Genomic DNA, 57529 nt, shown 5'->3' with positions numbered 1-57529 from the left:
CCATATTAACGACAGCCTGCTCAATATGAGGCTCTACGCGATTTTTCTCTATAGGTTTTTTACGACTTATTTCCTGAAGAGCTAATTCTCCGCCCTGTTCATAGAGTTTTTTGAAGCGATAATTGTAACTACCCCCTAAAATAGTACAGCTCCGAAGTAGAAAATTCTCTTCATTAACCCACAGAGGATTTAAACATGAAAAAGATGACTGAACATCAGATCGTATCTATTTTAAAAGAAGCTGAAGCCGGTATTCCTGTTAAAGAACTTTGCCGTAAATATGGCATCGGCAATTCGACTTTTTATAAATGGCGGGAAAAATACGGTGGTATGGAAACCTCCGATATCAAACGTTTAAAGGAGCTGGAGGCTGAAAACCGCAAGCTTAAGCAGATGTTTGCCGAGCTCAGTTTAAAATCTCAGCTTCAGGAGGAAATCATAAAAAAGCTCTAGTGCCTACTAAGGCACGTAAAGCCTGGGCTTTGGAGTTACTAGAAAGTCATCCTGTTACTATTACCATGAGCTGCGCTATTGTTGGCTTAAGTCGCTGTGCTTACTATTATCAACCCAAGTTACCGGATGATTCGGTGATTATGTCTGTACTAAGTGCTATTACCGATAAGCATTTACGCTGGGGCTTTCCCAAGTGTTTTAATCGCATCAGAAAGCTTGGCTATAAATGGAATCATAAACGTGTGTATCGGGTGTATTGTGAATTAAAGCTTAATATCAGGGTAAAGCGTAAACAACGCATTCCTCCACGAAGCCCAGAAAGGCTATCAGTGCCGAATAAACAAGGTGAATGCTGGTCAATGGATTTCATGAGTGACAGCAGTCGCAATCAACGGCGCTTTAGAACTTTCAATGTGATAGATGACTTTAATCGTGAGGCGCTAGGCATTGATATTGCAGTCAGTTTGCCAGCTGGCAGGATTACCCGTTATCTGGATAAACTGGCTGAATATCATGGTTATCCACTCAAAATACGAGTAGATAATGGACCGGAATTCACCGGAAACACCTTTACTAACTGGGCAAAATCACATGGTATAACTATAGATTACATCAAACCCGGCAGCCCATATCAAAATGGCTTTATTGAACGATTTAACCGTTCGTACCGTACAGAGGTACTGGATTTATATCTTTTTAATAATCTGCAACAGGCAAGGAAGGTAACCGAAGAATGGCTAACCATTTATAACACTGAAAGACCTCATGAAGCACTAAATAATATGACGTGTACTAGCTCAAATTTAATCTGACAGACACTACCTACTCATCGGCATTCGTTCTAACACAATGACTGTCTGATGAGTAAAATAAATTCTCTAGCTGCTTTTCTTTAGCCAGTCCTTTTGTCTCTACCCAAGTTTGCCAAGGTGTCTTACCATAACAGTATTTCCCTGAATGTGCTCTTTCCCGATTGTAAAACTCTAGCCAAAGCTCAATATCTTGTTGTATCTCTTTCAGTTCTGTATATATTTTACGTCTAAACATAATATCATAACACTCGGTCTTCATCGTCTTATGGAACCGCTCACATATACCATTCGTTTGCGGACTGTAGGCTTTTGTTTTCGTATGCTCTATATCCTCCAAATTCAAATACAGTTCGTATGTATGACGCTCTTTATGACCGTTATACTCACTTCCTCTATCCGTCAGAATTCGTAAAAGCGCTACCTGCTCATTATCAAAAAATGGTATCACTTTATCGTTGAGCATATCCGCAGCAACTAAACTGTTTTTCTCCGTATATACTTTAGCAAACGCCAGTCTTGAATAGGTATCAATAAACGTTTGTTGGTATATTTTCCCAATCCCTTTAATATGACCAACATAATATGTATCTTGTGCGCCTAAGTAACCAGGATGCTGGGTCTCAATTTCACCTTGTGCCTCTCGCGCTGCTTTCGCTTTCTCTAAAGCCTGTAGCTGGCTTTCTGTTAACACAAGCCCTTCCTGAGCTACTTTTGTTTCCAGAGCGATCAGCCTTTTTTTGAAGCTTTCTAAATCGTGGCGTAGCCAGATTGAACGTACGCCGCTGCCAGAGACCATTATTCCTTGCAGACGTAGCTGATTAGCTACCCGATGCTGCCCATAAGCAGGAAATTCATAAGCCATATTAACGACAGCCTGCTCAATATGAGGCTCTACGCGATTTTTCTCTATAGGTTTTTTGCGACTTATTTCCTGAAGAGCTAATTCTCCGCCCTGATCATAGAGTTTTTTGAAGCGATAATAGCTGTCGCGACTATAACCCAAGACTTTACAGGCTTGCTGGACGTTACCTAACTGTTTAGCGAGTTCTAAAAGTCCTAATTTTGGTTTAATTATTTTTGCAGATTGATTCATTACTGACACTCCATTATTGGTTTAAAATACACTTAATGTCAGATTAAATAAAGACTAGTACAAATAAAAGGATTAAAAATTTTAATCCTTTTATTAATTTAATGACTATCTATAGTTGAATCAGCTAACAAGACCCCTGCCACAATAATCATCATCCAGAATTAAATCTTCCAAAACTTTATTTTTTTCAGTCTGCTGCGCTAAACTAAAATCTTTATATAAAGAATCAGCAACCAACAAAGATGGACTAAAATCAAAATAAAGATTTTTGCGAATATTAACTGCATCATGTACAAAATCTATAGCTCCCTGCTGCAATTGATTTCGTATTGATTGAGTTGCCAGTTCTTTATCTGATAAATTCTTAAATTTTCTATTTAATTTATTATTTTCATCAATAACATATTTAATAATCTGAGGATCATTCGCACTTAATAATTTCTCTAACTCAAAGCTATGGGAATAAATTTGTGAGTCACAAAATAAATTATTGCCATTATTGACATAGCAGCCTTTCATTTTTACATCGCGAGCCAAGCCTTCTATACTTGAAACTACTGTTGCAAAATAATATCCATGAATAGGCTTTATTAATAACTTATTCAATGCTTTTTGGATAGTTCCTGAATATCCTACATCAACTACAGCACAGCTATTATTCGAAAGTAGATCGACTTCTTCCAAATATATCATTAACGCTTGTTTTTCTGTCTTCGCTTCACTAATGATATCTGCTTGAAGGAATTCTAATAAAGATTTTATATGTTCAATATTTTTATGTTTTATAGCTAATTTTTCCCCTTTATTCCATAACTTCTTACTAAAGATTTCATCCCATTTTGCAGAACCTAAATTTAAACCAAACCGCTCAGTAAAATAATTTTTAATATTATTTTCAAAGTAATTTTTTTCTGCAATAGCAATAATATCTTCAATAGAAGTAATATCGGGTACAGTTACACATCTACGAGACAATTGCAAATAACAGCTTTCCGGAGTATTTTTTTGCGGTACACTCCATAAATCATATACTTGCTTGATAAATTTACCTTCTCTGGCTAAAAAATAGAATTTATCAATTTTATCAATTTTAGCTTGCTCAATTAACCATTGGCAAAAAGCGCATACTACTGGTCCTACCAGATTATAGCCTAACTGATAGGGATCTGAATTAAACAATTTGGGTTCTTCAAATATATTATTAAAAAAAGAAATATTATTTAAATTTTTCTTTATTAATAATCCAATAGTTAACTCACTATTAATATCATTCCGAATTAAATTTTTACTCGCTAATTTAGAATATGTGGGTAATGCTTGTGCCAGATCAGCAGCACGTAAAATATGAAGACACTTAATTCCAAAGTACTCCGTAGGTAATTGTAAATCTGAGCGTTCATTATCTCCAATCATAACTACATGATTACTGTCTACCTGCTCATGATCCAACATATATTTATATAGTTCACCACTATCTTTGCGTTTTCCAATTTCTGAAGATAAATATAACTCATCCCATTGATCAATACCATTTCGAAACAGCATTGTTTCAATTACAATTCTTGGTAAAAACATATCACTAATTAAAATAATTTTTTTTCCTATGTCTTTAGCAAAATTCATCACCTCAACTACTTCCTGTCGGAGACTTACAGAAGAAAGTTCAACATTCTCTTCAATTTTTTGAATATGATGCACTTTACTCTCTGAAAGTTGTGATAGAATTTTAAATTGTTCATAAATATCATTTATGGATACATCTTTGCCTTTTTTAATTCTTGCCTGAGATTCTGCAGTAACACGATATTTTTCAAATGCAGTTTTGCTTTCATTATCTAGAGATAAGGCCACTATCAATTTTATATGATCAGGGTTTAATAATGGCCTTACTAGCAACGTATCAAATATATCAAAAGCAACAATTTTTACTTTTTCTTTATTAATTATAGATTTATAAAAGTCTAAATCTCGATTAAGATATTGCGAATCGAGACGATAAGTTGACCATGATGGATGATTCAACTCTTTAATAACCACCGAGTTATACCCTATTAATGTAGGTACAAGGCCTAATAATCTTTCAAGTACATGCGCTAGTGTACCATCAGTTTGTCCCTGTTCTTCTGGAAAATCTTCCCATGTAAGATTTAAATTAAATAAAGGTGTTAATGCATTCGTTCTAGCCCAAAACATTGAGCCAACAGGAAAATTGAAATAACCTTCTACCATGGGTAATTTCATTTGAGTCAATAGCTGTTGACCTTGGGATCGATTAGCTAACCATGTACATGCGAAATAAGGTAAACGATGATAAATTTGTGGATAGATAATACCTAATTCATCATTCTCTACAAATAATGAAAAAATTTTTTGTATATTTGACACTGAACCAAACAATGAATTAAATAAATAATCGCGCCATCCATCGGTTGCACCATTGTTATATTTTGATTTTTTACTTTGTATATGTGCTATATAATCATATTGCTTCAGTTTTTGTCCAAATTCTACAAACATCGGAGCAATATCCCTGCCACGATTTGGTACTATTTTTATCTCAAGCTGATTGATATTTTTTATTTTTTCAAATTCTTGTTGACAGATATCTCTGGAATTTTTATCGGATACAGAAACGAAAATATCAAATGTAAAAGGTACTTTTGACAAATGTTCAACAAATTCGTTTATTAAATCACTATAAAAAACATGACAGTGTACCGCTATACTACCTGGTTGAGATTTTAATTTTGAACTTTGTGAATCAATATCCAATAGCAGACATTTATTATAATAAATGTTTTTTTTCGGTGGTAAGACTTTTGGATGATTTTTAAACCAACTGGGATGAACTTTAATTGCCCAATTCAACAAAGCAGGTTGCCATCGTTTCGGAAATTTATAGTATAGCTTTCTTAACATGCTACGTATAGCTTTCTTAAATGGTTTTATTGCTTCTTTTTTTTGTCCTTTTAATACTAAAGAAAAAAAACGAAACGGCTGAATATTAGATATAGTATGACGCTCAAGCAATTTTTTCATAAGTTGTTGCTGTATAACCAAATTTGATTCAATACTTTCATTCTTTTTGGTACTATAAGTTAGATAATCTGTTACAGTCTTAATAGTTTGATCATTTTTTTGTATTATTTTATTTTGATTGTTTTCAATGTAATTTTTGATATCTTTAATGCCAAGGTTCAATTTTTCATTTAGTTTATTTTGTAAAGAGTTATCATTAATATTTAATTCGACTTTTAAACATATTAACTCACCAAGACGAGCAAACAATCTTGCTACTATAGCATCAGAATCTGCATTATCTGTTTTTAATTTTTCAGTCAAAATTGACTGACTTGCATGACCAACAAATAATACACCTAATCCATGAGAGTGCTTAAATTCATAATTTGGATATTGCGTGCGTAGTTCTTCCCATAATTTCCATACACCAAAATTTCGTTCGCGAACATTAATGTCATGAAATAGTACAATACCATTATCTGATATTTTAGGTAGCCAGCCTTTAAAATCATGCTTAACAACATCGTATGTATGAAAGCCATCAATATGTAACAAATCTATACTTTTATCACTGAAATATGAATTAGCTTCATCAAATGTCATACGCATTAAATTAGAAAATTCAGTATAGTGTTCTTTATGATATTCAGCTAATTGATTGTATACATCTTCATCATAATTTCCCGCATGCTCATCACCTTTCCAGGTATCAACTGCATAGCATTTGGCATCAATACCATTTTCTGCAACAGCCTGACATATAGCTAAATATGAATTTCCAGAGTGAGTTCCTAATTCTACGATTATATTTGGTTTCTGTTCTTCAATAAGCCAACTAACAAATGGTATATGCCCACACCACCCATAAGGCCATGTTAATTTTCGTGGTTCGGTCAACATAGAATTATTAACTTGAAACATTTTAAATTTACCTATTAACAATAAGTGCTAATAATCATTCTAATCTTAGATTAGGCCAAAAAAGTTGATTATAATAACAAATATTTATTTGTTATTGTATAAAATAGTATCTTTTTTGATTAATATTAGTTTTAATAAATCTACTTTATTATTTAAAATTTTTATTTTAGTAATAATCTAGATTGCCAATAATCTCAAAAAAACTGTTTTACATTTGAATTGAGCTATGAAATTATTTTGCTTATTTACAATAAAAAGCTTTTATTTTTAGTCGATTGCTTTGCAAAATACATGGTATTATTGCAACCAGTTACTTGTTTAAAATTTAATAAATCATGACGGTTATTTTCTGGTTAATCTGGATAATTTTAGTTATCACCATCGTTTGTATTTTCCATTTAATTTCACGCCAAAAATTATTGCAGGAACGTCAGGCTGGGCACGTTCGTCTATCAGAAGCAACAAATGAACTGGTTCGTATTCAAACAGAAGCAAATAATTTACAACAAATTAATCAGAATAATGAAACTGAGCTGAGTCACTGCCGTCAGGAATTACAGCTTGTTCACAAGCGTTTGAGTGCTGCCGAAGCTGTTAATACTCAATTAATCAATGTTCAAGAAACATTACAACATGAGCGGCAGCAATATCGTTTAGCCTCGGAACAATATCAAGCTATTTCGACTAAACTGGCGGCAGCTGAACAACAGTTACAGGACTGGCTATTGCGAAGTGAGGAATGGCGCTTGCGTGAAGAAGAGTATACGCAGGTTCAGGCAGAATTAAATCATACGCGAGTGGAAAATAGCCGTCTTGCTACGCAGCTCCAGCATGAACGTGAGGCATATGAAGAAAAACTGGCGCTTTTAAATGAGGCTCGTGCTAGTCTCAGTGATCAGTTTAAATCGCTGGCTAATGATATTCTGGAAGAAAAAAGTAAACGCTTCAGTGAGCAGAATCAGGCCAGTCTTAGCCAGTTGCTAAATCCTTTGCACGAACGTATGCAAGGATTTAGTCAGTTGGTGCAAAATACCTACGAAAAGGAAGCTAAAGAGCGGACTACTTTAGAAACTGAGCTGAAACACTTACAGCAACTGAATGCACAATTACATAGTGATGCTAAAGCGCTTACTGATGCTCTGTCTGGTACCCAGAATAAGAATCAGGGTAACTGGGGCGAAATGATTCTGGAAAAGGTGTTGGAAAATTCTGGCTTACATAAGGGGCGTGAATATGTTTTACAGGCTTCCTCCACTGTTATTGATGAGTTTGGCCGCCAGCGCCGCTTGCAACCGGATGTGCTGGTAAATTTACCAGAAAATAAACAGATAGTTATTGATGCCAAAACATCACTTACGGCCTATGTTCGCTATACTCAGGCCACTGATGCCAGTAGTGCGGATAAGGCACTGGTGGCGCATATTCAGTCGGTACGCCAGCACATTAAAGAGCTTTCGGCCAAATGCTATGATGAAATAGATGGACTAAATACGCTGGATTTTGTGTTTATGTTTATTCCGGTTGAACCTGCCTATTTACTTGCCCTGCAACAGGATAATCAGCTATTTGATGACTGTTTTCAAAAGCGGATTATGCTGGTTGGTCCCAGTACTTTGCTGGCTACGCTACGTACAATTGCTCATATCTGGCGTAGTGAACAACAAAATCAGAATGCTTTGACAATCGCCAAAGAAGGTGGCAAGTTATATGACAAGTTTGTTGGATTTGTGCATACTCTGGAAGGTGTGGGTAAAAATCTGGATCAGGCACAGGGACAATTTCAGAAGGCCATGGGACAATTGGTAACTGGTCGCGGGAATCTGGTGAGCAAGGCCAATAAATTGCGTCAATTGGGTGTGCAAAGCAGTAAAAATTTGCCTGAAAACTATCAATGTCCGGAAGAGGATGAAGAAGAATTTCCTGTAGCCACTACAGATTCTCTTTGAAAAGGTTTTACGGATTTATGACTTAATTATCCGTTTTGTATTAATGATTTGAGTAGTACCTGCTATAAGCTATAGGTACACAGAGCTTTATGCTATTTCAAACTGGCGTACAATAGTTATTTATGACTAGTCTGTTTTCTTTTTTAACAATTTGTGCCAATTGCATAAAAAATTGAGATTTATGCAGATTTTTCGGGCATGTGTGATTTGCTGTTGGATTATATCTGTATGAATCAGAACAATACTCAATTAACTGTATCTTTATGGCATAAAATTTTTAGCCGTCATATGCTGATTTGTGTGTTTACCGGTTTTAGTTCTGGTTTACCGTTATATTTTCTAATGAATCTAATTCCGGCATGGCTGCGTGATGAAGGTGTAGATTTAGCTACTATTGGTCTGTTTTCAATCGTTGGTTTACCTTTTACCTGGAAATTTTTATGGTCGCCACTGATGGATGCGGTTCATTTTCCATGGTTGGGAAGACGACGTGGCTGGATGTTTGTCACACAGGTTGCCCTATTGCTGACACTACTAGGCTATACGGAGCTTAATCCGCAGCAGAACAAAACTGCAATTATAATTCTGTCTCTGTTTGTGGCTTTTTTTGCCGCCAGTCAGGATATTGTGCTGGATGCTTTCCGGCGCGAAATATTACAGAACAATGAGTTAGGGTTGGGCAATGCGATTCATGTTAATGCCTATCGTATCGCTGCACTGGTACCTGGCTCTTTGGCGCTCATTCTGGCTGATATATATCCATGGTCAACGGTATTTGCTATTACAGCATTATTTATGCTACCGGGTATGTTGATGACGCTCTTGCTGGCAAACGAACCAAAGTTGCCAGCAACGACACCCAAATCTCTTGAGCAAACAGTTATTGAGCCTTTTAAAGAATTTTTTGTACGCAAGGGAGTTGAAAATGCCTTGCTGGTACTGTTTTTTATTTTCCTGTATAAACTTGGTGACAGTATGGCTACTGCGCTGGCTACGCCTTTTTATCTGGATATGGGCTTTAGTAAGAAAGATATTGGCCTGATTGCCAAAAATGCTGGTTTGTGGCCAATGATTATTGCTGGCATTCTGGGCGGTATCTGGATGATTAAACTAGGCATTAATCGTGCTTTATGGCTATTCGGATTGGTACAGGTTTTTTCTATTCTGGGTTTTGCCTGGCTGGCTAGTCTTGGGCCTTTTACGGTTATCGGCACAAAACAGCTGTTGATATTGGCTGCGGTTATTGGATTTGAAGCTATTGGTGTAGGCTTGGGTACGGCTGCTTTTGTGGCTTATATGGCGCGGGAAACTAATCCCACCTTTACGGCGACACAACTGGCACTGTTTACCAGTCTCGCTGCGGCACCAAGGACCTTGATTAACGCGACCACAGGCTATTTGATTAAATGTATGGGCTATGTGAGCTTTTTCTGGTTATGTTTTTTTCTGGCCTTACCGGGTATGCTGCTATTAGTGAAAGTTGCGCCATGGAATAAAGAGTAACCAATGTTTGAATATTTATTACCCGTGATTTAATGCGCAAGAAGCATTACCAGACATTTGCCTGCAATTGATATGCATTAACTCAATTGTTGATTTATATATAAATTACATTTATCAAGACACTATTGTAGACCTTATTTATACATCTGGTTATTTCCCGATATTTAAATTTGAGTATGATAAAAATAAGTAGTGGCCTGATTACCGCAAAAATGGATTGTGTTCTTTTTCATGACCAATAGTAGTCATAAATCCATGTCCCGGCAAAACCCGAGTATCATCGGGCAGAGTAAACAATTTACTCTGAATCCCACGGATTAAATCAGAATGACTCCCACCCGGAAAATCAGTACGGCCAATAGATTCGCGAAATAAAACATCACCTGCAATTAGCAGGCTATTGGCCTGACTATAAAATACGACATGACCGGGTGTATGCCCGGGTATGTGATAGACAACAAATGTATGTTCACCAACGGTCAACTTATCACCATCCTGTAACCAACGGGTAGGTGTTAGTGGCTGACTAACAGGAAAGCCGTAATTAGCGGTAACTTCTGGCAATGCCTGCAACCAATAATCGTCTGCCTGATGTGGCCCCAATACTGGAACAGTGTGCTGGACAATTAAATCTGCTACGCCACCAGCATGGTCAAGGTGGCCATGTGTTAACCAGATTGCCTGTAGTTTAAGCTGATGCTTGTCTACTGCGTTTAGTAAACGTTCAGCCTCGCCACCAACATCTGTCAATACTGCGTCGCGGCTAACATCATCCCATAGTAACGCCGCATTCTGTTGAAACGGTGTCACGGGTATAACCTGCATTTGTAAAGCCATTTTTCCTTTACCTCGCTACCCATCTATAATAACAGAGCCTTGCTTAAAAAATACATGCTCATAAACAATAATAAACAGGCAAAACATTTTTTCAATATAGCTGGTGAAAGCCGATGTGCTACTTTTGCTCCCTGTCTAGCCGTGATAAAGCTCATTATACTGATGCCAATAAAAGCATAAATATGGACGTAGCCAATGGTATGGGCTATATGAATTTGCTCATGCACACCAAAAAACATAAAGCCTAAAGCACCTGCAACTGCAATTGGCAAGCCACAGGCAGCAGAGGTACCGACAGCCTGTTGCATGGATAGCCCGCTGCGATTCAGATAGGGCACGGTTAAGCTGCCGCCACCAATGCCAAATAAGGCGGAGGCTATGCCGATAACAGCACCAGCAAACCAATGCCAGTTTGGATTAATTGATTGTCTATGCTGCACACTGATTTTTATCTGAGCACTGCGAAACATGTTGATACCAACAACCAGGGTAAAAATACCAATAACCAGTTGTAGCTTCTGACCAGATAAAGCATCAGCAATGGCTGCACCTCCGAATGAACCCAGTGTGAGCCCGGGAGTTAACCGCCCTAGTACCAGCCACAATACTGCATGGTTTTTATTGTGGGCCAGCATGGAACTGATGGAAGTAACCATGATGGTAGCCAATGATGTTCCCAGAGCCAAATGCATACTTACAGCCTCGCCATAGCCAGCATGCATAAAAACGATATACAAAACAGGTACGACAATCAATCCACCGCCAACCCCAAATAAGCCGGCGGCAAAGCCTGCTACAGCACCTATTAATAAATAAGTAAGCAGTTCCATAGACAAGTTGATTAAACAGTAGTGCTGTTATCTGCTAATGATTAAGCTGAAATTGCATTATTTCTGCAAGATAATGGCCTGATATTAATGGCGGAAGTGACGTACTCCGGTTACTACCATGGCAATACCATGCTCATTAGCTGCTGCAATTACTTCTTCATCCCGTACTGAACCACCAGGCTGGATAATGGCCTTAATACCTTGCTCAGCAATCACATCCACCCCATCTCTAAACGGGAAAAATGCATCTGAAGCAGCGCAGGCACCAGCAAGTTCAAAGCCCGCATCCTGTGCTTTACGCGCAGCAATCCGCGTTGAATCTACCCTACTCATTTGTCCGGCACCTATACCGTAGGTTTGCCCACCCTTACCAAACACAATTGCATTGGATTTCACGTATTTGGCTACTTTCCATACGAATAGTAAATCCTGTATTTCCTGTTCAGTGGGTGTACGCATTGTTACAACCTGTAATTGGTTCGCTTCTATTTGATGATTGTCTGGAGTCTGTACCAGCAAACCGCCGCCAACACGTTTTAGTTCAAACTGATTTGCTCCGGCAGATAAGGGAATTTCCAGTACACGCACATTCTTTTTAGCAGCTATGATGGCTTTTGCTTCGGTAGTGAATCCGGGAGCCATTAATACTTCAAGAAACTGGCCGGTAACAGCTTCTACTGTTGCTGCATCTACTTCACGGTTAAAGGCAATAATGCCGCCAAAAGCACTGGTTGTATCTGTGGCAAATGCCAGTCGGTATGCAGTTAAGGTATCGGCAGCCACCGCGACTCCACATGGATTAGCATGTTTAACGATAACACAGGCAGGCTGGATAAAAGATTTAACTGCTTCCCATGCGGCATCAGCGTCAGCAATATTGTTATATGACAGCTCTTTTCCCTGTAATTGCAGATAATTGGCCAAACTACCAGCAGCCGGCTGCGAATCACGATAAAAAGCAGCCTGCTGATGCGGATTTTCGCCATAGCGTAAATCCTGTACTTTTAGCCAGCTTTGATTATATTGTTTTGGGAAAGTATATAAGTCCGGCTTTCCAGCCAGATTTTTATCATCAATACGAGTCAGATAATTGGCAATCATGCCATCGTATTGAGCGGTGTGTGCAAAAGCTTTTCGTGCCAGGCTAAAACGGGTCTGCGCTGACAGGCAACCCTGCTGCTGTAATTCTGTAATAATTGCTGCATAATCATTACAATCTGTAACAATGGCCACATCTTGCCAGTTTTTAGCAGCTGAACGCACCATTGTTGGGCCACCAATATCAATATTTTCGATGGCATCTTCCAGTGTACAGCCCGGTTTCGTCACTGTGGCAGCAAACGGATACAGATTTACACATACAAGGTCTATGGTGCTGATATCATGTGCTGCCATTTGTGCTATGTGCTCAGGGCAATCGCGCCGCCCCAGAATACCACCATGGATTTTGGGATGTAATGTCTTTACCCGTCCATCTAGCATTTCTGGAAATCCGGTATAATCTGCAACTTCAGTCACTGTAATACCCGCATCGGCCAATAAACTGGCGGTCCCCCCTGTTGAGAGTAATTCGACGCCCAGTTGCGTTAGCTGGTGTGCAAAATCAATCACACCGGTTTTGTCTGACACACTTAGCAGTGCCCGTTTGATTACAGCCATGACGTCTCCCTTAAGATACAAAAATTTCTGACTCAGTCCAGCAAATTATATTGCGTTAATTTTTTACGTAGTGTATTGCGGTTCAACCCAAGAATCTGCGCAGCACGAGTCTGATTATGCTCACAAACCTCCATTACACAACGCAATAGCGGTAATTCCATCTGCTGCAACACCATATCATAGACTGCACAAGGTGTTTCACCATCCAAATCAGCAAAATATTGCCGTACATTTGCCTCTATACATTGAGCGATACTAACTTTAGGTGCTTCACTCATTTACATTTTCCTTATATAACAGGACAAACTGCTTACTATTCCCTATAGGCACACGGCCACGCAGCTAATTGTGCTACCTGCCTGTCTAAAAATTCATTAACCAACTGCAACTGCATTTGCGCATCATCTACTGTATTAACCTGCCTGCGAAAATGCTCCCCTTCTGGTAATGTAGTTACATACCAGCCAATATGCTTACGGGCAATACGTACACCCATAATCTTGCCATAAAAATCATGCATGGCAGCTACATGACGTACGATTACCTGTGCATGCTCTGCTACATTTAGCGGAGGTGGCAAACAACCATACTTATGGTAATGGACGAGGTCGCGAAACAGCCATGGTTGCCCCTGAGCTGCGCGTCCAATCATCACACCATCCGCACCAGTTTCCTGCCATACCCTTAATGCTTTTTGCGGACTGGTAATATCACCATTAACCCACAATGGTAGGTTTATCTGCTGTCGTACCTGTGTGATTAGCTCATAACAGGCCTCTCCACGATACATTTGTGTCCGTGTACGGCCATGTATAGCAAGAGCAGTAATTCCTGCCTGTTCTGCCATATGCGCAATAGTCAAAATATTGCGATGCTCATCATCCCAGCCTAGGCGAGTTTTCAGAGTTACCGGTACATCAACAGCATCCACAACTGCCTGCAAAATTGTCTCAACCAGCGATTCATTTTGTAATAAGGCACTACCTGCCAGCACATTACAAACTTTTTTTGCCGGACAGCCCATATTGATATCAATAACTTCTGCACCACGGGCTACATTGTAGCGTGCCGCATCTGCTAGCTGCTGCGGGTCACTACCGGCAATCTGCACCACCCTGATACCGTTTTCACCCTCATAATTAGCGCGCTGCAGAGTCTTGCGTGTTTGTTGTAGACCCGGATCACTGGTAATCATTTCACTCACTGCCCAGCCTGCACCAAATTCACGACATAGCTGGCGAAATGGCTTATCAGTTATGCCTGCCATTGGTGCCAGCGCAAAAGGAGCAGTAAGCTGATAATAACCAATTTGCATAATTAATAGATCAAATATGGAAAAATAATATTCGGATATGAATTATTGTACAATTTTTAGGCAGTCCCTCCAAACACAAATCCCACCATTTGACTAAAATATTGATTAGATTAATAAACAATTTCAGCACAATGGGATGATATCAGCCATGCTATTGCACAGCATGGGGACAATATTGCGGAGCATAATGAATCCGTATCAAACCAGAACGACAAGGCTGAAAAACACCTTGAATAATTGGCAAACTACTAATAACTTACTGTGATCCATACCTAGTTATGGAATTACCAAACATGTAGGTACACCATTAAATATATTGATATAAATTATTTATAATCAAAATTTTATTGCAAATATTACAAGCAAAAATATTGAGTGCACGATAGCAAATTTATCTAGTTCCCTACATTCACAAGTAATTTAACAAATACAATAGTTTCATAAAGAACACATCAGTTATTCAACAAATTTAATTCAAATCAAATATTTAATGCTATTTGCAATTTCATTAAAGGTAAATGATACCGTTTCATAAACACATAAAACAATATCATGCCTCCTATATTACTTTGGATGAGTACTACGCCATCCATTGAAGAATTTGTTGCTGAATTTTGTCAGCACTTAATCCTATTTGATTGAGTAGTCGTGCTGTATCGCCATGTTCAGTAAATATATCAGGTATCCCCAGCGTCAATACCGGTTTATTCTGATTATGCTGTGCCAGTAACTCAAGAACAGCGCTTCCTGCACCGCCAATCTTACTGTTTTCTTCCAGCGTAACCAAATAATCATGTTTTGCAGCCAGCTGTAGTACCAGCTTCGTATCCAGTGGTTTAACGAAACGCATGTCTGCTACCGTAGCATCAATGGCATTAGCCACAGTAAGGGCGGGTTGCACCATACTGCCAAATGCGATTAAAGCAATTTTGCGTCCCTGACGGCGCAGTACTCCCTTGCCAATCTCTACTGTAGCCAAATCAGCTCCCGCCTCAATACCCGTACCTGTACCACGAGGATAACGTACTGCCGCAGGCTGATTAAGCTGATAGCAGCTTGATAGCAACAAACGGCATTCACGCTCATCACTGGGCACGGCAATGACCAGATTAGGCACACAGCGCAGATAGCTCAAATCATACACACCAGCATGTGTTGGGCCATCTGCCCCAACAATTCCGCCGCGATCAATTGCAAACAAAACTGGTAAATTCTGTAATGCCACATCATGAATCAGCTGATCATAAGCCCGTTGCAGGAAAGTTGAGTAAATCGCCACCACCGGTTTCATCTGTTCACAAGCCAATCCAGCAGCAAAAGTCACGGCATGCTGCTCAGCAATACCGACATCAAAATAACGTTCCGGATATCGCTGGGCAAATTCTACCAGACCACTACCCTCACGCATGGCCGGCGTAATCGCCAGCAAATTTTGATCTACTGCTGCCTGATCTATTATCCATTGGCCGAAAATTTGCGTATACGTAGGTTTAGTCGCCGTCCCAGACACATGCAAGCCCTGCTGCGGATCAAACGCACTGACAGCATGAAAACTAACTGGGTCATTTTCCGCCAGTTTATAACCATGCCCTTTTTTAGTAATGATGTGCAACAATTGCGGCCCTTTGCGATTACGCATCTCCTGCAGCACATCTACCAATTGAATGACATCATGCCCATCAATCGGCCCTGAATAAGTAAAACCGAAATTATCGAATAATGACAGCGTTTCAGAACTGCTACTCTCTTCAATCAAACCTTTGATTTTATTTTCAACCCGCTGCGCTACATCCAGCGCACCCGGTACTAAACCTAATACTTTTTCTGATTTATGCTTGATTGATTTCACCAATCCTTTAACATCATGCAAAGGATTTTTTGCCAGATACTTGGGCAAAGCGCCAACATTTGGTGAAATAGACATCTCATTGTCATTAAGAATGACCAGCAAATCAATATCCATATCACCAGCATTATTTAATGCTTCAAATGCCTGCCCTGCTGTCATTGCACCATCACCAATAATAGCAACATTGCGGTTGGTTTTATGCTGTAATTTATCGGCTACCGCCATACCCAGCGCCGCACCAATTGATGTGGACGAATGACCAACACCAAACACATCGTATTCCGACTCGCTGCGCTTGGGAAAACCGGCCAAACCACCACTTTGCCGCATAGTAGACATGCGCCTTTTACGTCCAGTCAGGATTTTGTGCGGATAACTCTGATGCCCCACATCCCAGATCAGATGGTCTTGCGGAGTCTGATATACATAGTGCAAGGCAACTGTTAGCTCAACCGCACCCAGATTACTGGCAAAGTGTCCACCCGTTTTGCTTACTGATTCCAGCAAATAAGCGCGTAACTCATTTGCCAGCTGGGGTAACTGGTTCTTTTGCAAACGGCGCACATCCTGTGGTAAATCAATGGTATCAAGCAGAGAGGTAGGATTCATAATCAGACTTTACTTGTTATTAATGCAAGATAACAGGCTATATATACCTGCCAAACTAGGTGCACAGTAATTATATACTACAATACCCCCTGCACGGGGGTATTCATTCTATGTCAAGAAATTATTTCTATCCTGATTAATTAAAATAAGCTGTATACATCAAGGCTGTTGAGAAATGCGTTCAATTTATCTTATCTGGTCTGCATCAGGATTACTCACGATGATACGGATGATTATGTAAAATCGACTGGGCACGATAAAGCTGTTCAGTTAACAGCACGCGCACCATTCCATGTGGTAAAGTCAGGCTGGAAAGGCGCACTAACAGATTTGCCCGTTGTTTCAAACTCGCAGTCATTCCGTCAGCTCCACCAATAACAAAACACAGATTATCCCCCTGCTGCTGCCATTTTTTTAACCAGTCCGCCAGCTCCATCGACGTTGGTGCTTTCCCTCGTTCATCCAGTACAATCAGATAACTATGTGGTGGAATTGCCGCAACGATACGCTCCTCTTCGGCTGCCATTGCCTGCGCCGCGTTAACACCGGCACCGCGCTTTTCCGGTTTGATTTCCCTGAGCTGAAACTGAATCTCACGGCCAAACCTCTTACTATAGTCGGCCACCGCATAATCGACCCATTGCGGCATTTTCGTTCCTACCGCCAGTACTGTAATATTCATTTAACCCCAATAAATATAGCATCCAGCAAACATCAATCTACTGCTTGCCATGGTTTAGCCGCACCTGCATGAAAAGACGGCTTTTCTCCACCCCATAAAGCTTCAATATCATAATAATCACGCACCGCAGGCTGCATCACATGTACAACCAGATCACCAGCATCAACCAGTGCCCATTCGCCACTATCAAGGCCTTCCGTGCTAATAATTTCGTAACCAGCCTCTTTTAAATCTACAGCAACATTATTTGCCAGCGCCTTTACCTGACGCGTACTGTCACCACTGGCAATAATCATCCGAGAAAACAGCGAAGTTTGTGCCGATGTATCCAGTACAGTAATGTCTTTACCTTTAACATCTTCAAGTGCATTAACGCTAATGGCTACCATATTGTCCCATTGAGCGATAAGATTTTCATCCATACAGTAAATATCCTATTGTGTTGAAAGCATTTCCTGCTCAGAAACACCCTATAAATATACAAATTATGCCTGATAAAGGTGTTCGCGGTCGATATATTCCGCCACACCAGCCGGAACGTCATCATGATTACCCATCGACCATTGCTCACGAATATCAGTCGAACTCACCGGTAAAAAAGACGCCTGCAAAAACACCGCACGTCCGCCATCAATACCGTCCGGTGTAGTCAGATTTTTGGCTAATGCATCAGGTAACCATTGCTGTAATGCCACCGGCAAGGCAGCTAAGCCCAGCCCGCCACGTTGAGCAATAGCCAGATTAATACTTTGCAATAATGCCTGATAACGATGCCAGCCCGGTAGTTGTAACAATGAATCCATTCCCAGTAACCACCATAACTGTGCCTGCGCAAATACCTGACGAAACAGAGATACAGTATCAATCGTATAAGTGGGTCCATTGCGTACCACATCACAATCAGACACACTAAATCGTTCATCTACGGCAATGGTTCGCTCCACCATAGCCAGACGTTGTGCGGCTGTAGTACGGGTAGCAACCTGTTTATGGTATGGATCACCTGCCGGAATAAAAATAACACTATCCAACTTTAATTCATCAGCAAAAGCCTGCGCGATATGAATATGGCCATTGTGTGGCGGATCAAAAGTACCACCAAATAAACCAATACGTTTCATATTTTATTTCCATTAACCACAATATTCAGCTTACCGGTAATCGGGTGAATAACCAAACCATGTACTTTAATTTCACTAGGCATCAATGGATGCTTTCGTATCATATTAACCGAATGCATAATCGCATCTTCCACACTATCAAAATCGGTGAGCCACTTATGAAAATCTACGCCAGCATTCTCCAGAATTTCAAGGCGCTCATCACTGACACCCCGGGCACGCATTCGATCAAGCATATCGGGAACATGTAACTCCTGCATACCACAATCATAATGTCCGATCACCATAATTTCATGTACATGCATCTCATATACAGCCACCAGCAATGAGCGCATTACCGAACCCCACGGATGTGTAACCAAAGCACCCGCATTACGAATCACTTTAGCATCTCCATTTTTCAGCCCCAGAGCACGCGGTAACAAATCCAGAATCCGTGCATCCATACATGAAACAATGGCCAGATTCTTTTCTGGATACTTGTCCGTAAAAAATTGCTCATACTCTTCAGCATCAACAAATTTCTGATTAAAGTCCATAATCTCATCAATTAAAGACATAATTTCCCCTTTTCATTTATATAATAGTTGCATTCAGCTCAATATATTGGCACATTAGCCAACAGAATATATAGCTCTAAAGTATTCAGGCAGCCGCAACGGCTGCCTGTTACAAACCGGATTATCTTATGCACCTAGCCAGAGCAACTTAAATGCCCACAATATAGCAATAATCCACACCATGTAAGATACTTCTTTAACCTTACCACAGAACAATTTAATCAATGCGTAACTGATAAAGCCCATCGCAATACCATCTGCAATAGAATAGGCAAAAGGCATAAAAATCAGAGTACAGAATGCTGGTGCTGCTTCAGTAACATCTTTCCAGTCAATTTCAGTCATACTGCGCATCATCAGCACCCCCACATATAGCAATGCAGGAGCAGTAGCATACTGCGGAACACTAGCCGCTAGTTTAGAAAACCATAAACTTGCCAGCATCAAAATACCAACAACTACCGCAGTCAAGCCAGTACGGCCACCAACAGCAGCCCCTGCTGCTGATTCCACATAGGCAGTTGTAGAAGAAGTACCCAGACCGGCTCCGACCACAATCGCCGTCGAATCAGCCAGCAAGGCTTTTTTTACCCGTGGCAGCTTACCATCCACCAGCAAGCCTGCACGACCCGAAACGCCAATTAGAACACCGGTACTGTCAAATAAATCCACAAAGAAAAATACAAAAATAACACTAACCAGACTCATGGTAAATAAATCATGAAAGTCCAGCTGCAAAAAAGTCGGAGCTAATGAAGGAACTGGAGCGAATACACCTTGAAACTGATTGATCCCCAGTACCGAAGCGACAGCAGTGACTACTAAAATCCCAATAATAATCCCGCCACGCACTCGAAAATGTTCCAGTGCAACAATCAGACAGAAACCCACAATGGCCAAAAGCACCTTAGGAGAATGGATATCACCCAGACTAACTAGTGTGGCTGGATTGGATACCACGACATCAGCACTTTTCAGTGCCACCAGCGCCAGAAACAAACCAATGCCGCCACCAATAGAATATTTGAGAGAATTCGGTAGCGAATTAACAATCGCCTCGCGCACTTTAAACAGGCTTAGAATAATAAAAATGATACCGGAAACGAAAACCGCACCCAGTGCTACCTGCCACGGAATACCCATTCCCTTTACCACAGCATAGCTGAAATAGGCATTCAGCCCCATACCAGGTGCTAAAGCTATCGGATAGTTTGCTATCAGCCCCATCATCATACAAGCAAAGGCAGAAGAAATACAGGTAGCTACAAAAACCGCCTTGAAATTCATCCCGGCTTCTTCGAGAATGGTAGGATTAACCACCAAAATATAACTCATTGCCAAAAAAGTGGTCAGGCCGGCTAACACCTCAGTGCGCACACTGCTGCCACTTTCTTTAATTTTAAAAAAACGATCCAAAAAAGAAGTACCCGCTGGGCTCATGCCAATTCCTTAAGAAGGCCAGATAAAACCGGTTACCGCAAAAAATTTTTACTGATAACCGGACAATAAAAAACTCAAATAAATATTACATCAGAATCCAACAACAAGCACAGCCTTTATACCTGTATTAATACGTACATGTACCTGTATCCAAACAAGTGGATTAATGCGGCGTTTTCCCTCTATTTTGCAGCTAAGTAGCTTACTCGGCTAAAACCATTTTTCCGCGCAAAGAAAACGTGTGCGCTTCGGTGATTTCCAGCTCCACCATTTGATTAATTAAACGAGGATGTCCCGTAAAATTAACTACCCGATTATTTGCCGTACGTGCCTGTAGCTGATCTGGGTCTTTTTTCGATACGCCCTCTACCAGACAACGTTGTACACTACCAAGCATAGACTGATTAATTCGTGCTGTTTCAGCCTCAATCACGGTATTCAATGCTTCTAAGCGGCGTACTTTTTCAGTATGTGGCGTATCATCCGGCAAATTTGCTGCCGGCGTACCTGGACGCGGACTATAAATAAATACAAAGCTCAAATCAAAAGCCAAGTCCTGTACCAGTTTCAGAGTTTGCTCAAATTCACGTTCCGTTTCCCCAGGAAACCCAACAATAAAGTCTGAGCTTAAACATAAATCCGGCCGAATATCACGTAATTTACGAATAATATGCTTATACTCCAATGCGGTATAGCCACGCTTCATCGCCGTTAGAACACGATCCGAACCAGACTGCACCGGCAAATGTAAATGCGACACCAGTTTCGGCAAATCGCGATAGCATTCAATAATAGCATCAGAAAATTCACGTGGATGGCTAGTAGTAAAGCGCATGCGCTCAATACCAGGTATTTCATGTACTATGCGTAACAAAGTAGCAAAATCACAGATTTCGCCATCGCCCATATCTCCACGATAGGCATTCACATTTTGCCCAAGCAGATTAATTTCCTTAACACCTTGTTGAGCCAGACCAGCGATTTCAGTTAACACATCTTCCAGCGGGCGTGAAAACTCCTCACCACGAGTATAAGGTACAACGCAAAAACTGCAATACTTGGAACAGCCCTCCATAATAGATACAAATGCTGCACCACCTTCAACCCGTGCGGGTGGCAGATGATCAAACTTTTCAATTTCCGGAAAAGAGATATCTACTTGTGACAGGCCACTGGTTTCCTTATCCAGAATCATCTGTGGCAAACGATGTAAAGTTTGCGGACCAAACACCACATCCACATAAGGCGCACGCTGAATAATTGCCTCACCTTCCTGTGAAGCAACACAGCCGCCAACACCGATAATCAAATCCGGATTTTTAGCTTTTAATGGCCGGATGCGCCCTAAATCTGAAAATACTTTTTCCTGAGCTTTTTCCCGCACAGAGCAAGTATTAAAAAGAATAATATCTGCATCTTCAGCATTATCAGTACGTTCTAGTGGTTGTCCTTCCGCAAGTACAGACAGCATTTTTTCACTATCATACTCATTCATCTGACAACCAAAGGTTCGTATAAATACTTTTTTCATAACACCTAACAATATTAATCAACCTGAGGATTATTCGGACGAACCAATGCTTTCTGCTCTTCATCCGTCAATACCCAAATATCCTGAATTTGATTTGCCCTGTCAAACCGTACGGCTATCAGTGCATTCTTAAATCTATACAAATTATTATAAGTTACAAAACGATTATTAGTATCACGCACCCGTACTGACTTGCTTAACTGAAATGTTTTATTACCATTCACCAAACCCAGACTCAAAGTACGTAATAAGGCCTTTTTCGCCGTTCCCAATACCACCTGCTGCCCTTTGGTATTCTTCAATACAACAATATGAGCATCATTAGGTAAAACACGGCCAGCCCACGCAAATGAAGAAGTCAAGAAAATCAAACTGTATAGAGCCAAACGCAAGTACTTCATGGTTTCTCCTTTAATAACAATGGTCAACTTACAAACAATAATTATACGCAGAAGACTAATTACAAGCAGCTCTCAAAACGAAAAATAGTCTTTTTTAAAGCTAAATAATTGGATAATAAGCATAATTGTATTAATACAAACAAAGGTATCTTACTAAAATTCAAGAAATGCTATTAAACTAGAAATATAGTTAAACCTAAGTAAAAATGCAGCAAGCTGCCAATAGCTCAAATTGATTCCTATCTAAAATCAATGCGTTGAATACTTACAATAAAAGAGCATCAATAATAAATCACCACCAGCCTAACTATATAAAACTGAAGCTTTCGCCATACAGTAAGTATTTGATGCTTACCTAACATTTAATAAAATTCACATACATTACTTATCGGCAAATACTCTAAATAAATCTGAAGTATTAAATTAAAATCCAAAATAGACTGACTAGGAAAAGGCGTTTGCCAAAGCAGCTAAGTACTCTGGAAAGCAAAACATCAAAATGAAACAAGCCAGCCTAAAGGCTGGCTTGTCTGTGAAGCCTGATTACTCAGCTACAGCTTCTGTTTCGGGAGCTTTCTCAACTAACTCAACCAAAGCTAGTGGAGCATTATCACCTTTACGAAAGCCATACTTCAAGATGCGCAGATAGCCACCATTACGATTAGCAAAGCGCGGGCCTAACTCATTAAATAATTTTACAACAACATCACGATCACGCGTACGATTAAAAGCTAAACGGTGATTAGCCAATGAAGGCTTTTTACCTAAAGTAATTAATGGTTCAGCTACGCGGCGTAACTCTTTTGCTTTAGGCAAAGTAGTTACAATTGCTTCGTGAGTCAACAAAGAATTGGCCATATTACGCAACATAGCAGCACGGTGACTACTTGTGCGGTTTAATTTGCGGTTACCATTACGATGACGCATGTCATTATCCTTTAATCATCAAACTTGTGGCTTTTCCAGACTGGCCGGCGGCCAGGCTTCCAGTTTTGAACCCAACGTCAAACCTTTGGAAGCCAGAACTTCCTTGATTTCGTTCAGAGATTTTCTACCCAAATTTGGGGTCTTCAATAATTCAGTCTCTGTGCGTTGAATCAAATCGCCAATATAGTAAATATCTTCAGCTTTCAAGCAGTTTGCTGAACGAACGGTCAACTCCAGATCATCAACTGGACGAAGCAGAATCGGATCAATCGGTGGTTCTTTTTCTTCCACCACTGCAACCGGTGTACCTTGTAAGTCTGCAAAAATTGACATCTGGTCAATTAAAATACAGGCCGCACTGCGAACCGCTTCTTCTGGATCGATAGCACCGTTGGTTTCAATATCCAGAACCAAGCGATCTAAATCAGTGCGTTGTTCCACACGGGCAGGTTCCACTTCAAAACTGACACGACTGATAGGCGAAAAGCTTGCATCTAGTTGAATAGCGCCGATACGTTTGTGGTCGTCTTTATTCCGACGGCCAGACACAGATTCATAACCCCGACCCTGTTCAACCTTAATTTCCATATTGATACTACCACCTTCAGAAAGGTGGCAGATAACATAGTCAGGGTTAACAATTTCGACATCATGCGGCAACTCAATATCAGCAGCAGTGACAACACCAGCACCTGATTTTTTCAAACTTAAAGTTACCTCTGTGCGACCATGCACCTTAAATACCACACCCTTCAGATTCAGCAAGATATCAACGACATCCTCCTGTACACTGTCAAGCGTAGAGTATTCATGCAATACGCCTTCAATCGTTACTTCTGTCGACGCATAACCATTCATTGATGACAGTAAGATACGACGCAAAGCATTACCCAACGTATGGCCGAAACCACGTTCAAAAGGCTCCATAGACACTTTGGCACGGGTTGCAGACAAGGTGTCAACGTCAATTTGACGCGGCTTCAAGAATTCGGATGTGTTTTGCATTTAACTGTCCTCACTTAACCAGCTTTATTTAGAGTAAAACTCTACCACCAGCTGTTCATTAATATCGCCACTCAATTCAGTGCGATCTGGCATGTTTTTGAAAACACCTTCCAGCTTGCCTTCTTCTACAGAAACCCAGCTTGGCAAACCAATCTGGCTGGCAAGACTGAATGCTTCCTGAATACGCACCTGTTTTTTGGCTTTTTCGCGAACAGCAACAACATCACCAGCTTTCACCTGAAAAGAAGGAATGTTCACAACCTGGCCGTTCACGGTAATGGCTTTATGAGATACCAACTGACGAGCTTCGGCGCGGGTAGAGCCAAAACCCATACGGTATACCACATTATCTAAACGAGATTCCAACAACTGAAGCAGCAGTTCACCAGTCGAACCTTTACGACGGGCTGCTTCAGCAAAATAACGGCGAAACTGACGCTCTAAAACACCGTAAATACGGCGGATTTTCTGTTTTTCACGCAATTGCAGACCATAGCCAGATAAACGGGGCTTTTTCGCACCATGCTGACCAGGAGCAGAGTCCAGTTTACATTTAGAATCCAGAGAGCGACGTGCACTCTTCAGAAACAAGTCAGTGCCCTCACGACGGGCTAATTTACATTTCGGGCCGGTATAACGTGCCATACTCAAATACTCCTGTTAGATACGACGTTTTTTAGGTGGCCGACAACCATTGTGTGGCAATGGAGTAACGTCTGTAATACTGGTAATCTTAAAACCAAGAGCGTTGAGCGCACGTACAGAAGATTCGCGACCAGGACCCGGCCCCTTAATGCGAACTTCCAGATTTTTTACGCCATACTCTTGGGCAACTTTACCAGCTGCTTCTGCCGCAACCTGAGCGGCAAATGGTGTGCTCTTACGTGAACCTTTAAAACCAGCACCGCCAGAGGTAGCCCAAGATAATGCATTGCCCTGACGGTCAGTGATAGTAATGATGGTATTATTAAAAGATGCATGTACATGCACAATACCTTCACTTACGGATTTACGTACTTTCTTGCGCACACGAGCTGTGTTTGCTTTAGCCATTATTGTTCCTTATCAATTATTTCTTGCCTGCAATCGCCTTACGCGGACCTTTACGCGTACGTGCATTGGTACGGGTACGCTGACCACGACACGGTAAACCACGACGATGACGCAGACCACGATAACAGCCCATGTCCATCAAGCGTTTGATGTTCATGGTCACTTCACGACGCAAATCACCTTCTACATGGTATTTGGCAATCTGTTCACGTAAAGCATCAAGTTGAGCCTCGTCCAAATCTTTTACTTTTGTGCTCGGCACAACGCCGGCAGCTTCGCAAACTAGTTTAGCGCGAGACGAACCAATACCATAAATAGCCTGAAGGCCAATTACGATATGGGCATTGTTAGGGATATTTACCCCTGCAATACGAGCCATATTTTTTCCTTAGGGCAAAAAGTCTGTCACTATAACACAAAGACTTAAGGTTATCCAATTAGCCTTGGCGTTGTTTATGACGAGGATCAGTACAAATCACACGTACAACGCGGTTGCGACGAATGATTTTACAATTGCGGCAAATTTTTTTTACCGACGGCTGAACGCGCATATTATTTCCTTTCTACTCTTAGCGGGCGCGGAAAACGATGCGAGCACGAGACAAATCGTACGGAGTCAATTCCACAGTCACTTTATCTCCAGGAGAAATGCGAATGTAATGCATACGCATTTTTCCGGAAATATGACCTAAAACGACGTGATCGTTTTCAAGTTTAACTTTAAAAGTTGCGTTGGGCAGGGTTTCAAGGATTTCACCCTGCATCTGTATGGTATCTTCTTTAGCCATAATACTAACGACGTGATGATAATGATTTCATCGCAGATCGCTTCATTAAATGTTCGTACTGACTACTCATGACATATGAAGCAATTTGCGTTTTAAAATCCATGGTCACCACCACCAGAATAAGTAGTGAGGTGCCACCTAGGTAGAAAGGTACATTCATCGCAGAAGTCAGTACTTCTGGAATCAAGCACACGATAGCTATATAAATTGCGCCCCAAAAAGTCAAACGCAATACAACTTTCTCCAGATAACGGCTGGTTTGTTCACCAGGGCGGATACCCGGCACGAAAGCACCACTTTTCTTCAGATTTTCTGCCATTTCTCTTGGACTAAATACAAGAGCCGTATAGAAATAACAAAAGAAGATAATAGTAGCTGCAAATAGCAAAATATAAACAGGCTGACCATGCTGTAACAAACTGGCCAGTTTCTGTAGCCATCCATCCTGATTTGCCGAACCAAACCAGCTTAACAGGGTAGACGGAAACAGAATAATGCTGGATGCAAAAATCGGCGGAATAACGCCAGCCATATTCAATTTAAATGGTAAATGGGAATTTTGCGCCTGCATAATGCGATTACCAACCTGTCGCTTGGCATATTGCACAGGTACTTTGCGCTGCGCACTTTCGATATATACAACTGCATATATCAATGCCAAAGCACCAATTATCAGGGCAACAGCCATCAGATAACTAATGGAACCTTGACTGGTTAATGTCAATAGGCGACCAATACCGGCAGGCAGACTCGCTGCAATACCAGTTGTAATAATCAGCGAAATACCATTACCAATACCACGTTCAGTAATCTGTTCACCCAACCACATCAAAAACATGGTTCCGGTAACCAGACATACCATGGTTGAAAGATAAAACTCGAATTGGCCGGAAACTACTACATTTTGTTGGTAAACAAATGCAGCAGCTCCAAAACTTTGCAAGGTAGCCAGCAAAACAGTGCCATAACGCGTATATTTGGTCAAAGTGCGACGTCCGGCCTCCCCTTCCTTTTTAAGGGCTTTCAGGGAAGGAATAATTTCAGAAGCCAGTTGTACAATAATTGACGCTGAAATATAAGGCATCACACCTATTGCAAAGATACTGAATCGTTGCAGTGAACCGCCGGAAAACATATTAAGCATACTTAATATGCCTCCGCCGGCACTTTCATACAATTTGGTCAAAGCAGCACCGTCCACACCGGGCACTGGGATATGCGAACCGATGCGGAATACAACCAACGCACCAAGTAAAAATAACAGACGATTTTTTAAATCACCGAACTTTGAAAGTCCTGTTGCGGATTGCGGATTAGCCACTTGATTCCTTGCCTTATTCTGCTACTTTACCACCGGCAGCTTCAATGGCTTGTTGCGCACCTTTGGTGGCTTTAATACCATTTAAAGTTACCGCCTTATCAATACTGCCTGATGCAATGATTTTAACATTTAAGGCAGTAGCAGGCACTAATCCGGCCTGTTTCAGTACCAAAACATCAATTTCGTCAACTGCAACTTTAGCCAGATCATCTAAACGCACTTGGGCATTCAAACCGGCGGTTAAAGATTTAAAGCCACGTTTCGGCAGACGACGCTGTAAAGGCATCTGACCACCTTCGAAACCAACTTTATGATAACCACCTTTACGGCTTTTCTGACCCTTGTGACCACGGCCACAGGTTTTGCCTAAACCGCTGCCAATGCCACGACCCACGCGACGAGCCGCGTGTTTAGCACCTTCAGCAGGTTGAATGGTATTCAAAAGCATGTTACTTCTCCACTTTCAAAAGGTAGCTGATTTTGTTGATCATGCCACGATTTTCGGGGGTATCAAGCACCTCAACAGTATGCTCACGGTGACGTAAGCCCAGGCCGCGTGCACAGGCACGGTGAGCGGCAATAGTACCAATCAGGCTTTTAACCAGTGTAATGCGTACGGTTTTTTGCTCACTCATGATCTGCTCCTAAAATTTCTTCTACGGTCAGGCCACGTTTGGCAGCAATTTCAGCCGGCGTATACAGTTTAGACAAGCCATCCAGAGTTGCGCGAACAATATTGTATGGATTGGTTGAACCATGTACTTTAGCAGAGATATTATGAATACCCATTGCATCAAATACCAAACGCATTGGGCCACCAGCTTTCACGCCATTACCTTCTTTAGCAGGCTGCATGAATACTCGGGTAGCGCCATGACGACCAATTACTTCATGGTGAATAGTACTGCCGTTTAAAGGCACTTTAATCATATTACGACGGGCTTGATCCATAGCTTTCTGTACAGCTACAGGTACTTCTTTGGATTTACCTTTACCCATGCCGATACGACCATCGCCGTCACCAACTACGGTTAAAGCCGAGAAAGCCATAATGCGGCCACCTTTAACCACTTTGGTCACACGGTTTACGGCAACCATTTTTTCGATCAGGCCGTCACCGCGTTCTTCAGTTTCGTGTTTTGCCATATTTCTGGTCTCCAGTTTATTAGAAGCTCAAGCCGTTTTCACGAGCTGCCTCAGCCAAGGCTTTAACGCGACCATGGTATTGAAAACCTGACCGGTCAAATGCCACTGCTTCAATGCCAGCTGCTTTGGCTTTTTCAGCAATGCGTTTACCAACTACTACAGCAGCGTCAACATTGCTGCCATATTTGATGCTGGAACGCACATCAGCCTCCAGAGTAGAAGCCTGAGCCAATACTCGATCACCTTCAGCGCTAATAACCTGGGCATAAATGTGATTATTGGTGCGGAAAACGCACAATCTCACTTTGTTCAGAGCTGCAATTTTGGCACGGGTTTTACGTGCACGACGCAGTCTTGCTACATTTTTATCCATCAGTGAGCCTCAATTATTTTTTCTTGGTTTCTTTAATAACGACACGCTCATCAGCATAACGTACACCTTTACCTTTATAAGGCTCTGGCGGACGGAATCCACGAATTTCAGCGGCCACCTGCCCTACTACTTGCTTATCAGCACCGGCAATGATTACTTCGGTAGCTGAAGGAGTTGTGGCAGTGATGCCTTCTGGTAATTCATAGTTAATCGGATGAGAATAACCCAAAGAAAGATTTAATACTTTACCTTGAGCCTGAGCGCGATAACCTACACCAATCAGTTGTAGTTTTTTCTCAAAACCACTGCTTACGCCTACAACCATGTTGTGTAATAACGCACGTACAGTACCAGACAAAGCATTTGCTTTTGTACTGTTGTCGTTAGCGGTAATAACCAGCTGTCCATCATTCAGTGCCACATTTACTTCAGCATGTTGATGCAGGGATAATTCGCCGTTTTTACCTTTAACAATAATAGCCTCTGGAGAAAACTTAACGTCAACGCCAGCCGGAACCACTACCGGATGTTTTGCAATTCGAGACATGTTTTCCCCTTAGGCAACTACGCACAATAACTCACCGCCAATACCATTGGCACGGGCTTTACGGTCAGTCATTACGCCTTTAGAAGTGCTCACAATCACAACGCCCAAGCCATTCATTACAGAAGGGATGTCGTTGGAACCTTTGTATACACGCAAACCAGGACGTGATACGCGTTGAATGCGTTCAATCACAGGCTGACCAGCGTAGTATTTCAATTGTATTTCCAATGTTGCCTTGGTTTCAGCAGATACAACGAAGTCTTCTACATAACCTTCTTCTTTCAGAACTTTGGCAATAGCCACTTTTAATTTGGAAGAAGGCATGTTTACAGTAGCTTTATTCGCACGCTGAGCGTTACGAATGCGGGTCAACATATCGGAAATAGGATCATGCATACTCATATTTAATACTCCTATTACCAGCTGGCTTTGATTACGCCCGGAATTTCACCACGCATGGCGATTTCACGGATTTTGGTACGGGCCAAGCCGAATTTACGGAAATTACCACGCGGACGACCAGTCAAAGCGCAGCGACGACGTTGACGAACCGGAGCAGCATTACGCGGAATAGCCTGTAATTTCAGGCGTGCCTGAAACTGCTCTTCATCAGTCGCATTGGCATCATTGATGATAGCGAAAATGGCTTCGCGTTTGGCAGCATATTTTTTTGCCAAGGCTTCACGCTTCAGCTCACGATTAATAAGTGCTTTCTTAGCCATAATTAACCCTTAAACGGAAATTTGAACAGAGACAGCAGTGCTTTGGCTTCTGCATCAGTTTTGGCAGTTGTGGTAATGGTAATATTCAAACCACGCAAAGCATCGATTTTATCGTATTCAATTTCCGGGAAAATAATTTGTTCACGCACGCCCATGTTATAGTTACCACGGCCATCGAATGATTTACCATTCACGCCACGGAAGTCACGTACACGTGGCAGAGCAATGGCAATCAGGCGATCCAGAAACTCATACATACGGTCACGGCGCAAGGTTACCTTACAACCGATTGGATAGTTATCACGGATTTTGAAACCTGCGATTGACTTGCGTGCTACGGTTACTACCGGTTTCTGACCAGCAATTTTTTCCAGATCACCAACTGCATGTTCCATTACTTTTTTATCGGCAACCGCTTCACCTACACCCATATTCAGGGTGATTTTTTCAATACGCGGTACTTCCATGATAGATTTGTAACCGAACTGTTTGGTCAACTCAGGAACAACAGTGGTGTTATAAAAGTCTTTTAAACGAGCCATTGATTACTCCTTAAGCTCCCACGGCGGCACCGGTAGATTTGTATACACGGGTACGTACTACTTTTCCGTCTACTGTTTCTACCTTGATACCTACGCGGTCAGCTTTTTGGGTTTCCGGATTGAAAATCGCCACATTGGAAATAGCCAATGGCGCATCTTTGGTGATTACACCACCTTCAATCCCACGCATGGGGTTAGGTTTCTGGTGACGCTTAACGCGATTAACGCCGTCAACAATCACTTTATCACCCAGAACACGCACTACTTTACCCTGTTTGCCCTTATCTTTACCGGCAATAATGATCACCTGATCACCAGTTTTAATCTTTTTCATTGCAACCTCACTTACAGTACTTCAGGAGCCAATGAAACGATTTTCATGAATCGCTCAGTACGTAGCTCACGGGTTACCGGGCCAAAAATACGGGTACCAATTGGTTCCAGCTTGGTATTCAACAGCACGGCTGCATTGTTATCAAATTTGATCAGTGCTCCGTCGTTACGACGCACACCTTTAGCTGTACGTACCACTACAGCGTTATATACATCGCCTTTTTTAACGCGACCACGAGGAGCTGCGTCTTTTACGGCTACTTTGATAATGTCGCCTACAGATGCGTAGCGACGCTTAGATCCACCTAATACTTTGATGCACATTACACGGCGCGCACCAGAGTTGTCAGCCACATCTAAGATGGTCTGCATTTGAATCATGTTATTACCTTTTAAAATCCAACTTAATTTACCGCTTTCAATCAGCCTGTTACTACTTTATGGCTGTTTGAAACCATTAACGGTTCTAGTAAACCAGTCTTGGGTCCCGAAGGGAGAGTTCCGGCGAGCGCCGGATACTTTCAAGAAACTGAAAGTTAAGGAACGAAGTTTACAGACAATATCCGATTGTCGCAAGACTTCGTTCCCTAATTGCAGCACATTGTTGTGTTAATTACACATTGCGTGCTTTTTCAATCAGCTCTGTTACAACCCAGCTTTTGGTTTTTGACAATGGGCGACCTTCGGAAATGACAACAACGTCACCAATACCGTATTGGTTCTGCTCATCGTGTGCATGGATTTTGGTAGAACGGCGAATCACCTTGCCATACAGCGGGTGTTTTACCTTACGTTCCACCAGTACAGTTACGGTTTTATCCATTTTGTCGCTCACGACTTTGCCCTGCAAAGTACGTACGTTTTTAGCTTCAGTCATCATTCACCATCCTTCTGGTGCAAAATGGTTTTTACACGAGCAATATTACGACGCACTTTTTTCAGCTCACTGTTTTTACCCAGCTGGCCGGTGGCATGCTGCATACGCAGTCCAAACTGCGCTTTCAACAGGCCAACCAGTTCTTCGTTTAACTGCTCAACAGATTTGTCTTTCAATTCACTGGTTTTCATTATTGACCTACCTGGCGTTTAACAAATACGGTCTGAATCGGCAATTTGGCTGCAGCCAGCTCGAAAGCCTGACGTGCCAAAGTTTCATCTACACCATCCATTTCGTAGAGCATTTTGCCCGGCTGGATTTCAGCAATGTAATATTCTACATTACCTTTACCGCCACCCATACGTACCTGAATTGGTTTTTCTGTAATGGGTTTATCTGGGAATACACGAATCCAGATACGGCCACCACGTTTAATGTGACGGGTCATTGCACGACGTGCTGCCTCAATCTGGCGTGCAGTCAAACGGCCGCGACCCACAGCTTTCAGACCAAAATCACCAAAGCTAACTTTATTGCCACGAGTAGCAATACCGGTGTTGCGGCCTTTTTGCTGTTTGCGGTATTTCATTCTAGTTGGCTGCAGCATTTCGACCACCTGCCTTTCTGCTGTGTTTCTTATCCTGTTCCGGTTTGGCCTGAATTTCACCCGGTGTCAGTTCACCTTTATAAACCCAGACTTTGATACCGATAATGCCATATGTGGTTTTGGCTTCGCTAGTTGCGTAGTCAACATTGGCACGCAGGGTATGCAAAGGTACACGACCTTCACGATACCACTCGGTGCGAGCAATTTCGATACCGTTTAAACGGCCGGAAGACATGATTTTGATACCTTTGGCACCAACGCGCATGGCATTTTGCATAGCACGTTTCATGGCACGGCGAAACATTACACGTTTTTCCAACTGTGCAGCGATATTGTCTGCAATGATTTGCGCATCGATTTCCGGTTTGCGGATTTCTTCGATATTAACATGTACTGGCACACCCATGATTTTTTGCAAATCACGTTTTAATACTTCAATGTCTTCGCCTTTTTTACCAATTACAATACCTGGACGGGCACTATAAATGGTAATGCGTGCAGATTTAGCCGGACGTTCGATTACAACACGACCAACAGAAGCATTAGCCAGACGTTTACGCAAGAAATTACGTACGTCGATATCTTCTTTCAGCACTTTGGAAAAGTCGCCACTTTTGGCAAACCACTTGGAAGACCAATCTTTATTCACTGCCAGGCGAAAGCCTGTAGGGTTAATTTTTTGTCCCATCGCTTTTCCTTAGTTGCCCACAATCACGTTGATGTGACAAGTTTGTTTCTCGATGCGATTACCACGACCTTTGGCACGCGCCTGAAAACGTTTCAGACTTGGGCCTTTGTCGACATAGATGGTAACCACTTTCAGTTCGTCGATATCGGCACCTTCGTTATGCTCGGCATTAGCCACAGCAGATTCCAGTACCTTTTTGATCAACTCAGCACCTTTTTTCGGGCTGAATGTCAAAATATTCAACGCTTGGGCAATATCTTTGCCACGCACCAGATCAGCAACCAGACGGGCTTTTTGCGCAGAAATGCGGGCATTTTTATGTTGTGCACTAACTCTCATGTTTTATCCCTTATTTTTTAGCCTTCTTGTCAGCCAGATGGCCTTTGAAGGTACGGGTCAATGAGAACTCACCTAATTTATGACCAACCATATTGTCGCTGATGAATACAGGCACGTGGGTACGGCCGTTGTGCACAGCAATGGTCAGACCGATAAAATCAGGCAGAATAGTGGAACGACGTGACCAGGTTTTAATCGGGCGCTTGTCGTTAGTAGCACGAGCCGCATCGACTTTTTTCAGTAAATGCAGGTCGACATATGGGCCTTTTTTTAATGAACGAGCCATATCAGTTAACCTTTATTTGAGTAACGGCGGCGAACAATCATGTTGTTCGTGCGTTTATTACGACGAGTACGATAGCCTTTGGTCGGTGTACCCCATGGGCTAACCGGTTCACGAGCTTCACCAGTACGACCTTCACCACCACCATGCGGGTGATCTACTGGGTTCATTACCACACCGCGTACGGTAGGACGGATACCGCGCCAGCGTTTGGCACCGGCTTTACCCAGTTTTTGCAGGCTTTGTTCTTCGTTGCCTACTTCACCAATGGTGGCACGGCAGTCAACGTGGATTTTACGTACTTCGCCAGAACGCAAACGCAACTGGGCATATACACCTTCTTTAGCCAACAGTACAGCAGATGCGCCAGCTGAGCGGGCAATCTGAGCACCTTTACCCGGTTTCATTTCGATACAGTGGAGCGTTGTACCAACCGGAATATTGCGAATTGGCAGATTATTACCAGCCTTGATTGCAGCTTCGGATCCGGAAACAAGTACGGCGCCCACCTGTACATTGCGCGGAGCAATGATGTAACGGCGTTCACCATCGGCGAAACATAACAGTGCAATGTGTGCAGTACGGTTTGGATCGTATTCAATGCGTTCTACTTTAGCAGCAATACCGTCTTTATCGTTACGTTTGAAGTCTACAACACGGTAGTGGTGTTTATGGCCACCACCTTTATGACGGGTGGTAATCCGTCCACCGTGGTTACGACCAGCAGTTGAAGACTGTTTTTCCAATAATGGTGCATATGGTGCACCTTTGTGCAAGCCTTCTGTTACCACGCGTACCATGCCGCGACGGCCAGCAGAAGTCGGCTTCATTTTAACAATAGCCATAGTGCTTATTCCTTATCTGCAGAAGCGGCAGCAGATTCGATGTTCAGCTCTTGACCAGCCGCAAGGCTGACATAAGCTTTTTTCACATCACTGCGCTTACCGATGGTACGGCCAAAACGTTTACTTTTGCCTTTAATGAGAGTGGTGGCTACAGAATCCACTTTTACATTAAACAACAGTTCCACAGCAGCCTTGATTTCTGGCTTGGTGGCGTTTGGCAATACTTTAAACGTCATCTGGTTGCGTTTTTCAGCCAGCATGTTGCTTTTTTCAGAAACAACAGGAGCCAAGAGCACTTGCATTAAACGTTGTTGATTCATACCCATTGCTCCTCAAGTTGTGCAACTGCTGCTTTGGTAAGCACTACTTTCTTAAAGCGTAACAGATTGTACGGATCAGTTTGCTGTGCTTCCAGAACCAGTACATTCGGCAGGTTGCGGCTAGACAAGTAAACGTTTTCATCCAGCTGTTTGGTGATGAATAATACCTGCTCCATACCCAGATTTTTTACCTGTTCGGCAAATGCTTTGGTTTTAGGTGTAGCAGCAGACAATTCATCGATAACAAACAGGCGCTCGTCACGTACCAGCTGAGACAGGATGGCAGCCATACCCGCGCGATACATCTTGCGATTTACTTTCTGGGTAAAGTTTTCATCTGGTTTATTCGGGAACGCACGACCACCACTGCGCCACAGCGGAGAAGATGTCATACCGGAACGGGCACGGCCAGTTCCTTTTTGACGCCATGGTTTTTTAGTAGAGTGTTTTACTTCGGCACGAGTCAACTGTGAACGGTTACCGGAGCGGGCGTTAGCCAGAAAGGCGGTAACCAGCTGGTGCACCAGATCTTCATTGTATTCACGTGCAAACAATGCGTCAGAAGCAGCAACTGCGCCTGCAACCTGACCTTGAGCATCAATTAATTTCAGTTCCATTACGCACCTACCTTCACGCTCGGACGCACGACAACGTCGCTGTTAACCGCACCGGGCACTGCACCTTTCACCAGCAACAGCTGACGTTCGGTATCTACGCGTACGATTTCCAGATTCTGGATGGTGGATTTAACGTTACCGTACTGACCAGCCATACGTTTACCTGGGAATACGCGACCCGGATCCTGTGCCATACCGGTTGAACCTGGCACACGATGGGAACGGGAGTTACCGTGGGAAGCACGCTGAGAACCAAAATTGTGACGTTTGATGGTGCCAGAAAAGCCTTTACCTTTGCTGGTACCAGTGACATCAATCAACTGACCTGCTGCAAAAATACCGACATTAATTTCAGCACCCGCAGACAATTCAGCCAATTTTTCTTCAGAAACAGCAAATTCCACCAAGCCACGACCGGCTTCAACACCAGCCTTGGCAAAGTGACCTGCCTGTGCCTTGCTTACGCGATTGGCTTTTTTCTGACCGAAAGTCACCTGTACGGCAGTGTAGCCGTCGGTGGCTTCGGATTTGAGTTGAGTGACGCGGTTAGCAGACATGTCCAGTACAGTTACTGGAACTGAAGCGCCGTTCTCGTCGAACACGCGCGTCATGCCTACTTTGCGCCCAACCAGACCTAAAGTCATAGTTATTTCCTTTTATAAAGGGACCAATTACGATTGATTGGCCTCGCACAAATAAAGAATCTTGCCGACGTAAAATCGGCAAGATGGCGATAGTATCATGTTTATTCTGCCTGAATCAATTTTTTATGCAAGTAAAGCACGGATTTTTAGATAAAAAAACAACGTTTATGTTTTATATATGACTGCTTATGCGGTTTTTTTGAATTTTTCTGTCATCACATCTACATTTAATACAATATGATTTTTGCTTTTGACAAATTTTATCTGGTTAACTCATCAGTGATATTTTGCAGAAACTGGAGTCGCTCCGGTTTCAGTTTTCCATCTGCCACAGCCTGCTTAAGGGCGCAGCTTGGCTCCTGACGATGGCTACAATTATGAAAACGGCACTGTCCAATATATTGGTGCATATCGGGGAAATAATGTAGCAAATCGCTCACCTGCAAATGGTGCAGACCAAATGCCTGTAAACCAGGAGAGTCGATAAGCTGGCTATAGGCGTCCAGATCATACAACTGTGCATGGGTTGTGGTATGACGGCCGGAATCCAGTGCTGCTGAAATAGTACCCACCCGTGCCTGTTCTTTATCCAGTAAGGCATTGGTTAATGTAGATTTACCCATACCAGACTGGCCTAACAGGATTGCACATTCTCCCTGTAAATGCTGGCGCAGCGCAGCTACATCACACAAGGCACTGATATTTATCACCTCATAGTTTAAACTCTGATAAAACACCAATTTTTCCAGCCATTGTGCATTCTGGGGCAAATCTGCCTTGTTTAACACAATTAGCGGCGGTATGTTTGCTGCATCTGCGGCCAGCAGTGCGCGCTGTAACAATAGTTCACTCGGAGTGGGTACAGCGGCCAATACGATTAGCATCAACGTCACATTAGCAGCAATAAGCTTGCTGCGCGTGGCATCCTGACGGTAAAGCAGGCTACGCCGTGGTAAGTAATCTTCAATTACAGCCTGCTGCTGATTGATATGCCCGATATGAACTTCATCACCGCAGGCAAAATCAATTCTTTTTTTACGGGTGGTAGCTTCATAAGTTTTACCAGTAGGCGTGCGCACTATGAAGCGTCGTCCAAAACTGGTGATAATCTGCGCTGTCAATAACTCATTTACTTGCTGCACCATACTTAATCTGCCTTTGTGGCTGCCTGCAAAGCAGCAATGCGTTCCCGCGCACCCGGATGTGAGTCGTAAAACCGCGAATACCAGATATCACTAACCAGACTGGCTGCATTGGTGCGATAAAGTTTGGTTAAGGCCTGAATCAAATCATTGGCATTAGCATATTTTGCCGCAAATCGGTCTGCCTCAAATTCATTCTTGCGCGATACTACACTTGCTAATGGTGAAAACGGGAAAGTAAAAACCGGCAGCACCAGCATAAATAATAATAAAGCCATGGCATGACTGGGTTCATGTACACCCAAACCAAGATAAAAACCTGACTGTGGCAATAACCAGCCCAAAACCGCAAATACGATTAATGCCAGTATAAATGTGACAATCATTTGTTTGAATACATGTTTGTGGGCAAAATGCCCTAACTCATGCGCCAGAACTGCCTCAACTTCGCTTGTTTGCATATCTTTCAGCAAAGTATCAAAAAATACAATGCGTTTGTTTTTCCCTAGACCTGTAAAATAAGCATTACCATGCCCGCTGCGTTTGGAACCATCCATAACGAAAATACCGTCACTATGAAAACCAGTGCGTTGCAACAGGTTTTCGATTCGTATGCGTAATATCTCATCTTTTAATGGTTCAAATTTATTGAAAAGCGGAGCAATCCATTTGGGAAATGCCCACATCAGTAATAAAGAAAAAAGCACCCATACCAGCCACACAGCCAGCCACCAAGCACCGCCAAACCAGTGTGCCGCAATCAGGGTTCGCATCAGCAACAGGATAATATACAGCAAAGGTAAACCAACAATAATAGCTAACAGGCAACCCTTGAACTGATCAGCAAAAAACGTGGCCAGTGTCATTTTATTAAAGCCAAATTTAGCTTCCAGACGAAAACTGCGATACCAAGCCATTGGCCAGCCCAGAAGCATGTTAATCAACGCAAATAAGCCAATAAGTACGATTCCTTGGGCAATATTAGAATGTACCCACACCTGACTTAAACGCGCCAGCAAATCCAGCCCGCCACCAATCGTGAACAGCAACAACAATAACGCCTGAAACAAAATTTCATAACGCGCCAGACGTTGCTTGGCCAAAGTATAATCTGCCGCTTTCTGATGCTCCGCCAGTGAGACACTTTGTACAAAAGCCGCAGGTACATGGCTACGATGCGCTAACACAGTCTTACTCTGGCGCACAGACAAATATAGCTGGCCACATGTAGTGCATATAAAAAATAGTAAAAACAGCATATAAACTGTTTGGGCAGAAAGATAAAATGCCATAAAAATATACTATGCTTGAAAATAATAATTGTAGCGGAGTTTATCCATTACTGGTTAATAAAGCAGCACAATAGTCGGTAATCAGCCAGATATCACCACGATTACCAGTATTAATAATGATGTACTCTGCCTGAATATAATCTTGAAGCTGTACCAAATACCGATTACACCATAATGATAAAACAATCTTTCCGGATAATACTCATGCAAACCATCCAGATTTATTAGTTACAGTTTATCTTCTTTTAAAACGACTACAGCAACCCAATTGAGGGTACAGTTGCAGGTAAAAAATCAGGTTAAACTATCAACCATAATAGAAAAAAGCTAAAATGATGTTTTATTATTAATCAAAATTAAGATATGCAAAACGCTAAAAATCTTGCCTGGCTGGATATGGAAATGACCGGATTGAATCCAGATACTGACCGGATTATAGAAGTGGCCATGATTATCACAGATAGTGACCTGAATATACTGGCACAATCTGAGGTACTGGTTATTCACCAACCTGACAGTATTATTGACCATATGGATAAATGGAATACGGCTACCCATACCCGTACCGGTCTGGTGGACAAAGTAAAAGCATCTACCCTGACCGAAGCCGAAGCTGAAGAAAAATTACTAGCCTTTATCAGCGAATGGATACCAGAAAGAACCTCACCAATGTGTGGGAACTCCATTCATCAGGATCGTCGCTTTATGGTGCGCTACATGCCACGACTGGAAGCTTACTTCCATTACCGAAATCTGGATGTATCGACATTGAAGGAATTGGCAAAACGTTGGAATCCTGCCATTGCTAAAGGTGTCAGTAAAAAGGGCGCACATCAGGCTCTGGATGATATTAAGGAAAGTATTGAAGAAATGGCCTATTACCGCGAACATTTCTTAACAATATCTGCTTGATTTTGTATATTGCGCCATTAATCTTTGCTGAAATGCACTCTAGTCATGATGAATCCATTCTGTCCTATTAATCAGACAACCATTTGGGCACAACTGCATCAACACCAGCGTAGCACCCGTTTTTTGCACATGCGCGATCTATTTCGGCAACAGCCAGACCGTTTTGCGCAAATGCATGAGCAATTAAACGGCCTATTATTGGATTACAGCAAAAATCGTATTACTGAAGATACTCTGACATTATTAATTGAACTGGCAAACATTGCCGATGTACGTGGCTGGGCTGATAAGATGCGCCGTGGCGATAAAATCAATATCAGTGAAAATCGTGCCGTGCTGCATACAGCCCTCAGACTGCCACCATATGCTAAAGTATATGTGGACAATCATAATATCGTACCGGATATTCATTGTGAACTCGAACGTGCCTACAGCTTTGCCGAATCAGTGCGCAATGGTGAATATGTAGGCACTCATGGTGAGCGCATTACCGATATTATCAATATTGGTATTGGTGGTTCCCATCTTGGTCCAGAAATGGTCACACTGGCATTGCGTCCGTTTCAGCAGGTGGGGCTAAATATCCATTATGTTGCCAACGTTGATGGTGCCAACTTAATGCAGGTACTGGACAGCGTTAATCCAGCCACTACCATTTTCATTATTGCCAGTAAATCCTTCACCACACCTGAAACTTTGCTCAATGCGCAAACCGCGCGCAACTGGTTTTTACAGCAGGGAATGAGCGAGGCCGATATCGGCCGTCATTTTATGGCCATTACCAGTGCTGTTGCTAAGGCACAGGCCTTTGGCATTACTCCGGAACATATATTTGCTATGTTTGACTGGGTCGGAGGCCGCTATTCTGTCTGGTCTACTATTGGTCTATCGGTAATTTGTGCTATTGGTAAAGAAAATTTCCAGAATTTTCTAGCGGGCGGGCGGGCAATGGACGAACATTTTTTTCATGCGCCTTTACGACATAATATCCCCGTATTACTTGGCCTGATTGGTTTGTGGTATCACACTTTCTATACCACTACCAGCCATGCAATTATTCCTTATGATCATGGGCTACGCCGTCTGGCCGCACATTTGCAGCAGCTGGACATGGAAAGTAATGGTAAACAGGTAAGCCGTTATGGTGAGCGCCTAGATTTTGATACTGGCCCCATTATCTGGGGCGAAGAAGGTGTTAACTGCCAGCATGCTTTTTTCCAACTGCTTCATCAGGGGCCACGACTGATTTCCTCTGATTTTATTGTTCCGATTAACAGTTTTTACCATGTCAGTACCCAGCATAAAGTTCTGGCAGCCAATGCCTTTGCTCAGACTGAAGCATTAATGCGTGGCAAAACATTGACAGAAGCATATGCAGAACTTGTACATCTGGACAATAAATACCGTGATATCATGGCACCACAGAAAGTATTTCCCGGCAATCAGCCTTCCAATACACTGCTACTGGATGAAATCAACCCATTTAATCTGGGCATGCTACTGGCCATGTATGAACATAAAGTATTTGTACAAGGAGTAATCTGGGGGATTAATTCGTTCGATCAGTGGGGTGTGGAATACGGCAAAGTTTTGGCCAAAAATATTGAGCCGGAGTTGAGCACAGACGATCCGCTAGACCATGATGCTTCTACTAACGGCCTCATTAACTATTTTAGAAAACATCACCATGACACAAACCTTGCTTGATATCACCACCAAACTGGATGCACTGGGGCATACCGTAACCTGTGCCGAATCGTGTACTGGTGGTCTGCTGGCAGCAGAGCTGACCCGCCTACCAGGCAGTTCCGGCTGGTTTAACATGGGTTACATTACTTATAGCAATCAGGCCAAACAGCAACTGCTTAATGTTAATGATACTACTTTGCGTCATTATGGCGCTGTTAGTGAGGAATGCGTGCGCGAAATGGCTTTGGGTGCATTGATTGATGCCAAGGCAGATTATGCCCTTTCTGTTTCCGGTATTGCAGGGCCAGCTGGCGGCAGCGCTGAAAAACCAGTTGGCACTGTATGGTTTGCACTAGCAACCAAACAACGCATCTGGGCCAAACATCACCAGTTTAATGGTGATCGTAATATGATTCGAACACTTGCAGTAGAATATGCATTGCGTTTTTTACATCAGTATTTATACCGCTAGGCTGGATTATATCAAGCAAAAAAACTGAACAGACAAATTAAAACCAGCCAGCTTTTCAAAACCGGCCAGTTTTTCATTTCCATTAGTTCGCAAAGTTAACTATTTTTATTCAATACGCTCACCATGGATACTCACGTCCATACCTTCGCGTTCAGCATCATGGTCAATACGTAAACCGCGACAAGCAATTGCTACAATTTTAAGAATCAGATAAGTCATCATCACACTGTACACAACGGTAATGGCTACATCCTTAATTTGTACCAGTAGCTGAGTGCCAATCGTGGCTTCTCCACCAAAAATAGTATTACTGAACAGCAGACCAGTTAAAATTGAACCCACAATACCACCAAAGCCATGAATACCAAAAGCATCAAGTGAATCATCATAACCAAATCTGCGTTTTAAAAATACCGCTGCAAAATAAGCAGCAACAGCCGTTAGCGCTCCAATCATCAGCGCAGCCTGTGGTCCAACAAAACCAGCTGCAGGTGTAATTCCCACCAGACCGGATACGGCACCGGAAGCCATACCTAAAGCAGATGGCTTATGTCCGGCCAATTTTTCACACAACATCCACGTTAGTGCAGCAGCTGCAGCAGCCACTTGAGTAACAGCCATGGCCATACCAGCAGAAGCATCCGCAGCGCCGGCAGAGCCGGCATTAAAGCCAAACCAGCCCACCCATAGCATGGCAGCACCAGTTAAAGTTAATACCATATTATGTGGTGCCATCACATCTTTACCATAACCCAAACGTTTACCAATCACCAATGCGGCTACCAAACCGGCAATACCGGCATTAATATGCACGACTGTCCCACCGGCAAAATCCAGAACTGGCGTATGCGTATCAGCCATAAAACCGCCGCCCCAAACCCAATGACATATTGGCGCATATACAAAAGTTACCCAGAGACCAGAAAACAATAATAAGGCTGAAAATTTCAAACGTTCAGCAAAAGCACCTGTCACAATAGCGGTAGATATAATCGCAAAGGTCATTTGAAAAAACATAAATACCGACTCGGGAATAGTACCGTCTCCATTAACAATAGTAGTCATTTCTCTGGTTTGATCCAATCCCATACCACCAAGCATAAAACGGTCAAAACCACCAATAAATGCATTACCCGGCGTAAAAGCAAATGAATAGCCTATTATCATCCATAGTACACTTACCAGCGCAGCAACCACAAAGCTGTGCATCATGGTGCCGAGCACATTTTTTTTGCGTACCATCCCACCATAAAACAAGGCTAAGCCAGGCACCGTCATCAACAGAACCAGTACCGCAGAAGTCATTACCCACGCCGTGTTACCCGCATTTATCTCCGATAGCGGCCGCCACCAGCCAGACAAATCAGCAGCCAATAGCGGCAATGGCAATAACAGTGCTGCCGTTATCACACAGTTTTTAATCCGATTCATTTTCTTTCCCTTATTGATTATCCGCACTATCTATACCGCTGCCGAACCTGACTCTCCGGTACGGATTCGTACTACTTCATCTACAGGCGAAACAAAAATCTTGCCATCACCCACTTTACCCGTTTTGGCACTGGTAATAATGACTTCAACAGCACGCTCTACCAGCTCATCCACCAGCACAATTTCTATTTTGATCTTGGGTAAAAAGTCCACTTCATATTCAGCGCCGCGATAGATTTCGGTATGGCCCTTTTGTCGGCCAAAACCTTTCACTTCGCTTACCGTCATTCCCTGCACGCCTATTTCTGCCAGAGCTTCGCGGACATCATCCAGTTTGAAAGGTTTAATCATCGCTGTGATTTTTTTCATATAACACCTCTTTATTAAAATCCACTATACCCCGTCAACCAAGCATTCCGAAGTAGTAAACCACCCAGTTACACTTAACTATGTTGTTCGGTTTACAGTAATCAACAGTAACTCATCACACCATACATCTTCCTTTTAAATTTGCAAAGATGTATCAAAATTACTGAGGTATTAATTTCTACTTTCCCGTAATTTACTCATTATCTACTGCTGTCGTAACTCCAGTACAGGCCACAAAATATAGTAAATACAATTAAGAAAATAAAAAATCCAGAACATCAATTATGGATATTAATTCACAACAACGAATGTTTATCTGCACCTTACTTCTTCTGCTGCTATAACTTGGTTCAGATAACATCGGCCAAAAAAAACTGTACAGATGTTATAAAACTACATATAGCCATTGAAATATATAATCATTCTAAAAGTGAGCACCCACAGCTGACATGCATCAATCAGTTACTATCAGGTATAATCACACGCTAACAGTAAAATAAACACATACACATTATTAAGACTTTTGTTTCTATCAAGAGGCCAACATGCTAATTTGCAATCCATATGAAATTGTTATTCAAGGCATGACACATAATAATAAACGTTTTCGCCCTAGCGACTGGGCCGAGCGTCTGTGCGGGGTTTTATCTTCTTTTGATCAGGGGCACCGTCTGTCCTATCATCAATGGGTTCGGCCGATCCTGGTAGACAATATCCGCTGTGTTGCCGTTGACCGCAAACTGGAACAGATCAGTGCTACTGCTTTTAATTTCCTGATGGATTTCGCCCGTGACAATGATTTACGTATTCTGGACTGCAAAGCCTTATTGGAAGAACAAGAACATAAACAGATTAACTTAACCGACGCGATGGCTCAAGAAAATGCCACTACAACACAACAGCCAATAAATCCACAGACAGAAGCAGTAGAACATCATGCTCTGGTTAATCAATTACGTGAGCTGACATCAGCAGAAACCACCTCTGCTTTTGCTGCATTACACCTGTTACACCCTAATATTCGCGATATTACCCAGTTTCAGGAACTGGTAATGATTCAACAGGCAGAAGGTTATCGCCTGTTAGGGATATTTGAGGAAGGCAAACAGAACGCCATAACCATTTGTGGTTTCCGTATTGTGACTAACTTTGCGTGTGGACGCCATTTACGCATTGATGATTTGGCCAGCCATCATTTACCAATTGCCGATGAGCAGGTTAGCCAAATTTTTGAGGCGCTGAAAATAATTGCAGTTAAAGAAAATTGCAACAGTATTCATGCTGACTCAAGTGTATCCTCAGATAATAGCAATATGCATCACGTGTACCTGAAACATGGCTTTGTCTTAAGCAGCCATAAATTTAGCTTGAAACTTGATTAAGTAAACACATCAGAGGCATATTCATAAAAAACAGAATATTCACTATTCTGTTTTTTATGAATGAACACTAGCCATTAAGCCAGATTAATATTATCAGGTCTACAGCTTCTGGCTATGCGGTATCAATAAACACAAATATTACAAACGGATTACATCACATTTTTCATTTCCCCAAAATGGTAAAACCGGATTAAAGCTATCCTTTAATCCGGCTAAATAATAGTCCGTTACCCTTACTCGGCTTCTGCCAGATAACCACGTAATTTCTGCATTGCCTTGGCTTCAATCTGACGGATACGCTCAGCGGATACACCATACTCACCGGCAAGATCATGCAGGGTTAAGCCACCATCATCTGCCAGCCAGCGACTTTCAACAATATGGCGACTGCGATCATCCAGTTTGGCGAGTGCTGTCTGCAAGCCCTCAGTCTGCAACGCATAATGTGCCTGTTGTGCCAGTACTTGTGTTGGCTCGGTAGTGCTATCAGTTAACCAGTCTATCGGCGCAAAATTATCTTCATCATCATTCTCTGCCAGCAGCGACATGTCCTTACCGGTCATGCGCTGTTCCATTTCCATAACTTCAGAGAGCTTTACACCTAAATCATCGGCAATCGACTGCGCTTCTTTATTACTCAATGCAGCCATGGATTTACGCATACTGCGTAAATTGAAAAACAGCTTGCGCTGTGGCTTAGTGGTAGCGACACGCACCAAACGCCAGTTACGTAAAATAAATTCGTGAATTTCAGCTTTAATCCAGTGTACCGCAAACGAAAACAGACGTACGCCACGGCTTGGCTGAAAGCGTTTTACCGCTTTCATCAAACCAATATTGCCTTCCTGAATCAAATCCGCCTGATTCAGGCCGTAACCATCATAACCACGTGCAATGGAAACCACGACACGCAGGTGAGATAAAATCAGTTTTTTAGCAGCCTCTAAATCCCCTTCGGTCTGGCGTACCGCCAAATCCTGCTCTTCCTCAAGGGAAAGCATAGGAATATTGTTTACGGTATGAATGTATTGCTCCAAACTACCATGCCCAGTCGGCACGGGTAATGCAAAAGCGGTATTCATGCCTGTCCTTTCTGTGTGTGCCCAGTTATTTTAATTACCCTACTTGCAACACAATAACATATTGTTTGTTACAGGAAAACCAATCAATCAATAACCAAGCTAATAATTTATCATTGTAATTAAAATATGAATGTACTTCAATTACTATTTATGATTCGTTCATTATTGGTAAAATAATGTATTTAGAAAATTTCGATTGTAGAAATTTATCATTATATACATCATATACATCAATCTAGTTTATTCAATGGCGATAACGTCCATACACGCCGATTATTAACAATAAAAGCAAACTGATAAAAGCTAAAGGCCAGCTACTTCCCAGCCACATATAAGGCGTATTACCTCGATAACCAGATATTTCTCCTTCCAGTACAGCAGCGGTATCAGGTTTCAGCTGTGCCACAATTTTGCCCTTGGGATTAATAATGGCTGTCATACCTGTATTGGTAGCACGTACTATATAGCGCCCGGTTTCCAGTGCTCGTGCCTGTGACTGCTGCAAATGCTGCTGCATGGCATGTGAATGTCCGTACCAGGCCATATTGCTTACATTTGCCAGCAGACTGGCTTGTTTGGCCGCCGCGATTAATTCATCACCAAAACCGTCTTCATAGCAGATATTAAAAGCAACACGCTGGTTAGCTAACTGTAATGGTGCCTGAACAGAACCACCGTTGGAAAAGCCTGCCAGTGGCATATCCATCCAGCGATACAACCAGCCCAGCAATAGCGGTAATGGAATATACTCTCCAAACGGAACCAGATGATTTTTAGCATAATATGGTAACCCAGTTTTAGATGGGGTAGCAGTAAAATTAACCACTGTGTTCAAATAACCGGTTCCATCTGCCGTATACTGGGGAATACCAACGGCCAATGCGGAACCATGTTTACGTGCAAGATGGGCAAATATATCCAGCTGTTCTGGTGGCATATCCTGCCGCATTACCGGAATGGCTGTCTCTGGCAGAATAACGATACTGGCACGTGTACTGGCTATCTGATCAAGATAGCGCTGTAGGGTTGGTTGTAATAAACGCTCATCCCATTTAAGCGATTGTGGAATATTACCTTGCGCCAGGGCAACTGTTGCATGGGTACCATCTGTCTGGGTAAAGTTGTATTGTAATAAACCTGCTCCTAGCAACCACATGCTTATCAGGCCTATACCACAAGCAATTTTTGCCTTGCGTTTTTTTGCCAGTAACAGTTCAGCCAACCATGCACCACTGGCAACAGTAGCTAGTGTCACCAGAAAAATACCACCTACTGGCGCAAAACCGGCTAAAGCCGAATTTGCTATTTGGCTATAGCCCCAAACACCCCAGCCAAAGCCGGTTAGTGCGCGTTCTCGTACAAATTCAGCCAATGTCCATAATAGTGGTAATACCACAGTATGACAGGTTGTACTGGAGAACCTGAATTTTCCCAACAACCAGAATACCAGAGCAGGATAAATAGCCAGATAGGCTGGTAACAGTATGGTTAGTGGCCATGCTAAAAACTGTGGCAATCCGGCAATATCATGTAAAGCGATGTCTATCCAGTACAGTAGTGCTGTATAGGCCGTCAGTGCCCAAAGATAGGCAGAACGAATACGCCATTGTGGCCGTGCAGTCTGTAAAAGCAGTAATACGGCCAGCAAAACAGGTAGCAGCCAATAATGATAATAGGGAGCAAATGCAAATGGCACCAGAGCTGCTGACAATAATAATAGCGGCCAATACACCCATGCTTTTGCTAAAACAGTATAATATTTCATACCAAAAGGATGCTGCACAGACATATCCAGTTTATTAGTCACATAAAGCTCCACAGCCTTTAGTCAGCCGAATTCAATCTGATTAATCACTATAGCAAAAACTCGCATTTATTAGTCTGAACCTATATTTTCTACCTGTACTAAAGCAGTATATTTCAGAAGCAGTGCCAAACCACTGGTATTTTCACACACAACTATATTAGATACTTAAATATTAATGAGCATTATTTTTTACAGTTACCATTAATGTCTGTAAACGCCGAGCATCAGCTCTAGCTACTGTGAAATTCAATTTACCAATGGTAATTTTTTCACCCCGTACTGGCATGTGACCTAATTCCTGAATCACCAGACCACCAATAGTGTCTACTTCATCATCAGAATAATCGGTACCAAAAAATGCATTGATATCTTCGATTTCTGTAACAGCATTCACACGAAAACGTTCAGCGGACACAGCAAAGATATTATCGGCACCATCATCTTCATCAAACTCGTCTTCAATATCGCCGATAATAGGTTCAATCACATCTTCGAATGTCACTAGTCCTGATGTACCGCCATATTCATCTACCACAATGGCCATGTGATTACGTTGCTCACGAAATTCCTTTAGCAGTGTGTTTAGAGATTTGCCCTCAGGGACAAACACCGCCGGACGCAGTACCTGTTCTAGCTGGAAATGTTCACATCTGCCCCAGTATTTAAGTAAATCCTTAGCATGCAGGATACCCAGAATCTCATCTTTATCTTCACCAATCACTGGAAAGCGTGAATGGGTTGTATCAATAATATAAGCAATAATTTTATCTAACGGATCTTCTATTTTAATCACGTCCATCTGGCTGCGCGTTATCATCGCATCACGCACTTCCAGATCAGCAAAATCCAGTACATTTTCTAGACACTGTAAGGTATCTGCATCAAAAACTTGCCGCTCATGCGCTTCCCGCAGAGTTTGCAATACGTCTTCTTCAGTATCTGGAGCCTCTCCAGATATACGATTTACCAATCGCTCAAAAAATCCGGGTTTCGACGAACTTTCGTCCATAATCAATATTCATCCTGTGCATAGGGATTCGCGTATCCTAACTGATGCAGGATACGGATTTCAAGCGCTTCCATGATTTCAGCTTCATCATCATCAATATGATCATAACCCATCAGATGCAAAATCCCGTGAACCGTCAGATGTGCATAATGCGCTATCAATGGTTTATGTTGCGCCATTGCTTCTTTTTCTATAACCTGAGGGCAAAAAATCAGATCGCCATGAAGTTCTGCGCTGTCAGGCAAATACATGTCTTCACCCTCATTGAGTGCAAAGCTTAAAACATTAGTGGCATAATCTTTGTGGCGGAAATCGTGATTGAACTGGCGTGCTTCTTCTTCATCACATAACAATATAGCAATATTGGCACGTTTATAACTATTTTTACAGGTTTGCCATATCCACTGCCGCCACTGGCGAAGAACTGGAATATGATTAGCACTACTACGGTTGTCAACATTTAAACTGAATACCTGATTCAAATGCTGTAAAACCGGCTTTTTCTTAGCAACTTTCATTTAATTTATTTGTAATCCTGATGATTATATTTTAGCAAGCACAACTGATAAATGCACTAATCTGGCCAATTTTGGCAATAACCATCATTAAGCTGTTCTAATAAAAATATAATATATAATTTAAATTATAAGCAGCTTTTATGAAAAAAACTGTTTCATATAGATTTATTTGCTTATTACAAAGTTTATTATGATTAATGATCAATATATTGATAACTGCTTAATCCGCACTCCTCATCTGTATCCGTTTGACTCAGACAATTTATGCAACAGCTAAATTTACCTTGATTTTATGATTAGACTAATTATTTATTATTATATGAATAACATAGTTGAATACATCAGTACAAAAAATATATTCAGGAATATTGTCAGCAGATACACCTAATTAGGCAGTGATTAAAAAATTTGTTTCACCAATAACACAAAATCCATAAGTAAATTCAGTTTTAGTTTTAAAACATAAATTTTTTATGGCAAAAGACATGTGGTAATTTGATTTTTACCTATAGGATTATGAATTGTGCTGCTTTAAAACAGTTATCAGTTTACTTCTGGATATTACGAACGTTAACCCTGTCCAATTGTTAGAAACAGGGTTTTCATCATAAATAATCAGTTAACGTAAGATATCTACGATACTGCGGGCTGCGCGACGGGCATCCAGTAAAATTAGTCCCAGCTTGGCGCCTTCATTGGCAGTCACAGCCAATACATTGGTATCCCCTGCCTGAATCAGCAGAATGTAACCATGCTTACCTTTAACCATAACCTGTTCCAACTCATCACACTGTAATTCACGGGAAGTACGGTTACCCAAAGCAAGCAGAGCTGCTGCCATTGCACCAACGCGGTCTGGATCAACACCATTCGGTAACAAGGTTGCTACCGGCAGACCATCGGAGGAAATTACAGCAGATGCAGTAATGTCAGCCGAAGAGCTATTTAAATCACTTAATACCGAAACCAGTAATTGTTCTTGCATCTTGATGTCTTTCTATTGATGTTTATTCATTTACTATATGAATGTCTTCACCAGCCAATACAAACAGGCCACGTACCATAGTGACGAAAGCTTCACTGTTAAGTAATGGCAATCCAGCTGTTACCAAAATATTTTTGGTAGTTCCAATATATAATGGGAAGAATGTCAATTCACTCTGGCCAGCAGGATCGCATATCCCGATAGCGTTGTTGTAGATATTGAGGTTATTTTTAATCAGCAGACTGTGTTTTTCTGTCAGTCTTGTTGCCTCACTGGCCAGATTAGCCACTTCTTCGGCAGTTTCATGATTAAAACCGACATTAGCAAAGTAAAAACCATCCTGATCAACCAGCAGTGCCTTATGACTATCTGACAATTGACCCAGAATATCTTCAAATCCATCAGAAGTTACCTTAACCAGCTGTGAACTGGGTTTAGTTTCTCCATATAAGAATTCGAGGCGTTGTAAACGATACAATAAATTTAATGCAGTATGAACATCATCTGTTTCAGCCCATTGTCTCAAACGCTCTTCTGTTAATTTAGCGTTAATATCTGCCTGCAAAATATTGGCCAGTAACATACGGCTGGCACTGTGACTTGGACTAGATACTGCATAGAATGCACCCGCCGGCATCACTTTCGGATACAAATCTTGATGTAATTGTAATGTAGAATCCATACTGACTACCCTTCCAAACCTGGATCAATAGAATACAGCATAGCAGTAACCAGTTGTTTAACATCATCTTCATTACGGGCATCAATCTCAAATACAGGTACATTGAGATTGTGTTGTGCCAGATACTGCTGATAAACATCCACACCTGGCTGTGGATTTAAATCCATTTTGGTAACCCCTACAACAACCGGAGCATCTTCCAGCAAATCGTGAAAAGAAGTAAGGAAAAATTTCAGGTCTTTCAGTGGATTCTGACGAGTGTTATCCAGTAGCAGAATCAACCCCATACTGCCCCTGCTCAGAATACTCCACATGAAATCGAAACGTTCCTGACCTGGTGTGCCATATAAATGGACTTTAGTATGCTCATCCAGTCGAATAACACCATAGTCCATAGCGACAGTAGTATGACCTTTTCTGTCCTGTGTCATATCTGATGCACTGGCATCAGTCTGTACCGGAGGATCATCCGATAATGCGGCGATAGCAGTGGTTTTTCCCACCCCAACTGGGCCGGTAAAGATAATTTTATTTTCAACCATAATTACTCCCTGCTTAGGTATTAATTGCCACGCAAGCGACCCATCAAACGTGCCAGTAAACCTTTCGGCTTGCTTTCATCGCTTTCATTATGCTCTGCCGTTTGTTCACCAGCTGCTGATTTGGCAACAGCCTGTGGTGTTTTCCGGGTCAGAATCATTTCTTTTTCCTGTTGCGTAGCAGAATGAGTTAATGGCTGCTCGATAATCAGGGAACCAATTGAATATGTGGCAGCTATATAGTTTAATACATCTTCAAGTGAAACGGGCAACAGCTTGTATAAGGTGTTAAGTGCGACAGGTGTACGCACCAGAAAAGCCGACAGGCGCATAGATTCAGGCAGATAAGCCATACGAGTCATATTTGGCCAGGCCCTCAGCTTGATAATTGTATCAGGTGTAATAGGATCAATCAGGCGACCACGAGCCGTCCAGATCGACAACTGCCATATACAGGATTGTAGAGTCAGTTTGGCTTTATCATGCAACTGTGCGGTTGGCGCAGATGCAGGAACAGCCTTTGTCTGCCACTCAACATCTGTTTGTGTACACAATTGTTGTAAAACGTCACTTTCAACTGCCAGCAATACTTTTTCAACACTTGGAAAAACAATTAGTACAGGTTTGTTTTCAAAAAGGATTGCAGTATCTTCAGTTTGCTGCGCCAACTTCTGCACCATGCCCAGCAGTGTTCCATTTGTGTGGAAACGTACTACAGTTACTGCCTGCTGCGAATGATCCACAGCCTTGGGTTCCTGTTGTGCAGTACTACTGGCCACCGCCTGCTCACTGACACTTTCTTTCTGTGCAGCAGCTGCTTTATTGTCAGCCAGCCAGACACCATTACCCTGCTGCAAATTGCGCAGATGCTGAAACAGGGTATCGAATCTGATTGGTTTCATCAGATATGGTGCGGTGAATGAGGGCGAATTACGACCAAAAAACACGACTACAGCATCAGGATATTTCTTTTTTACCTTTTGCCATACCGCCTCACCATCGGCTGCGTCACCATCTACCAGAATCAGTTCAGGCTGCACATTATCCTCAGGCTGAATTAGCTGGTAGTTAACGCTATTGTACATTTTGAATGCCATGCGCAACATGGCTGTCTGGCGATCATCCACATTGACGAGCAAAACATAGGCAGTTTTTACTTTAGGTATTGAATTGTTCATCATTGATTTTGCACACCACCGTGGTTAATACGTTTCAATAATTGACTCATAGCAAGTACAACTTCTTCAGGTGGCGTCTGAATTTCGGCACGGATTACCTGTAACATTTTTTCCAAACGTATCCACTCTTCTGCACGTTCATACAAGTCAAATAAAGTAATGTAGAGCTGTGACTCCTGTGGATAAAGCAGAACTGATTTTTCCAGTAAATCCGTTGCTTCATCAAACTGACCAAAGGTAAGCAATGATTCGACGTCACGCAATACGCGCTCTGCAGGGGTCTCGGCAACGTCATTATCTGAAGCAGCCTTGTCGACCAAAGACAGGCGTTTGGCCTTGAGTGCACTGCTATTCACGGGCAAGTAGCCCTGCGTTATCCCAATATCGCGTAGCACGGTTTCATTAGGCTTGGCTTCAAGCTGGTCAAACATTGGATGCTGTCCAAGACTATAGCCCCAACCCAGCATGCGTTCTTTTATAACATTACCGTACTGACCTAAAGTATAGTATAAACGCCACAGATGCTGAGCAAATACATTGATATTATTACGTCGGTAATCCAGCGCCAAGGCATCAATAATTAGTCCGGCAGGTTTTCTGGATGTTTTAATAGCCTTATTCAGGCAGCGGATGGCTGCATCATAAGGCAATTGCTCTTTCAGCAATACATAGCTGTTTTCTGGCTTAGAGAAACTTAGTAGAACATCACGCTCGTCGCCACGAATTTTAAAATTCCCCATATTACCTTCAACCAGTAATTCATATGGCTGTTCAGTGATATGTCGAGCATTACTGGCAGACTCGATTTCCGATCTGGTATCTTCTGGTTTTTTATCCTGATTGATACCAACTTCTTTTTCCGTTTCCTTAACGTCCCACTGCAGCAGATCTTCTGCTAGCACGCGCAAACCCAGATGATTCTCATCTAGGGCAAGACCTTGGCGAATCAGATTTTCCAGTTCAGGTCGTTGCAGATAATTGCGATACTGATCAATTACCTCAGCAAGCTTATCTGTATTTTTGGCTTCTATACATAATCCAGCCAATTCATTGACCAGTGTATTGGCCATTGCCGGACTCTGCTGAGCGACATTCTGCTCCAGATATGAAGCAAGTGAGTCAGCAGCTTTCTGGAAGTAACCAAACTGTTTATAAACCTTATATTCGGTAAGGTGATCCACAGTAGCAACAGAAACCGTAGCCTTGTCTGGCTGCATTGGTTGCCAGTCCCAGTCTTCATCTGCCAGCAGTTCTGCCGCTTCCTCGTCAGATGGCGCAGCCTTGCTTCCTGTACCTTTACTGCGTTTGGATGCAGATTGTTTTTTGCGGGTAGCATTTTTGCCTTTGGCACGACCTCCCGCTTTCTGCCGCTTTTTCAGCACAAGCAATACAACCAGCAATATGACTAAAAGGGCAATAGGCAAATATAACTCCATAATTTACATCCCTTTTATTGTAGTTAACTGCCAGATGCATGAGCGCATGGTTAAATGCATGTTTTTCATTTACGGAACGCTTCACATACAATTGTCAATACTTTAAGTATTTTACCTTACCTTGCATTTGTTCGCCAGATTTTTATTTAATCTGAGGCAACATTCCGTTAGGTAATAGTTCCCATATGTAACCAGGATACTTCATTTTACCGGCCAGATTGCCGGCGTCGTCGCCATAACCCCAGAAATAATCTACTCTTATTGCACCATTGATGGCACTACCGGTATCCTGTGCCATCAGTAGCCGATTTAACCCATAACCACTGGCCGGATGTGTTGTTGCCACAAATAGTGGAGCACCAAGGTTAATAAAATGACTGTCCACAGCAGCAGAATATCCTTTGGTAAGTGGTACGCCTAATGCACCTGTGGGCCCACTGGCGGGTTCTACTGATGCGCGAAAGAAGACATAGCTGGGATTTTGCCCTAATACTTCGGCCAACTGCTGCGGATGTTGTTGTAACCACGCTTTAATACCCTGCATTGAAGTCTGTGCCAGAGGCAAGTAACCCCTGTTTGCCATGTATTTACCAATTGATACATAGGGGTAATCATTTTTATCGGCAAAACTGAGACGCAACATCCGTCCATCCGGTGTTTTCAACTGTCCTGACCCCTGCACATGCAGAAAAAATAACTCTACTGCATCATTGGCATAACCCAGAATAGGCGCTTTGCCATTGAGTGCCCCTGCATTGATCTGGGCACGAGTGTAATACGGGACAAGCTGACTACCGCTTATCCTGCCTTTCAGTGCCCGTGTTTTCTCATTCAAAGGAAAAGAGGCCAGATTGGCTGTGTAATTTCCACTGGGTGTAATGACACCATTGTTTGCGCCGGTAAGACGAATACGAACAATACCCTGACGCTGCCCTGGACTAAGCGGGACGACGACAAAGTCATTAGGAATGCCATAAATGGGAAAGCGCGCCTGTGCTGTCTGTCTGGTATCACCTAGCAGCATGGGTTCGTAATAGCCGGTTACGGTACCGGCCAGTTGTCCGTTCTGACTGACTTGCCATGGCGTGAAATAAGTTTCAAAAAATGCTTTGGCTTGATGATTGTGTCTGGGTGTCCGTGCTGCCTGCTGACACACGGTCTGCCAGGCTGGTTGCATTTGCAGCTTGTTGCAGCTGGTTTTAAATGCTTCCAGACTATCGATAAATGACTGGGCAGTCCATTGTGGCAACTCATGATAGGAGACTACCCTATAGCTGACGCCGGCTTTACCCGGCGTATAAGCATAGCTTAATGGCAAGGGTGTGCCCGGTGTCAATGCGCCGCCTCCACCAGACAGGATTTTATCTACTGGTTTATGACTGAGGGTACAGGCCGCCAGAAATAACACACTAAACCACAGTACCCAACGGCGAATTGAGCTGAATTTCATTGATGGCATAATTTTTGACATATTCTTTAATAGAAGACGATACGGATACAAGCCGCATTTTTACACCATTATGACAGTCATTCACGCTATTAAACAAGGGTAGCAGGTGGCCGGATTCTTATGGGGATATCCGCTTGTGCATAAACGGAAGCTGAACACTCTGTTACAATAGCTTTTTTAGCCAAATCAAATATCTTGTTACGCCATGAGTAAACCCACCCTGACACCGATGATGACGCAATATCTGGCCATTAAGGCTGACCATCAGGACAAGCTGCTATTTTACCGGATGGGCGACTTTTATGAGCTGTTTCTGGATGATGCTGTTGAAGCTGCACGTTTGTTGGATATTACGCTGACTACTCGTGGGCAGATTAACGGGGAGCCCATCAAAATGGCTGGTGTGCCCTATCATGCGGTGGAACAGTATCTGGCCAAGCTGGTAAAGCTGGGCAAAAGTGTGGCCATTTGTGAGCAGACTGGTGAAGTGGGCGCTAGTAAGGGGCCAGTGGAACGGCAGGTTGTACGGATTGTTACACCAGGCACGCTGACTGATACAGCATTACTGGAAGATAAGGAAACCAACCGGATTGTGGCGGTTTCTCTGTTGAAAAAACAACTAGGTGTAGCTTGGCTATCGCTGCAAAACGGGGAATTTTGCTGCAAAATCATTTCGCCAGAAGCTCTGCCGCATGAACTGGCTCGCTTGCAGGCTGCGGAAATTCTGCTTTCAGACCAAACACAGGACAAGCTGGATCTCGCCGGCCAAGACCGGCAACTGACCCGTTTACATACATGGCAATTTGCGGCAGATACGGGTGCCCGTATGATTCAGCGCTATTTTGGCAGTCAGGATTTACGTGCTTTCGGCTTACACTTAGGGGAGCATGATGCTGCCATCGGGGCAGCAGGTGCTTTGCTGAATTATGTGCAGCAGACACAAATGCAGTTACCTAAACATCTGGATAGTCTGACTCTAGAGCATGAATCCGCTTATATCGGCATGGATGCAGCCACTCGGCGCAATCTGGAATTAACCCAAACGTTAAGTGGCCAGAAAGCGCCGACACTGTTTTCGGTTTTGGATCAGTGTGCAACGCATATGGGTAGCCGTCTGCTGGCACAGTGGCTGCACCAGCCGTTACGCCAGCGTGAACAAATCGAGGCGCGCCAGCAGGCGGCCGCTGCGCTGGCACCACTGAGTGCACAAGTCACGGCAATGTTAAAACAGGTGGCGGATATTGAGCGTATTGCCGCGCGTATTGCTATTGGCAGTGCACGGCCGCGTGATTTATCGGCTTTGCGTGACAGTCTGGCAGTTTTGGCCGCTTTTCGTTTGGAAGAATCTGACCAAAGTAGCCTAGTACAGACTCTGCTGGAACAGTTCCCATCGGCAATGCCTGTAGCTCAACAATTAACTATGGCCATTATGCCTGAACCAGCAATATGGTTGCGCGATGGTGGGGTGATTAATGACGGTTTTGATGCCGAGCTGGATGAGCTGCGTCGTCTACAGAATCATGGCGATGAATTTTTGCAGCAACTGGAAAATCGGGAACGGGAGCGCACGGGTTTATCCAGCCTGAAAGTTGAA

The 57529-nt window shown here is 42.5% G+C and carries 65 protein-coding genes and 1 pseudogene (1 of these 66 running past the window's edge); 8 read left to right on the top strand and 58 right to left on the bottom strand.

Going from position 1 to position 57529, the window contains the following annotated elements:
- Positions 1 to 124: pseudogene (locus tag MJ764_RS07450) on the bottom strand (IS481 family transposase); the annotation flags it as partial.
- A 71-nt stretch (positions 125 to 195) separates the two neighbouring features.
- On the opposite strand from MJ764_RS07450, the gene MJ764_RS07445 reads away from it, so the two are divergent.
- Positions 196 to 1265, top strand: a protein-coding gene (locus MJ764_RS07445; protein WP_420853939.1) for an IS3 family transposase whose coding sequence is annotated in 2 segments (ribosomal slippage) — positions 196 to 439 and positions 439 to 1265 — 1071 coding nt in all. Because the reading frame shifts where the segments join, the coding sequence is not laid out codon by codon here.
- A gap of 10 nt (positions 1266 to 1275) precedes the next feature.
- Here MJ764_RS07445 and MJ764_RS07440 read toward each other — a convergent pair.
- A complete protein-coding gene (locus MJ764_RS07440) occupies positions 1276 to 2358 on the bottom strand; it encodes an IS481 family transposase (protein WP_239325955.1) in 1083 nt (360 codons plus the stop codon).
- A gap of 120 nt (positions 2359 to 2478) precedes the next feature.
- Positions 2479 to 6300 carry an HAD-IA family hydrolase gene (locus tag MJ764_RS07435; RefSeq protein ID WP_239325954.1) on the bottom strand — a complete coding sequence of 1274 codons (3822 nt, stop codon included), beginning with the start codon at positions 6298 to 6300 and terminating at the stop codon, positions 2479 to 2481.
- A 335-nt stretch (positions 6301 to 6635) separates the two neighbouring features.
- On the opposite strand from MJ764_RS07435, the gene MJ764_RS07430 reads away from it, so the two are divergent.
- Positions 6636 to 8246, top strand: a complete 1611-nt coding sequence (locus MJ764_RS07430; protein ID WP_239325953.1) for a DNA recombination protein RmuC — start codon at positions 6636 to 6638, stop codon at positions 8244 to 8246.
- Positions 8247 to 8474: 228 nt separating this feature from the next.
- The gene (locus tag MJ764_RS07425; protein WP_239325952.1) at positions 8475 to 9749 is read left to right on the top strand and encodes an AmpG family muropeptide MFS transporter; all 1275 of its coding nucleotides are present in this window, start codon (positions 8475 to 8477) and stop codon (positions 9747 to 9749) included.
- Between the two features lie 201 nt (positions 9750 to 9950).
- On the opposite strand, the gene MJ764_RS07420 is transcribed toward MJ764_RS07425, so the two are convergent.
- The 43 genes from MJ764_RS07420 to MJ764_RS07210 form a co-directional block, all read right to left on the bottom strand.
- Positions 9951 to 10586, bottom strand: coding sequence for an MBL fold metallo-hydrolase (locus MJ764_RS07420; protein WP_239325951.1), 636 nt, complete (start codon positions 10584 to 10586; stop codon positions 9951 to 9953).
- Between the two features lie 23 nt (positions 10587 to 10609).
- Positions 10610 to 11416, bottom strand: a complete 807-nt coding sequence (locus MJ764_RS07415) for a sulfite exporter TauE/SafE family protein (RefSeq protein ID WP_239325950.1) — start codon at positions 11414 to 11416, stop codon at positions 10610 to 10612.
- A gap of 84 nt (positions 11417 to 11500) precedes the next feature.
- A complete protein-coding gene (purH, locus tag MJ764_RS07410) occupies positions 11501 to 13075 on the bottom strand; it encodes a bifunctional phosphoribosylaminoimidazolecarboxamide formyltransferase/IMP cyclohydrolase (RefSeq protein ID WP_239325949.1) in 1575 nt (524 codons plus the stop codon).
- A gap of 32 nt (positions 13076 to 13107) precedes the next feature.
- A complete protein-coding gene (locus tag MJ764_RS07405; protein ID WP_100091219.1) occupies positions 13108 to 13353 on the bottom strand; it encodes a helix-turn-helix domain-containing protein in 246 nt (81 codons plus the stop codon).
- Positions 13354 to 13388: 35 nt separating this feature from the next.
- On the bottom strand, positions 13389 to 14390 hold the full coding sequence (dusB, locus tag MJ764_RS07400; RefSeq protein WP_239325948.1) for a tRNA dihydrouridine synthase DusB: 1002 nt from the start codon (positions 14388 to 14390) through the stop codon (positions 13389 to 13391).
- Between the two features lie 580 nt (positions 14391 to 14970).
- A complete protein-coding gene (gene dxs, locus MJ764_RS07395; RefSeq protein ID WP_239325947.1) occupies positions 14971 to 16848 on the bottom strand; it encodes a 1-deoxy-D-xylulose-5-phosphate synthase in 1878 nt (625 codons plus the stop codon).
- A gap of 211 nt (positions 16849 to 17059) precedes the next feature.
- A complete protein-coding gene (gene rlmH / locus MJ764_RS07390; RefSeq protein WP_100124004.1) occupies positions 17060 to 17530 on the bottom strand; it encodes a 23S rRNA (pseudouridine(1915)-N(3))-methyltransferase RlmH in 471 nt (156 codons plus the stop codon).
- A gap of 32 nt (positions 17531 to 17562) precedes the next feature.
- Positions 17563 to 17952 (bottom strand): ribosome silencing factor, encoded by a 390-nt coding sequence (gene rsfS / locus MJ764_RS07385; protein ID WP_100091212.1) that lies wholly within the window; start codon positions 17950 to 17952, stop codon positions 17563 to 17565.
- 63 nt (positions 17953 to 18015) lie between these two features.
- Positions 18016 to 18651, bottom strand: coding sequence for a nicotinate-nucleotide adenylyltransferase (gene nadD / locus MJ764_RS07380; RefSeq protein WP_239325946.1), 636 nt, complete (start codon positions 18649 to 18651; stop codon positions 18016 to 18018).
- A complete protein-coding gene (locus MJ764_RS07375; RefSeq protein ID WP_100091210.1) occupies positions 18648 to 19211 on the bottom strand; it encodes a beta-class carbonic anhydrase in 564 nt (187 codons plus the stop codon). Before MJ764_RS07375 ends, nadD begins: the two co-directional genes overlap by 4 nt.
- A 126-nt stretch (positions 19212 to 19337) precedes the next feature.
- Positions 19338 to 20651 carry an NCS2 family permease gene (locus tag MJ764_RS07370; RefSeq protein WP_239325945.1) on the bottom strand — a complete coding sequence of 438 codons (1314 nt, stop codon included), beginning with the start codon at positions 20649 to 20651 and terminating at the stop codon, positions 19338 to 19340.
- A 202-nt stretch (positions 20652 to 20853) separates the two neighbouring features.
- The gene (gene miaB, locus MJ764_RS07365) at positions 20854 to 22182 is read right to left on the bottom strand and encodes a tRNA (N6-isopentenyl adenosine(37)-C2)-methylthiotransferase MiaB (protein WP_239325944.1); all 1329 of its coding nucleotides are present in this window, start codon (positions 22180 to 22182) and stop codon (positions 20854 to 20856) included.
- A gap of 14 nt (positions 22183 to 22196) precedes the next feature.
- Positions 22197 to 22583: a hypothetical protein gene (locus tag MJ764_RS07360; protein ID WP_239325943.1), complete on the bottom strand. Its 387-nt coding sequence runs from the start codon at positions 22581 to 22583 to the stop codon at positions 22197 to 22199.
- Positions 22584 to 23126: 543 nt separating this feature from the next.
- Entirely contained in the window at positions 23127 to 23510 is a 384-nt protein-coding gene (rplQ, locus tag MJ764_RS07355) for a 50S ribosomal protein L17 (RefSeq protein WP_037487099.1), read from the bottom strand.
- An 18-nt stretch (positions 23511 to 23528) separates the two neighbouring features.
- The gene (locus MJ764_RS07350) at positions 23529 to 24515 is read right to left on the bottom strand and encodes a DNA-directed RNA polymerase subunit alpha (protein ID WP_093092405.1); all 987 of its coding nucleotides are present in this window, start codon (positions 24513 to 24515) and stop codon (positions 23529 to 23531) included.
- 24 nt (positions 24516 to 24539) lie between these two features.
- On the bottom strand, positions 24540 to 25160 hold the full coding sequence (gene rpsD, locus MJ764_RS07345) for a 30S ribosomal protein S4 (RefSeq protein WP_025331687.1): 621 nt from the start codon (positions 25158 to 25160) through the stop codon (positions 24540 to 24542).
- A 15-nt stretch (positions 25161 to 25175) separates the two neighbouring features.
- A complete protein-coding gene (gene rpsK / locus MJ764_RS07340) occupies positions 25176 to 25568 on the bottom strand; it encodes a 30S ribosomal protein S11 (protein WP_025331688.1) in 393 nt (130 codons plus the stop codon).
- A gap of 16 nt (positions 25569 to 25584) precedes the next feature.
- Positions 25585 to 25947 carry a 30S ribosomal protein S13 gene (gene rpsM / locus MJ764_RS07335; RefSeq protein ID WP_037406984.1) on the bottom strand — a complete coding sequence of 121 codons (363 nt, stop codon included), beginning with the start codon at positions 25945 to 25947 and terminating at the stop codon, positions 25585 to 25587.
- Between the two features lie 58 nt (positions 25948 to 26005).
- Positions 26006 to 26119 carry a 50S ribosomal protein L36 gene (gene rpmJ / locus MJ764_RS07330; protein ID WP_003697674.1) on the bottom strand — a complete coding sequence of 38 codons (114 nt, stop codon included), beginning with the start codon at positions 26117 to 26119 and terminating at the stop codon, positions 26006 to 26008.
- Between the two features lie 18 nt (positions 26120 to 26137).
- A complete protein-coding gene (gene infA, locus MJ764_RS07325) occupies positions 26138 to 26356 on the bottom strand; it encodes a translation initiation factor IF-1 (protein WP_037585332.1) in 219 nt (72 codons plus the stop codon).
- A gap of 4 nt (positions 26357 to 26360) precedes the next feature.
- A complete protein-coding gene (gene secY, locus MJ764_RS07320) occupies positions 26361 to 27677 on the bottom strand; it encodes a preprotein translocase subunit SecY (protein ID WP_239325942.1) in 1317 nt (438 codons plus the stop codon).
- Positions 27678 to 27690: 13 nt separating this feature from the next.
- Complete coding sequence (gene rplO / locus MJ764_RS07315; protein ID WP_239325941.1) at positions 27691 to 28125, bottom strand: 50S ribosomal protein L15; 435 nt, start codon at positions 28123 to 28125, stop codon at positions 27691 to 27693.
- A gap of 1 nt (position 28126) precedes the next feature.
- The gene (rpmD, locus tag MJ764_RS07310; RefSeq protein ID WP_100100557.1) at positions 28127 to 28312 is read right to left on the bottom strand and encodes a 50S ribosomal protein L30; all 186 of its coding nucleotides are present in this window, start codon (positions 28310 to 28312) and stop codon (positions 28127 to 28129) included.
- A complete protein-coding gene (rpsE, locus tag MJ764_RS07305) occupies positions 28305 to 28823 on the bottom strand; it encodes a 30S ribosomal protein S5 (protein ID WP_093092412.1) in 519 nt (172 codons plus the stop codon). Before rpsE ends, rpmD begins: the two co-directional genes overlap by 8 nt.
- Positions 28824 to 28842: 19 nt before the next feature.
- Entirely contained in the window at positions 28843 to 29196 is a 354-nt protein-coding gene (gene rplR, locus MJ764_RS07300) for a 50S ribosomal protein L18 (protein WP_239325940.1), read from the bottom strand.
- Between the two features lie 13 nt (positions 29197 to 29209).
- A complete protein-coding gene (gene rplF, locus MJ764_RS07295; protein WP_100091198.1) occupies positions 29210 to 29743 on the bottom strand; it encodes a 50S ribosomal protein L6 in 534 nt (177 codons plus the stop codon).
- Positions 29744 to 29752: 9 nt separating this feature from the next.
- Positions 29753 to 30145 carry a 30S ribosomal protein S8 gene (rpsH, locus tag MJ764_RS07290; protein ID WP_100091197.1) on the bottom strand — a complete coding sequence of 131 codons (393 nt, stop codon included), beginning with the start codon at positions 30143 to 30145 and terminating at the stop codon, positions 29753 to 29755.
- Between the two features lie 14 nt (positions 30146 to 30159).
- A complete protein-coding gene (gene rpsN / locus MJ764_RS07285) occupies positions 30160 to 30465 on the bottom strand; it encodes a 30S ribosomal protein S14 (protein WP_037488465.1) in 306 nt (101 codons plus the stop codon).
- Positions 30466 to 30467: 2 nt separating this feature from the next.
- Positions 30468 to 31007, bottom strand: coding sequence for a 50S ribosomal protein L5 (rplE, locus tag MJ764_RS07280; protein ID WP_025331698.1), 540 nt, complete (start codon positions 31005 to 31007; stop codon positions 30468 to 30470).
- A 10-nt stretch (positions 31008 to 31017) separates the two neighbouring features.
- The gene (gene rplX / locus MJ764_RS07275; protein WP_025331699.1) at positions 31018 to 31341 is read right to left on the bottom strand and encodes a 50S ribosomal protein L24; all 324 of its coding nucleotides are present in this window, start codon (positions 31339 to 31341) and stop codon (positions 31018 to 31020) included.
- Positions 31342 to 31352: 11 nt separating this feature from the next.
- Positions 31353 to 31721 carry a 50S ribosomal protein L14 gene (gene rplN, locus MJ764_RS07270; RefSeq protein ID WP_025331700.1) on the bottom strand — a complete coding sequence of 123 codons (369 nt, stop codon included), beginning with the start codon at positions 31719 to 31721 and terminating at the stop codon, positions 31353 to 31355.
- A 232-nt stretch (positions 31722 to 31953) separates the two neighbouring features.
- Positions 31954 to 32217, bottom strand: a complete 264-nt coding sequence (gene rpsQ, locus MJ764_RS07265; RefSeq protein ID WP_025331701.1) for a 30S ribosomal protein S17 — start codon at positions 32215 to 32217, stop codon at positions 31954 to 31956.
- The gene (rpmC, locus tag MJ764_RS07260) at positions 32217 to 32408 is read right to left on the bottom strand and encodes a 50S ribosomal protein L29 (protein WP_025331702.1); all 192 of its coding nucleotides are present in this window, start codon (positions 32406 to 32408) and stop codon (positions 32217 to 32219) included. The genes rpsQ and rpmC overlap by 1 nt, the downstream gene beginning before the upstream one ends.
- Complete coding sequence (gene rplP / locus MJ764_RS07255; protein WP_037394618.1) at positions 32408 to 32824, bottom strand: 50S ribosomal protein L16; 417 nt, start codon at positions 32822 to 32824, stop codon at positions 32408 to 32410. Before rplP ends, rpmC begins: the two co-directional genes overlap by 1 nt.
- The gene (gene rpsC / locus MJ764_RS07250; protein ID WP_093092414.1) at positions 32808 to 33512 is read right to left on the bottom strand and encodes a 30S ribosomal protein S3; all 705 of its coding nucleotides are present in this window, start codon (positions 33510 to 33512) and stop codon (positions 32808 to 32810) included. The genes rplP and rpsC overlap by 17 nt, the downstream gene beginning before the upstream one ends.
- A gap of 9 nt (positions 33513 to 33521) precedes the next feature.
- Positions 33522 to 33851 (bottom strand): 50S ribosomal protein L22, encoded by a 330-nt coding sequence (gene rplV / locus MJ764_RS07245; protein WP_037406961.1) that lies wholly within the window; start codon positions 33849 to 33851, stop codon positions 33522 to 33524.
- Between the two features lie 10 nt (positions 33852 to 33861).
- Complete coding sequence (gene rpsS / locus MJ764_RS07240; protein WP_037406960.1) at positions 33862 to 34137, bottom strand: 30S ribosomal protein S19; 276 nt, start codon at positions 34135 to 34137, stop codon at positions 33862 to 33864.
- A gap of 5 nt (positions 34138 to 34142) precedes the next feature.
- Positions 34143 to 34979: a 50S ribosomal protein L2 gene (gene rplB, locus MJ764_RS07235; protein ID WP_100091193.1), complete on the bottom strand. Its 837-nt coding sequence runs from the start codon at positions 34977 to 34979 to the stop codon at positions 34143 to 34145.
- A gap of 5 nt (positions 34980 to 34984) precedes the next feature.
- Positions 34985 to 35299, bottom strand: a complete 315-nt coding sequence (gene rplW / locus MJ764_RS07230) for a 50S ribosomal protein L23 (RefSeq protein WP_239325939.1) — start codon at positions 35297 to 35299, stop codon at positions 34985 to 34987.
- Positions 35296 to 35916: a 50S ribosomal protein L4 gene (gene rplD, locus MJ764_RS07225; protein ID WP_025331819.1), complete on the bottom strand. Its 621-nt coding sequence runs from the start codon at positions 35914 to 35916 to the stop codon at positions 35296 to 35298. Before rplD ends, rplW begins: the two co-directional genes overlap by 4 nt.
- Positions 35916 to 36560 carry a 50S ribosomal protein L3 gene (rplC, locus tag MJ764_RS07220; RefSeq protein ID WP_239325938.1) on the bottom strand — a complete coding sequence of 215 codons (645 nt, stop codon included), beginning with the start codon at positions 36558 to 36560 and terminating at the stop codon, positions 35916 to 35918. Before rplC ends, rplD begins: the two co-directional genes overlap by 1 nt.
- A gap of 260 nt (positions 36561 to 36820) precedes the next feature.
- Positions 36821 to 37705, bottom strand: coding sequence for a ribosome small subunit-dependent GTPase A (rsgA, locus tag MJ764_RS07215; protein WP_239325937.1), 885 nt, complete (start codon positions 37703 to 37705; stop codon positions 36821 to 36823).
- 2 nt (positions 37706 to 37707) lie between these two features.
- Positions 37708 to 38889: a M48 family metallopeptidase gene (locus tag MJ764_RS07210; RefSeq protein WP_338053834.1), complete on the bottom strand. Its 1182-nt coding sequence runs from the start codon at positions 38887 to 38889 to the stop codon at positions 37708 to 37710.
- Positions 38890 to 39357: 468 nt separating this feature from the next.
- Here MJ764_RS07210 and orn point away from each other — a divergent pair, with 468 nt between their 5' ends.
- Genes orn through MJ764_RS07195 form a run of 3 tightly spaced genes read left to right on the top strand, consistent with a single transcriptional unit; the run spans position 39358 to position 42067 of the window.
- The gene (gene orn / locus MJ764_RS07205; RefSeq protein ID WP_239325936.1) at positions 39358 to 39906 is read left to right on the top strand and encodes an oligoribonuclease; all 549 of its coding nucleotides are present in this window, start codon (positions 39358 to 39360) and stop codon (positions 39904 to 39906) included.
- 45 nt (positions 39907 to 39951) lie between these two features.
- Entirely contained in the window at positions 39952 to 41613 is a 1662-nt protein-coding gene (gene pgi / locus MJ764_RS07200; protein WP_239325935.1) for a glucose-6-phosphate isomerase, read from the top strand.
- Entirely contained in the window at positions 41594 to 42067 is a 474-nt protein-coding gene (locus tag MJ764_RS07195) for a CinA family protein (protein WP_239325934.1), read from the top strand. The genes pgi and MJ764_RS07195 overlap by 20 nt, the downstream gene beginning before the upstream one ends.
- Positions 42068 to 42172: 105 nt before the next feature.
- Here MJ764_RS07195 and MJ764_RS07190 read toward each other — a convergent pair whose 3' ends face one another.
- On the bottom strand, positions 42173 to 43498 hold the full coding sequence (locus MJ764_RS07190; RefSeq protein ID WP_239325933.1) for an ammonium transporter: 1326 nt from the start codon (positions 43496 to 43498) through the stop codon (positions 42173 to 42175).
- A gap of 30 nt (positions 43499 to 43528) precedes the next feature.
- Positions 43529 to 43867, bottom strand: coding sequence for a P-II family nitrogen regulator (locus tag MJ764_RS07185; RefSeq protein ID WP_239325932.1), 339 nt, complete (start codon positions 43865 to 43867; stop codon positions 43529 to 43531).
- Positions 43868 to 44412: 545 nt separating this feature from the next.
- Between MJ764_RS07185 and MJ764_RS07180 the strand changes: the two genes are divergently transcribed.
- Positions 44413 to 45249, top strand: a complete 837-nt coding sequence (locus MJ764_RS07180) for a DUF3579 domain-containing protein (protein ID WP_239325931.1) — start codon at positions 44413 to 44415, stop codon at positions 45247 to 45249.
- Positions 45250 to 45482: 233 nt separating this feature from the next.
- Here the strand turns inward: MJ764_RS07180 and rpoH are convergent, their stop codons facing one another.
- The 10 genes from rpoH to mltA all read right to left on the bottom strand — a co-directional run bounded on the left by rpoH (position 45483) and on the right by mltA (position 55935).
- Positions 45483 to 46331: an RNA polymerase sigma factor RpoH gene (gene rpoH / locus MJ764_RS07175; RefSeq protein ID WP_239325930.1), complete on the bottom strand. Its 849-nt coding sequence runs from the start codon at positions 46329 to 46331 to the stop codon at positions 45483 to 45485.
- Between the two features lie 244 nt (positions 46332 to 46575).
- Positions 46576 to 48096 (bottom strand): apolipoprotein N-acyltransferase, encoded by a 1521-nt coding sequence (lnt, locus tag MJ764_RS07170; RefSeq protein WP_239325958.1) that lies wholly within the window; start codon positions 48094 to 48096, stop codon positions 46576 to 46578.
- Between the two features lie 214 nt (positions 48097 to 48310).
- Positions 48311 to 49147 carry an HlyC/CorC family transporter gene (locus tag MJ764_RS07165; protein ID WP_239325929.1) on the bottom strand — a complete coding sequence of 279 codons (837 nt, stop codon included), beginning with the start codon at positions 49145 to 49147 and terminating at the stop codon, positions 48311 to 48313.
- Positions 49148 to 49149: 2 nt separating this feature from the next.
- Positions 49150 to 49665 carry an rRNA maturation RNase YbeY gene (gene ybeY, locus MJ764_RS07160; protein ID WP_239325928.1) on the bottom strand — a complete coding sequence of 172 codons (516 nt, stop codon included), beginning with the start codon at positions 49663 to 49665 and terminating at the stop codon, positions 49150 to 49152.
- Between the two features lie 619 nt (positions 49666 to 50284).
- Entirely contained in the window at positions 50285 to 50650 is a 366-nt protein-coding gene (locus MJ764_RS07155; RefSeq protein WP_100091176.1) for a roadblock/LC7 domain-containing protein, read from the bottom strand.
- A 22-nt stretch (positions 50651 to 50672) separates the two neighbouring features.
- Complete coding sequence (locus tag MJ764_RS07150) at positions 50673 to 51332, bottom strand: peptidase M23 (RefSeq protein WP_239325927.1); 660 nt, start codon at positions 51330 to 51332, stop codon at positions 50673 to 50675.
- Positions 51333 to 51337: 5 nt separating this feature from the next.
- Positions 51338 to 51874 carry a GTP-binding protein gene (locus MJ764_RS07145; protein ID WP_239325926.1) on the bottom strand — a complete coding sequence of 179 codons (537 nt, stop codon included), beginning with the start codon at positions 51872 to 51874 and terminating at the stop codon, positions 51338 to 51340.
- A gap of 20 nt (positions 51875 to 51894) precedes the next feature.
- Positions 51895 to 53052, bottom strand: coding sequence for an alpha-glucan phosphorylase (locus tag MJ764_RS07140; RefSeq protein WP_239325925.1), 1158 nt, complete (start codon positions 53050 to 53052; stop codon positions 51895 to 51897).
- Positions 53049 to 54485: a hypothetical protein gene (locus tag MJ764_RS07135; RefSeq protein ID WP_239325924.1), complete on the bottom strand. Its 1437-nt coding sequence runs from the start codon at positions 54483 to 54485 to the stop codon at positions 53049 to 53051. The genes MJ764_RS07140 and MJ764_RS07135 overlap by 4 nt, the downstream gene beginning before the upstream one ends.
- Before the next feature lie 142 nt (positions 54486 to 54627).
- Complete coding sequence (gene mltA / locus MJ764_RS07130) at positions 54628 to 55935, bottom strand: murein transglycosylase A (protein WP_420853941.1); 1308 nt, start codon at positions 55933 to 55935, stop codon at positions 54628 to 54630.
- Positions 55936 to 56140: 205 nt separating this feature from the next.
- On the opposite strand from mltA, the gene mutS reads away from it, so the two are divergent.
- A protein-coding gene (gene mutS / locus MJ764_RS07125; RefSeq protein ID WP_239325922.1) for a DNA mismatch repair protein MutS crosses the window boundary here: on the top strand, positions 56141 to 57529 show its 5' portion. Its footprint extends 1230 nt past the window's final position; the window shows 1389 of its 2619 coding nt (coding positions 1-1389); its start codon is at positions 56141 to 56143; its stop codon lies beyond the right edge, outside the window.

The organism is Snodgrassella gandavensis (genome assembly GCF_914768025.1).
GTDB lineage: Bacteria > Pseudomonadota > Gammaproteobacteria > Burkholderiales > Neisseriaceae > Snodgrassella > Snodgrassella gandavensis.
This window is presented reverse-complemented; position numbering and strand designations above follow the sequence as displayed.

Bases quoted from the DNA above. Each gene is read 5' to 3' on its own strand.
- MJ764_RS07440 (WP_239325955.1), bottom strand. From the start codon at position 2,358: ATGAATCAATCTGCAAAAATAATTAAACCAAAATTAGGACTTTTAGAA.
- MJ764_RS07435 (WP_239325954.1), bottom strand. From the start codon at position 6,300: ATGTTTCAAGTTAATAATTCTATGTTGACCGAACCACGAAAATTAACA.
- MJ764_RS07430 (WP_239325953.1), top strand. From the start codon at position 6,636: ATGACGGTTATTTTCTGGTTAATCTGGATAATTTTAGTTATCACCATC.
- MJ764_RS07425 (WP_239325952.1), top strand. From the start codon at position 8,475: ATGAATCAGAACAATACTCAATTAACTGTATCTTTATGGCATAAAATT.
- MJ764_RS07420 (WP_239325951.1), bottom strand. From the start codon at position 10,586: ATGGCTTTACAAATGCAGGTTATACCCGTGACACCGTTTCAACAGAAT.
- MJ764_RS07415 (WP_239325950.1), bottom strand. From the start codon at position 11,416: ATGGAACTGCTTACTTATTTATTAATAGGTGCTGTAGCAGGCTTTGCC.
- purH (WP_239325949.1), bottom strand. From the start codon at position 13,075: ATGGCTGTAATCAAACGGGCACTGCTAAGTGTGTCAGACAAAACCGGT.
- MJ764_RS07405 (WP_100091219.1), bottom strand. From the start codon at position 13,353: ATGAGTGAAGCACCTAAAGTTAGTATCGCTCAATGTATAGAGGCAAAT.
- dusB (WP_239325948.1), bottom strand. From the start codon at position 14,390: ATGCAAATTGGTTATTATCAGCTTACTGCTCCTTTTGCGCTGGCACCA.
- dxs (WP_239325947.1), bottom strand. From the start codon at position 16,848: ATGAATCCTACCTCTCTGCTTGATACCATTGATTTACCACAGGATGTG.
- rlmH (WP_100124004.1), bottom strand. From the start codon at position 17,530: ATGAATATTACAGTACTGGCGGTAGGAACGAAAATGCCGCAATGGGTC.
- rsfS (WP_100091212.1), bottom strand. From the start codon at position 17,952: ATGGATGAAAATCTTATCGCTCAATGGGACAATATGGTAGCCATTAGC.
- nadD (WP_239325946.1), bottom strand. From the start codon at position 18,651: ATGAAACGTATTGGTTTATTTGGTGGTACTTTTGATCCGCCACACAAT.
- MJ764_RS07375 (WP_100091210.1), bottom strand. From the start codon at position 19,211: ATGTCTTTAATTGATGAGATTATGGACTTTAATCAGAAATTTGTTGAT.
- MJ764_RS07370 (WP_239325945.1), bottom strand. From the start codon at position 20,651: ATGAGCCCAGCGGGTACTTCTTTTTTGGATCGTTTTTTTAAAATTAAA.
- miaB (WP_239325944.1), bottom strand. From the start codon at position 22,182: ATGAAAAAAGTATTTATACGAACCTTTGGTTGTCAGATGAATGAGTAT.
- MJ764_RS07360 (WP_239325943.1), bottom strand. From the start codon at position 22,583: ATGAAGTACTTGCGTTTGGCTCTATACAGTTTGATTTTCTTGACTTCT.
- rplQ (WP_037487099.1), bottom strand. From the start codon at position 23,510: ATGCGTCATCGTAATGGTAACCGCAAATTAAACCGCACAAGTAGTCAC.
- MJ764_RS07350 (WP_093092405.1), bottom strand. From the start codon at position 24,515: ATGCAAAACACATCCGAATTCTTGAAGCCGCGTCAAATTGACGTTGAC.
- rpsD (WP_025331687.1), bottom strand. From the start codon at position 25,160: ATGGCACGTTATACCGGCCCGAAATGTAAATTAGCCCGTCGTGAGGGC.
- rpsK (WP_025331688.1), bottom strand. From the start codon at position 25,568: ATGGCTAAAGCAAACACAGCTCGTGTGCGCAAGAAAGTACGTAAATCC.
- rpsM (WP_037406984.1), bottom strand. From the start codon at position 25,947: ATGGCTCGTATTGCAGGGGTAAATATCCCTAACAATGCCCATATCGTA.
- rpmJ (WP_003697674.1), bottom strand. From the start codon at position 26,119: ATGCGCGTTCAGCCGTCGGTAAAAAAAATTTGCCGCAATTGTAAAATC.
- infA (WP_037585332.1), bottom strand. From the start codon at position 26,356: ATGGCTAAAGAAGATACCATACAGATGCAGGGTGAAATCCTTGAAACC.
- rplO (WP_239325941.1), bottom strand. From the start codon at position 28,125: ATGCTTTTGAATACCATTCAACCTGCTGAAGGTGCTAAACACGCGGCT.
- rpmD (WP_100100557.1), bottom strand. From the start codon at position 28,312: ATGAGTGAGCAAAAAACCGTACGCATTACACTGGTTAAAAGCCTGATT.
- rpsE (WP_093092412.1), bottom strand. From the start codon at position 28,823: ATGGCAAAACACGAAACTGAAGAACGCGGTGACGGCCTGATCGAAAAA.
- rplR (WP_239325940.1), bottom strand. From the start codon at position 29,196: ATGGATAAAAATGTAGCAAGACTGCGTCGTGCACGTAAAACCCGTGCC.
- rplF (WP_100091198.1), bottom strand. From the start codon at position 29,743: ATGTCTCGAATTGCAAAACATCCGGTAGTGGTTCCGGCTGGCGTTGAC.
- rpsH (WP_100091197.1), bottom strand. From the start codon at position 30,145: ATGAGTATGCATGATCCTATTTCCGATATGTTGACCCGCATTCGTAAC.
- rpsN (WP_037488465.1), bottom strand. From the start codon at position 30,465: ATGGCTAAGAAAGCACTTATTAATCGTGAGCTGAAGCGTGAAGCCTTG.
- rplE (WP_025331698.1), bottom strand. From the start codon at position 31,007: ATGGCTCGTTTAAAAGACTTTTATAACACCACTGTTGTTCCTGAGTTG.
- rplX (WP_025331699.1), bottom strand. From the start codon at position 31,341: ATGAAAAAGATTAAAACTGGTGATCAGGTGATCATTATTGCCGGTAAA.
- rplN (WP_025331700.1), bottom strand. From the start codon at position 31,721: ATGATTCAAATGCAGACCATCTTAGATGTGGCTGACAACTCTGGTGCG.
- rpsQ (WP_025331701.1), bottom strand. From the start codon at position 32,217: ATGACTGAAGCTAAAAACGTACGTACTTTGCAGGGCAAAGTCGTGAGC.
- rpmC (WP_025331702.1), bottom strand. From the start codon at position 32,408: ATGAAAACCAGTGAATTGAAAGACAAATCTGTTGAGCAGTTAAACGAA.
- rplP (WP_037394618.1), bottom strand. From the start codon at position 32,824: ATGCTGCAGCCAACTAGAATGAAATACCGCAAACAGCAAAAAGGCCGC.
- rpsC (WP_093092414.1), bottom strand. From the start codon at position 33,512: ATGGGACAAAAAATTAACCCTACAGGCTTTCGCCTGGCAGTGAATAAA.
- rplV (WP_037406961.1), bottom strand. From the start codon at position 33,851: ATGAGAGTTAGTGCACAACATAAAAATGCCCGCATTTCTGCGCAAAAA.
- rpsS (WP_037406960.1), bottom strand. From the start codon at position 34,137: ATGGCTCGTTCATTAAAAAAAGGCCCATATGTCGACCTGCATTTACTG.
- rplB (WP_100091193.1), bottom strand. From the start codon at position 34,979: ATGGCTATTGTTAAAATGAAGCCGACTTCTGCTGGCCGTCGCGGCATG.
- rplW (WP_239325939.1), bottom strand. From the start codon at position 35,299: ATGAATCAACAACGTTTAATGCAAGTGCTCTTGGCTCCTGTTGTTTCT.
- rplD (WP_025331819.1), bottom strand. From the start codon at position 35,916: ATGGAACTGAAATTAATTGATGCTCAAGGTCAGGTTGCAGGCGCAGTT.
- rplC (WP_239325938.1), bottom strand. From the start codon at position 36,560: ATGACTTTAGGTCTGGTTGGGCGCAAAGTAGGCATGACGCGCGTGTTC.
- rsgA (WP_239325937.1), bottom strand. From the start codon at position 37,705: ATGGTGCAGCAAGTAAATGAGTTATTGACAGCGCAGATTATCACCAGT.
- orn (WP_239325936.1), top strand. From the start codon at position 39,358: ATGCAAAACGCTAAAAATCTTGCCTGGCTGGATATGGAAATGACCGGA.
- pgi (WP_239325935.1), top strand. From the start codon at position 39,952: ATGATGAATCCATTCTGTCCTATTAATCAGACAACCATTTGGGCACAA.
- MJ764_RS07195 (WP_239325934.1), top strand. From the start codon at position 41,594: ATGACACAAACCTTGCTTGATATCACCACCAAACTGGATGCACTGGGG.
- MJ764_RS07190 (WP_239325933.1), bottom strand. From the start codon at position 43,498: ATGAATCGGATTAAAAACTGTGTGATAACGGCAGCACTGTTATTGCCA.
- MJ764_RS07185 (WP_239325932.1), bottom strand. From the start codon at position 43,867: ATGAAAAAAATCACAGCGATGATTAAACCTTTCAAACTGGATGATGTC.
- MJ764_RS07180 (WP_239325931.1), top strand. From the start codon at position 44,413: ATGCTAATTTGCAATCCATATGAAATTGTTATTCAAGGCATGACACAT.
- rpoH (WP_239325930.1), bottom strand. From the start codon at position 46,331: ATGAATACCGCTTTTGCATTACCCGTGCCGACTGGGCATGGTAGTTTG.
- lnt (WP_239325958.1), bottom strand. From the start codon at position 48,096: ATGAAATATTATACTGTTTTAGCAAAAGCATGGGTGTATTGGCCGCTA.
- MJ764_RS07165 (WP_239325929.1), bottom strand. From the start codon at position 49,147: ATGGACGAAAGTTCGTCGAAACCCGGATTTTTTGAGCGATTGGTAAAT.
- ybeY (WP_239325928.1), bottom strand. From the start codon at position 49,665: ATGAAAGTTGCTAAGAAAAAGCCGGTTTTACAGCATTTGAATCAGGTA.
- MJ764_RS07155 (WP_100091176.1), bottom strand. From the start codon at position 50,650: ATGCAAGAACAATTACTGGTTTCGGTATTAAGTGATTTAAATAGCTCT.
- MJ764_RS07150 (WP_239325927.1), bottom strand. From the start codon at position 51,332: ATGGATTCTACATTACAATTACATCAAGATTTGTATCCGAAAGTGATG.
- MJ764_RS07145 (WP_239325926.1), bottom strand. From the start codon at position 51,874: ATGGTTGAAAATAAAATTATCTTTACCGGCCCAGTTGGGGTGGGAAAA.
- MJ764_RS07140 (WP_239325925.1), bottom strand. From the start codon at position 53,052: ATGATGAACAATTCAATACCTAAAGTAAAAACTGCCTATGTTTTGCTC.
- MJ764_RS07135 (WP_239325924.1), bottom strand. From the start codon at position 54,485: ATGGAGTTATATTTGCCTATTGCCCTTTTAGTCATATTGCTGGTTGTA.
- mltA (WP_420853941.1), bottom strand. From the start codon at position 55,935: ATGAAATTCAGCTCAATTCGCCGTTGGGTACTGTGGTTTAGTGTGTTA.